This window comes from Ruegeria sp. E1 (assembly GCF_056534225.1).
The window spans coordinates 57,672-114,153 of sequence record NZ_JBQFPE010000010.1; the positions used below are offsets into that span (position 1 = coordinate 57,672).

Annotated in this window: 52 protein-coding genes (2 of these 52 only partly in view); 23 read left to right on the plus strand and 29 right to left on the minus strand. The window is 59.9% G+C overall.

Annotated elements, in window-relative coordinates:
• The 3 genes in view from ACR0FG_RS13770 to ACR0FG_RS13780 are tightly spaced (at most 12 nt apart) and all read right to left on the minus strand, a layout consistent with a single transcriptional unit that may run on beyond the window.
• On the minus strand, window positions 1–18 hold the 5' portion of the coding sequence (locus ACR0FG_RS13770) for an enoyl-CoA hydratase family protein (RefSeq protein WP_480893562.1). Its footprint begins 783 nt before the window's first position; 18 of the gene's 801 nt are visible here — the first part of the coding sequence; its start codon is at window positions 16–18; its stop codon lies beyond the left edge, outside the window.
• 12 nt (window positions 19–30) lie between these two features.
• Window positions 31–774: an SDR family NAD(P)-dependent oxidoreductase gene (locus ACR0FG_RS13775; protein WP_480893563.1), complete on the minus strand. Its 744-nt coding sequence runs from the start codon at window positions 772–774 to the stop codon at window positions 31–33.
• Window positions 771–3,068 (minus strand): bifunctional salicylyl-CoA 5-hydroxylase/oxidoreductase, encoded by a 2,298-nt coding sequence (locus ACR0FG_RS13780; RefSeq protein WP_480893564.1) that lies wholly within the window; start codon window positions 3,066–3,068, stop codon window positions 771–773. The genes ACR0FG_RS13775 and ACR0FG_RS13780 overlap by 4 nt, the downstream gene beginning before the upstream one ends.
• Before the next feature lie 246 nt (window positions 3,069–3,314).
• On the opposite strand from ACR0FG_RS13780, the gene ACR0FG_RS13785 reads away from it, so the two are divergent.
• Window positions 3,315–5,273 (plus strand): 3-hydroxyacyl-CoA dehydrogenase NAD-binding domain-containing protein, encoded by a 1,959-nt coding sequence (locus tag ACR0FG_RS13785; RefSeq protein WP_480893565.1) that lies wholly within the window; start codon window positions 3,315–3,317, stop codon window positions 5,271–5,273.
• A gap of 23 nt (window positions 5,274–5,296) precedes the next feature.
• Here ACR0FG_RS13785 and ACR0FG_RS13790 read toward each other — a convergent pair whose 3' ends face one another.
• From ACR0FG_RS13790 to ACR0FG_RS13800, 3 genes are all read right to left on the minus strand, one after another.
• Window positions 5,297–5,767: a MarR family transcriptional regulator gene (locus tag ACR0FG_RS13790; protein WP_480893566.1), complete on the minus strand. Its 471-nt coding sequence runs from the start codon at window positions 5,765–5,767 to the stop codon at window positions 5,297–5,299.
• Window positions 5,768–5,907: 140 nt separating this feature from the next.
• The gene (locus ACR0FG_RS13795) at window positions 5,908–6,357 is read right to left on the minus strand and encodes a cupin domain-containing protein (protein ID WP_480893567.1); all 450 of its coding nucleotides are present in this window, start codon (window positions 6,355–6,357) and stop codon (window positions 5,908–5,910) included.
• 32 nt (window positions 6,358–6,389) lie between these two features.
• On the minus strand, window positions 6,390–7,889 hold the full coding sequence (locus tag ACR0FG_RS13800; protein WP_480893568.1) for a flavin-containing monooxygenase: 1,500 nt from the start codon (window positions 7,887–7,889) through the stop codon (window positions 6,390–6,392).
• A 149-nt stretch (window positions 7,890–8,038) separates the two neighbouring features.
• Here ACR0FG_RS13800 and ACR0FG_RS13805 point away from each other — a divergent pair, with 149 nt between their 5' ends.
• A complete protein-coding gene (locus ACR0FG_RS13805) occupies window positions 8,039–9,037 on the plus strand; it encodes an AraC family transcriptional regulator (RefSeq protein WP_480893569.1) in 999 nt (332 codons plus the stop codon).
• A gap of 20 nt (window positions 9,038–9,057) precedes the next feature.
• Here the strand turns inward: ACR0FG_RS13805 and ACR0FG_RS13810 are convergent, their stop codons facing one another.
• From ACR0FG_RS13810 to ACR0FG_RS13825, 4 genes are all read right to left on the minus strand, one after another.
• On the minus strand, window positions 9,058–9,843 hold the full coding sequence (locus tag ACR0FG_RS13810) for an inositol monophosphatase family protein (protein WP_480893570.1): 786 nt from the start codon (window positions 9,841–9,843) through the stop codon (window positions 9,058–9,060).
• 10 nt (window positions 9,844–9,853) lie between these two features.
• Entirely contained in the window at window positions 9,854–12,298 is a 2,445-nt protein-coding gene (locus ACR0FG_RS13815) for a GcvT family protein (protein ID WP_480893571.1), read from the minus strand.
• A gap of 8 nt (window positions 12,299–12,306) precedes the next feature.
• A complete protein-coding gene (locus tag ACR0FG_RS13820) occupies window positions 12,307–13,188 on the minus strand; it encodes a phosphotransferase (RefSeq protein WP_480893572.1) in 882 nt (293 codons plus the stop codon).
• Window positions 13,189–13,460: 272 nt separating this feature from the next.
• Window positions 13,461–15,095, minus strand: coding sequence for a BCCT family transporter (locus tag ACR0FG_RS13825; RefSeq protein WP_170715169.1), 1,635 nt, complete (start codon window positions 15,093–15,095; stop codon window positions 13,461–13,463).
• 333 nt (window positions 15,096–15,428) lie between these two features.
• Between ACR0FG_RS13825 and ACR0FG_RS13830 the strand changes: the two genes are divergently transcribed.
• Together ACR0FG_RS13830 and ACR0FG_RS13835 are read left to right on the plus strand one after the other, a co-directional pair.
• On the plus strand, window positions 15,429–17,162 hold the full coding sequence (locus ACR0FG_RS13830; RefSeq protein WP_480893573.1) for a chloride channel protein: 1,734 nt from the start codon (window positions 15,429–15,431) through the stop codon (window positions 17,160–17,162).
• Window positions 17,149–18,207, plus strand: a complete 1,059-nt coding sequence (locus tag ACR0FG_RS13835; RefSeq protein ID WP_480893574.1) for an extracellular solute-binding protein — start codon at window positions 17,149–17,151, stop codon at window positions 18,205–18,207. Before ACR0FG_RS13830 ends, ACR0FG_RS13835 begins: the two co-directional genes overlap by 14 nt.
• Window positions 18,208–18,290: 83 nt before the next feature.
• On the opposite strand, the gene ACR0FG_RS13840 is transcribed toward ACR0FG_RS13835, so the two are convergent.
• Window positions 18,291–19,046, minus strand: a complete 756-nt coding sequence (locus ACR0FG_RS13840) for a helix-turn-helix transcriptional regulator (protein WP_480893575.1) — start codon at window positions 19,044–19,046, stop codon at window positions 18,291–18,293.
• A 107-nt stretch (window positions 19,047–19,153) separates the two neighbouring features.
• Here ACR0FG_RS13840 and ACR0FG_RS13845 point away from each other — a divergent pair, with 107 nt between their 5' ends.
• Window positions 19,154–19,582, plus strand: a complete 429-nt coding sequence (locus tag ACR0FG_RS13845) for a hypothetical protein (protein ID WP_170715161.1) — start codon at window positions 19,154–19,156, stop codon at window positions 19,580–19,582.
• Window positions 19,583–19,601: 19 nt separating this feature from the next.
• Here ACR0FG_RS13845 and ACR0FG_RS13850 read toward each other — a convergent pair whose 3' ends face one another.
• Entirely contained in the window at window positions 19,602–21,065 is a 1,464-nt protein-coding gene (locus ACR0FG_RS13850; protein WP_480893576.1) for an aldo/keto reductase, read from the minus strand.
• Complete coding sequence (locus ACR0FG_RS13855; protein ID WP_480893577.1) at window positions 21,066–21,749, minus strand: GntR family transcriptional regulator; 684 nt, start codon at window positions 21,747–21,749, stop codon at window positions 21,066–21,068.
• A 102-nt stretch (window positions 21,750–21,851) separates the two neighbouring features.
• Between ACR0FG_RS13855 and ACR0FG_RS13860 the strand changes: the two genes are divergently transcribed.
• Genes ACR0FG_RS13860 through ACR0FG_RS13890 form a run of 7 tightly spaced genes read left to right on the plus strand, consistent with a single transcriptional unit; the run spans window position 21,852 to window position 27,936 of the window.
• Window positions 21,852–22,223 carry a TIGR04076 family protein gene (locus ACR0FG_RS13860; RefSeq protein WP_480893578.1) on the plus strand — a complete coding sequence of 124 codons (372 nt, stop codon included), beginning with the start codon at window positions 21,852–21,854 and terminating at the stop codon, window positions 22,221–22,223.
• Window positions 22,220–23,305, plus strand: coding sequence for an aldo/keto reductase (locus ACR0FG_RS13865; protein ID WP_480893579.1), 1,086 nt, complete (start codon window positions 22,220–22,222; stop codon window positions 23,303–23,305). Before ACR0FG_RS13860 ends, ACR0FG_RS13865 begins: the two co-directional genes overlap by 4 nt.
• Entirely contained in the window at window positions 23,298–24,071 is a 774-nt protein-coding gene (locus ACR0FG_RS13870; RefSeq protein WP_480893580.1) for an ABC transporter ATP-binding protein, read from the plus strand. Before ACR0FG_RS13865 ends, ACR0FG_RS13870 begins: the two co-directional genes overlap by 8 nt.
• A complete protein-coding gene (locus tag ACR0FG_RS13875; RefSeq protein WP_480893582.1) occupies window positions 24,064–24,789 on the plus strand; it encodes an ABC transporter ATP-binding protein in 726 nt (241 codons plus the stop codon). The genes ACR0FG_RS13870 and ACR0FG_RS13875 overlap by 8 nt, the downstream gene beginning before the upstream one ends.
• Window positions 24,786–25,700: a branched-chain amino acid ABC transporter permease gene (locus tag ACR0FG_RS13880; protein ID WP_170715147.1), complete on the plus strand. Its 915-nt coding sequence runs from the start codon at window positions 24,786–24,788 to the stop codon at window positions 25,698–25,700. Before ACR0FG_RS13875 ends, ACR0FG_RS13880 begins: the two co-directional genes overlap by 4 nt.
• A complete protein-coding gene (locus tag ACR0FG_RS13885; RefSeq protein WP_480893583.1) occupies window positions 25,697–26,677 on the plus strand; it encodes a branched-chain amino acid ABC transporter permease in 981 nt (326 codons plus the stop codon). The genes ACR0FG_RS13880 and ACR0FG_RS13885 overlap by 4 nt, the downstream gene beginning before the upstream one ends.
• The gene (locus tag ACR0FG_RS13890; RefSeq protein ID WP_480893584.1) at window positions 26,674–27,936 is read left to right on the plus strand and encodes an ABC transporter substrate-binding protein; all 1,263 of its coding nucleotides are present in this window, start codon (window positions 26,674–26,676) and stop codon (window positions 27,934–27,936) included. Before ACR0FG_RS13885 ends, ACR0FG_RS13890 begins: the two co-directional genes overlap by 4 nt.
• A 2-nt stretch (window positions 27,937–27,938) precedes the next feature.
• Here ACR0FG_RS13890 and ACR0FG_RS13895 read toward each other — a convergent pair whose 3' ends face one another.
• On the minus strand, window positions 27,939–29,108 hold the full coding sequence (locus ACR0FG_RS13895) for a reductive dehalogenase (RefSeq protein ID WP_480893585.1): 1,170 nt from the start codon (window positions 29,106–29,108) through the stop codon (window positions 27,939–27,941).
• A 206-nt stretch (window positions 29,109–29,314) separates the two neighbouring features.
• Between ACR0FG_RS13895 and ACR0FG_RS13900 the strand changes: the two genes are divergently transcribed.
• Genes ACR0FG_RS13900 through ACR0FG_RS13910 form a run of 3 tightly spaced genes read left to right on the plus strand, consistent with a single transcriptional unit; the run spans window position 29,315 to window position 32,115 of the window.
• Entirely contained in the window at window positions 29,315–30,451 is a 1,137-nt protein-coding gene (locus tag ACR0FG_RS13900) for an NAD(P)/FAD-dependent oxidoreductase (RefSeq protein WP_480893586.1), read from the plus strand.
• Window positions 30,417–30,716 carry a (2Fe-2S)-binding protein gene (locus ACR0FG_RS13905; RefSeq protein ID WP_480893587.1) on the plus strand — a complete coding sequence of 100 codons (300 nt, stop codon included), beginning with the start codon at window positions 30,417–30,419 and terminating at the stop codon, window positions 30,714–30,716. Before ACR0FG_RS13900 ends, ACR0FG_RS13905 begins: the two co-directional genes overlap by 35 nt.
• A gap of 13 nt (window positions 30,717–30,729) precedes the next feature.
• On the plus strand, window positions 30,730–32,115 hold the full coding sequence (locus tag ACR0FG_RS13910) for an FAD-dependent oxidoreductase (protein ID WP_480893588.1): 1,386 nt from the start codon (window positions 30,730–30,732) through the stop codon (window positions 32,113–32,115).
• A 56-nt stretch (window positions 32,116–32,171) separates the two neighbouring features.
• Here ACR0FG_RS13910 and ACR0FG_RS13915 read toward each other — a convergent pair whose 3' ends face one another.
• Entirely contained in the window at window positions 32,172–33,302 is a 1,131-nt protein-coding gene (locus tag ACR0FG_RS13915; protein WP_480893589.1) for an aminotransferase, read from the minus strand.
• Between the two features lie 15 nt (window positions 33,303–33,317).
• Entirely contained in the window at window positions 33,318–34,265 is a 948-nt protein-coding gene (locus ACR0FG_RS13920; protein WP_480893590.1) for an ornithine cyclodeaminase family protein, read from the minus strand.
• A 105-nt stretch (window positions 34,266–34,370) separates the two neighbouring features.
• Here ACR0FG_RS13920 and ACR0FG_RS13925 point away from each other — a divergent pair, with 105 nt between their 5' ends.
• The 3 genes from ACR0FG_RS13925 to ACR0FG_RS13935 all read left to right on the plus strand — a co-directional run bounded on the left by ACR0FG_RS13925 (window position 34,371) and on the right by ACR0FG_RS13935 (window position 38,110).
• Window positions 34,371–35,174, plus strand: a complete 804-nt coding sequence (locus ACR0FG_RS13925) for a response regulator transcription factor (RefSeq protein ID WP_480893591.1) — start codon at window positions 34,371–34,373, stop codon at window positions 35,172–35,174.
• A 64-nt stretch (window positions 35,175–35,238) separates the two neighbouring features.
• Window positions 35,239–37,023, plus strand: a complete 1,785-nt coding sequence (locus ACR0FG_RS13930) for a cobalamin-dependent protein (RefSeq protein ID WP_480893592.1) — start codon at window positions 35,239–35,241, stop codon at window positions 37,021–37,023.
• Window positions 37,024–37,114: 91 nt separating this feature from the next.
• A complete protein-coding gene (locus ACR0FG_RS13935) occupies window positions 37,115–38,110 on the plus strand; it encodes a pyridoxal-phosphate dependent enzyme (protein ID WP_480893593.1) in 996 nt (331 codons plus the stop codon).
• 123 nt (window positions 38,111–38,233) lie between these two features.
• Here the strand turns inward: ACR0FG_RS13935 and ACR0FG_RS13940 are convergent, their stop codons facing one another.
• The 12 genes from ACR0FG_RS13940 to ACR0FG_RS13995 all read right to left on the minus strand — a co-directional run bounded on the left by ACR0FG_RS13940 (window position 38,234) and on the right by ACR0FG_RS13995 (window position 50,023).
• Window positions 38,234–38,647, minus strand: a complete 414-nt coding sequence (locus ACR0FG_RS13940) for a VOC family protein (RefSeq protein ID WP_170715120.1) — start codon at window positions 38,645–38,647, stop codon at window positions 38,234–38,236.
• 113 nt (window positions 38,648–38,760) lie between these two features.
• Window positions 38,761–39,537, minus strand: coding sequence for an SDR family NAD(P)-dependent oxidoreductase (locus ACR0FG_RS13945; RefSeq protein ID WP_480893594.1), 777 nt, complete (start codon window positions 39,535–39,537; stop codon window positions 38,761–38,763).
• Between the two features lie 180 nt (window positions 39,538–39,717).
• Window positions 39,718–40,779, minus strand: coding sequence for an ABC transporter ATP-binding protein (locus ACR0FG_RS13950; RefSeq protein WP_480893595.1), 1,062 nt, complete (start codon window positions 40,777–40,779; stop codon window positions 39,718–39,720).
• A gap of 9 nt (window positions 40,780–40,788) precedes the next feature.
• Window positions 40,789–41,631 carry a carbohydrate ABC transporter permease gene (locus tag ACR0FG_RS13955; protein WP_480893596.1) on the minus strand — a complete coding sequence of 281 codons (843 nt, stop codon included), beginning with the start codon at window positions 41,629–41,631 and terminating at the stop codon, window positions 40,789–40,791.
• Window positions 41,631–42,566 carry a carbohydrate ABC transporter permease gene (locus ACR0FG_RS13960; protein WP_480893597.1) on the minus strand — a complete coding sequence of 312 codons (936 nt, stop codon included), beginning with the start codon at window positions 42,564–42,566 and terminating at the stop codon, window positions 41,631–41,633. Before ACR0FG_RS13960 ends, ACR0FG_RS13955 begins: the two co-directional genes overlap by 1 nt.
• Window positions 42,563–43,822, minus strand: coding sequence for an ABC transporter substrate-binding protein (locus tag ACR0FG_RS13965; RefSeq protein WP_480893598.1), 1,260 nt, complete (start codon window positions 43,820–43,822; stop codon window positions 42,563–42,565). Before ACR0FG_RS13965 ends, ACR0FG_RS13960 begins: the two co-directional genes overlap by 4 nt.
• A gap of 41 nt (window positions 43,823–43,863) precedes the next feature.
• Entirely contained in the window at window positions 43,864–45,015 is a 1,152-nt protein-coding gene (locus ACR0FG_RS13970) for an aminotransferase class I/II-fold pyridoxal phosphate-dependent enzyme (RefSeq protein WP_480893599.1), read from the minus strand.
• Window positions 45,008–45,757: a FadR/GntR family transcriptional regulator gene (locus ACR0FG_RS13975; protein ID WP_480893600.1), complete on the minus strand. Its 750-nt coding sequence runs from the start codon at window positions 45,755–45,757 to the stop codon at window positions 45,008–45,010. Before ACR0FG_RS13975 ends, ACR0FG_RS13970 begins: the two co-directional genes overlap by 8 nt.
• Window positions 45,758–45,887: 130 nt before the next feature.
• Window positions 45,888–46,961, minus strand: a complete 1,074-nt coding sequence (locus ACR0FG_RS13980; RefSeq protein WP_480893601.1) for an ABC transporter ATP-binding protein — start codon at window positions 46,959–46,961, stop codon at window positions 45,888–45,890.
• A 12-nt stretch (window positions 46,962–46,973) separates the two neighbouring features.
• Entirely contained in the window at window positions 46,974–47,798 is an 825-nt protein-coding gene (locus tag ACR0FG_RS13985; RefSeq protein ID WP_480532131.1) for a carbohydrate ABC transporter permease, read from the minus strand.
• A gap of 3 nt (window positions 47,799–47,801) precedes the next feature.
• Window positions 47,802–48,686 carry a carbohydrate ABC transporter permease gene (locus ACR0FG_RS13990; protein ID WP_480532129.1) on the minus strand — a complete coding sequence of 295 codons (885 nt, stop codon included), beginning with the start codon at window positions 48,684–48,686 and terminating at the stop codon, window positions 47,802–47,804.
• Window positions 48,687–48,745: 59 nt separating this feature from the next.
• On the minus strand, window positions 48,746–50,023 hold the full coding sequence (locus tag ACR0FG_RS13995; protein ID WP_480893602.1) for an ABC transporter substrate-binding protein: 1,278 nt from the start codon (window positions 50,021–50,023) through the stop codon (window positions 48,746–48,748).
• A gap of 189 nt (window positions 50,024–50,212) precedes the next feature.
• Here ACR0FG_RS13995 and ACR0FG_RS14000 point away from each other — a divergent pair, with 189 nt between their 5' ends.
• From ACR0FG_RS14000 to ACR0FG_RS14020, 5 genes are read left to right on the plus strand one after another with little or no spacing between them, the layout of a single operon-like run.
• Window positions 50,213–51,067: a transcriptional regulator gene (locus ACR0FG_RS14000; protein WP_480893603.1), complete on the plus strand. Its 855-nt coding sequence runs from the start codon at window positions 50,213–50,215 to the stop codon at window positions 51,065–51,067.
• 27 nt (window positions 51,068–51,094) lie between these two features.
• The gene (locus ACR0FG_RS14005; RefSeq protein WP_480893604.1) at window positions 51,095–52,183 is read left to right on the plus strand and encodes an SIS domain-containing protein; all 1,089 of its coding nucleotides are present in this window, start codon (window positions 51,095–51,097) and stop codon (window positions 52,181–52,183) included.
• Window positions 52,164–53,099, plus strand: coding sequence for an ROK family protein (locus ACR0FG_RS14010; protein WP_480893605.1), 936 nt, complete (start codon window positions 52,164–52,166; stop codon window positions 53,097–53,099). Before ACR0FG_RS14005 ends, ACR0FG_RS14010 begins: the two co-directional genes overlap by 20 nt.
• Window positions 53,100–53,114: 15 nt before the next feature.
• Window positions 53,115–54,380: a class II D-tagatose-bisphosphate aldolase non-catalytic subunit gene (locus ACR0FG_RS14015; RefSeq protein WP_480893606.1), complete on the plus strand. Its 1,266-nt coding sequence runs from the start codon at window positions 53,115–53,117 to the stop codon at window positions 54,378–54,380.
• A 10-nt stretch (window positions 54,381–54,390) separates the two neighbouring features.
• Window positions 54,391–55,491: an N-acetylglucosamine-6-phosphate deacetylase gene (locus ACR0FG_RS14020; RefSeq protein ID WP_480893607.1), complete on the plus strand. Its 1,101-nt coding sequence runs from the start codon at window positions 54,391–54,393 to the stop codon at window positions 55,489–55,491.
• A 139-nt stretch (window positions 55,492–55,630) separates the two neighbouring features.
• Here ACR0FG_RS14020 and aroE read toward each other — a convergent pair whose 3' ends face one another.
• Window positions 55,631–56,482, minus strand: partial view of a shikimate dehydrogenase gene (aroE, locus tag ACR0FG_RS14025; protein ID WP_480893608.1) — the 3' portion only. 12 nt of this gene lie beyond the right edge of the window; 852 of the gene's 864 nt are visible here — the last part of the coding sequence; its start codon lies beyond the right edge, outside the window — the gene reads right to left on this strand; its stop codon occupies window positions 55,631–55,633.

Here is a 56,482-nt window from a genome sequence, read left to right on the forward strand (position 1 = left end):
AGCGACATCACTGCGCATTCTCGTCCTCCATCAAATCTCGCCACCCGACAGGCTGAGCGCGTGTCCATTCACCGATCTGGCCGCATCCGAGCATAACCATAGCGCTGTTCCGGCCACCTCATCGGTCTGGATGAATCGTTTCCGCGGGTTATTGCGCCATAAGGATTTGGCGGCCTCCTCGGCGCTCATCCCGGTTTTTTCGGTGATATTTGCGATGGATCGCTCTAGCATCGGTGTTTCGATAAACCCTGGGCAGATCGCGTTCACTGTAATGCCCGTTGGGGCGAGTTCCAGCGCCAGCGCGCGGGTCAGGCCCACGACGCCGTGTTTGGCCGCGCAATATCCGGCAACATAAGGATAGCCCTTGAGCCCCGCGGTCGAGGCGATGGCGATCATCCGCCCCCAACCGCCCTGTTTCATATCGGGCAGCGCCTGTTTCCAGACGTTGAAAACCCCGCGCAGGTTGACGCCGATCATGTCGTCCAGATCCTGCGCCGCCATCTTGGTAAAAGGTACCGAGGTAGCTGCACCGGCATTGGCGATCACGATAGCAATGGGTCCGTATTGGTCGCGGGACGCTTCAAATGCCTGTGAAACCGAACCCGGATCGGTAACGTCGCAGACCTGCCATGGCAATCCCTGCGCTTTCAGGTGCTGCTCGGTCCGTCCCATGATGGTGACATTGGCACCAGCGTCCGCGAACTGTCGGGCGGTCTCGGCCCCCACGCCGGACCCGCCGCCGGTGACAACCACATGTTTGCCTGCCAGCGTCATACCTTGCCCACCATCTCGGCCTCGCGATCGGCTAGACGCCAGCTTTGATCGCGGCCCGCCAGATACGGCAGCGGCCAGTCGGCATGACGGTCGCCAATCGAGGCACCCGCGTGCAGCGTCCAATACGGGTCGGACAGATGCGGACGCGCAAGGCAGACCAGATCGGCCCGCCCGGCCATGAGGATCGAGTTCACATGATCGGCCTCATAGATATTGCCAACCGCCATGGTTTTGATTCCGGCCTCGTTTCGGATGCGATCGGAAAACGGCGTCTGGAACATCCGGCCATAGACCGGCTTGGCATCTATCGTCGTCTGGCCTGCGGATACGTCGATAATGTCGGCGCCGGCGGCCTCGAACGCCTGTGCGATCTTCACCGCCTCTTCCGGGGTTACGCCGACATCACCAACCCAGTCATTTGCCGAAATCCGCACAGCCATAGGCTTGTCTGCAGGCCAAGCCGCGCGCATCGCGGCAAAAACCTCAAGCGGATAGCGCAGACGGTTTTCCAGGGAACCGCCATAATCATCCTCGCGCGTATTTGAGACCGGCGAGATGAACGACGAGATCAGGTATCCATGCGCCGCGTGCAGCTCGATCATATCGAATCCGGCACGATCCGCCATTTGTGCCGAGGCGACAAACTGCGCCGTCACCTGATCCATATCCGCCCGTGTCATTGCGCGCGGAGTGGCATTGTCTGGCGACCATGCAACGGCAGAGGCCGAGATCAGATCCCAGTTGCCACTGGCCAGCGGTTTGTCTATCCCCTCCCAACCAAGATTGGTGGATCCTTTGCGTCCCGAGTGGCCGATCTGGCAACAGATCTTTGCGTCCGTTTCGGCATGGACAAAGTCGGTGATCCGCTTCCAGGCCGCCTCATGTTCCAGCAGATACAGACCCGGACAGCCCGGCGTGATGCGGCCGGTATCCGAGACACAGGTCATTTCCGTATAGACCAGCCCCGCCCCGCCTTTTGCGCGCTCGCCCAGATGCACAAGATGCCAATCTGTCGGGCAGCCATCTACCGCCTTATATTGCGCCATCGGAGAGACGACGATCCGGTTGCTCAACGCCATCCCGCGCAGCTTGTAAGGCGCAAACATCGGTGTTCGCACCGGTGCGTCTGCTGCAACTCCGGCCTGGGTCTGGAACCAGCGCTCGGCCGACTCCAACCATTTCGGATCGCGCAGGCGCAGGTTTTCATGGCTGATCCGCTGCGACCGAGTAAGCAGCGAATAGTTGAACTGTACCGGATCAAGATCCAGATAGCACTCGACATCCTCGAACCATTCCAACGAGTTGCGCGCCGCCGATTGCAGGCGCAGAACTTCAAGCCGCCGTTCCTCTTGATATCGCTGGAAGGCGGATTGCATGTCTGGTTCAGACTGCAGATAGTTCGCCAGCGCAATCGCGCTGTCAAACGCCAGCCGCGACCCGGATCCGATTGAGAAATGCGCCGTTGCGGATGCATCGCCCAGCAGCACGATGTTCTCGTGATACCATTTCTCACACAAAACACGCGGAAAGTTCATCCAGACCGCCGAACCACGCAGGTGATCCGCATTCGACATCAGAGCGTGGCCGCTCAGATGATCGGCAAATACCTTTTCGCAGGACTTTATGATGTCCTCCTTGGACATGCCTTCGAACCCGAACTTGTCCCAGGTGTCCTGCGCGCATTCCACGATGAAGGTCGCCGTGTCGTCGTCGAACTGATACACATGCGCCCAGATCCAGCCATGCGGGGTCTTTTCAAAGATAAAGGTAAAAGCATCATCGAATTTCTGATGCGTGCCAAGCCAGATGAACTTGCAGGCGCGTACATCCACATCTGGCTTGAAATGATCCGCATAGGCCGCCCGGGTCTGAGAGTTGATGCCGTCGCAGGCCACCACAAGATCATAGTCATCCTTGAAATCTGCCGCCGTTTCAAACGGGCATTCAAAGCGCAGTTCAACCCCAAGTTCGCGCGCGCGCTTTTGTAGCAACAACAGCATTTGCTTGCGACCGATACCGGCGAACCCATGCCCGCCCGAAACCGTGCGCACCCCGTCATGCACAACTGCGATGTCATCCCAATAGGCAAAGTGATCGCGGATCGCCTGCGCGCTTTTTGGATCGTTTTCCTGCAGATTTTCCAACGCATCGTCAGACAGCACGACGCCCCAGCCGAACGTGTCATTGGCACGATTGCGTTCCATCACCACAACGTCATGCGCCGGATCGCGAAGCTTCATCGAAATGGCAAAGTAGAGGCCCGCTGGCCCCCCTCCCAAACAGGCAATCCGCATTTGCCCCTCCGTCTGACGTTGGTGTTACATATCACAAAACCAGTGTCTCGACCGTACCGGAGTTGCGTTATTGCTTCAAGCTTGAATTTTTAAGTTTAAAATATTATGGCTCGCACATTGGCATTTGTCTTGAAAGGTATTCTACCCAATGACATCCGAACCCGCCTGTGTCACACCTTCCAGGTAAAGCGAGGATCTTTGTGATCCCGTGACCACCCCAGTTAACGCCTTTGTCGGAGCATCGTCATGACTGTTTCTCTCTCAAAACGTGGCCCTGTTGCGGTTGTTACCATCGACAATCCACCCGTCAACGCGATAAGCCACGCCGTGCGACAAGGCCTTGTGGACGCGTTGCGGCAGACCGAAGACGACACCTCCATCGCGGCTGTGGTTCTGGCCTGCGCCGGGCGCACCTTTGTGGCCGGAGCGGATGTTCGTGAATTCGGCAAACCACCGCTTGAACCCCATCTGCCCGACGTGCTTCGCGCCATCGAGGCCGCCAAAAAACCGTGGGTTGCCGCATTGCACGGCACAGTTCTGGGTGGTGGGCTGGAACTGGCCATGGCCTGCCGCTATCGCATCGCGTCCGACGGCGCGAAACTGGGTCTGCCCGAGGTCAATCTGGGCCTCATTCCCGGTGCAGGGGGGACGGTGCAGCTGCCGCGCCTCGTCGCCGCTGATATGGCGCTTGAGATGATCGCGGGTGGCAAGCCAATCCCCGCTGACAAGGCCCAAAGTGCCGGTCTGATCGATGTGCAGACACAGGACGATCTGGCGCAGGCGGCGGTCGGCTTTGCCCAAACGCTGGACCCCGATGCGCTGAGCCTGCCGACATTGCAGCGCCCTGTGAAAGCGCCAAATGACTCGGCTGCCTTTGAGGCAAAAGCCGAGCAAATCCAGACCCGTGCGCGTGGGCAACATTCGCCTGCAGCGGCCGCTCAGGCAGTGCGGAATACCCTGACCCTGCCCCCCGACGCAGCCCTGGCCGAAGAGCGTAAGACCTTTCTGATCCTCAAAGACGATCCCCAATCCGCCGCCCTGCGATACATCTTTTTTGCCGAGCGTGCATCCGGGCGGTTGGACCGGTTGAAAGGCGTAACCGGATCGCAAATCGCGTCCGTTGGCGTGGTCGGAGGAGGTACAATGGGTGCAGGCATCGCTGCGGCCTGCCTTTTGTCCGGCAAGCAAGTTGCTTTGGCCGAGCGAGATGCTGCAGCGGCGGACGCCGGAGCAGAACGGGTCGCAGATGTCCTGTCCGGCAGCCTGAAACGAGGATTGATCTCGCAATCCCGGCACGATCAGTTGTTGCAGAACTTTTCAACCACAACGCAATACGCCGATTTCGCGACCGCCGACCTTGTGATCGAAGCCGTGTTTGAAGATATGGACGTCAAGCGAGAGGTCTTTGCACAGCTTGATATGGCAACACGGCCCGACGCCATTCTGGCCTCGAACACCTCATATCTGGACGTCAACGAAATCGCCCGATCCGTGCGCGACCCAAGCCGGGTTGTCGGGCTGCATTTCTTTTCCCCGGCTCATATCATGAAGCTGATGGAAATCGTCGTTCCTGACGCGGTCTCCGACTCGGTTCTGGCCAACGCGATCAGCTTTGGCAAGCAGCTTGGAAAAACATGCGTGCTTGCCGGGGTCTGCGACGGATTTATCGCCAACCGGATTATGTCCGCGTATCGCCGCGAAGGTGAGTACATGCTCGAAGACGGGGCCCTGCCCTGGCAGATCGACCAAGCCATGGTCGAATTTGGTATGCCCATGGGGCTTTACCAGATGCAGGATCTTGCTGGTCTGGATATCGCCTGGGCCATGCGCAAACGACAGGCCGCAACCCGCGACCCGGACCAGAGATATGTCGAGATCGCCGACAGGATGTGCGAACAGGGCTGGTTCGGGCAAAAAGCCGGGCGCGGATGGTATCTGTATGACGGCAAGACCCGCACGCCCAACCCCGAGGTCGAAGCGCTGATCTTTTCGGAATCCAGACGCAAGGGCATTCCCCGCGTGGCACTAAGCTCGGACGAGATCATGGGGCGAATTCTGTCCCGTATGCAATCCGAAGCACAGTCCATCCTTGACGAAGGCATCGCCCAAAGCGCGCAGGATATCGATGTGGTCATGGTGAACGCGTTCGGCTTTCCCAGGTGGAAAGGCGGGCCGATGTATCTTGCCACAACCGGCGCGCGTTAGCATCAGGGCCTGCCCTGCTCTGCTCAGGCCTTGCGCGCCGTATCGGACTGGTGGTTGCTTTCGAACTTCCGCAGCAGGTCGCGCACCAGATCAAGGTCATCTCCGTCGAGATTTGCAAACAGGGCGTCAACCTCGGCCTCATGGGCGCGGGCCATCTCTTCGAATGTCTCTCGCCCCAGATCGGTAAGCGAGACCAGAACGCTGCGGCGATCCTCAGGGCTTTGGGATCGCACCGTCAGCCCATCTTTCTCCATTCGTTCGACAACCGCCGTCACATTACCGTTCGACACCAGCAACAGTTTGCCAAGCTCGCTCATTTTCATTGGCTTCTTGTGACGATGAAGGGCAGCCGCAACGTCGAAGCGGGGCAGCGTTGTGCTATATTGCGTTCTCAGAAATTCCCGCAGGTGGTTTTCGGTTCCGCGCGTCACGCGAAGAAGCCTGATCCACGCCCTGAGGCGCCTGCGTTTCAAGACATCTTCGCTATCGCTCATTCAAACCTTCTCACCCATTGGCGCGTCACCCGCACCTGTGTCAGCCTTCCAGGTCCATCCTACGGGAAACTATTTCAACCTTAAAGCTTTTTCCGGAGATTGGGTGTGGCTCCGCCGGTTTCACCCGCCGGAGTCTGGAATTATTCGTTCGCTTCGGGTGGCAGAAAGTCGACATCATGCTCAGCTGAGATTTTCACCACCTGCTCAACGTCGGTCAGTTCGTGCAATTCCTCGAACAAGTCTTTCAGCTTACCCATAGGCGAGACCCAGAACAGCGCGCGCGCCGGTTTGTCGGATTTGTTGAAATAGCCGTGCGGGATACCGCGCGGCATCCGCACCAGATCGCCAGCATAGGCCTTGGTCCAAACGCCATCCAGCTTCAGATCCAGCTCGCCTTCCTGTACAAGGATGAACTCGTCCTGCGTGGGGTGGATGTGGACGGGCACAAAATCGCCGGGGTTCGAGTTGGTCTCAAAGGCAAATGTTGTCCCGCAGACCGCCTTGGGGTAATAGACCTGCCCCAGAATGTTCCACGTCGTCTCTTTATAGCCGACACCGTTCTTGGTGATACCTTTTTCCAGATCTTTCATCATGTCCTCCTCGGTTTATGTCCATCTGCATTTCAGGTTGCCTTGTATTGCGGGGCCGAGCCTAGAAATTCACCATAGGCCGCCGCATCCGGATACCGAAACTGTTCGGCCAGCGGATTGCTGCGCTTGGTCCTCGCAGCCCCCATATCGGCCAGCAATTCGTCAAAATGCTTGAAATGAAACGGCGCCGAGCACAGCCCGCCATACACCTGCGCCGCAGGACGTTCATTGCGCCGCCAGTTCAGCATCATCTCGATATTTTCATTCATCGCGGCCTCCGAGGGCTGGTTGGCCAACTGTCCATCCGCATAGCGCACCAGCCAATTGGCGATCATTTCAGCCGACAGGATGGTGCAGAAGCTGGAGTTGAAGCCGACAAAGCCCATATCCGGCAGATCCGGATTTACCGACAGACGATAGACCCGGTATTGACCATCCGCCTCGATCAGCTTGTCCTGGTACTCCTGCGGCAGGTAGGGCACGCCCAGTTTCCAGCCCACGGCCAGAACGGCCACGTCGCAGGGCACGACCTCGCCCGTGGTCAGCTTCAGTCCGTCCTCGGTATAGCTGTCGAACGATCCGATGGTTGTCTGCAACTGGCCCGCATTCAGCGCCTCGAAAAAGCCGGGCGTAACGATGGGAACGGAACACGAGACATCCTTTTCGATCGGAATGTCCGGAACCATATTGTGCTTTTTCAGACCCAGCTGAAGTTTCAGCATGGTTTCAAGTCCGCGGAAATTTGCCCAGACCAGCGGTTTGAACAGCGCCGCGACCAAGCGCTGCGCGGGGGACTTACCCCATTGGTTGAACTGCTGCTCCTGTGCGCGCATGTAAAGCAAGTGTTTGAAGTTGATCCCGCCAACGAAATACGGGATGCGCCAGACATTCTCGCGATAGACCAGCCGCACGGATTTCGCACCGTTCATGGTGGCGTTCACCGCAATATCGGTCGCCGATTTGGATCCCCCCAGAACGACAACATCCTTGCCCTGCACAATGCTGGGATCGGTATATTCCGACGAATGCATCACCTGCCCGCCGCGCCCTTGAAACGCCTCCTGACCCGGATGAGAGATGATGTTCTTTTCCGAGAACTGACCGGTGCAGACCGCGACAAAGTCGAAATCCTCGCTCTGTTCCGCGCCGTCTGCCTCAACCGTCAGCGTCCAGCCGGGTTGCCCGTCGCTGCGCCGCTCCATCGCTTTGATATTGGTGTTCAGCCGGAACAGCTGCGCCAAATCGTGCTTTTGCACGTAAGACAGCAGGTACTTATGTACCTGCGGGCCCTTGGGCCATTCGGGATAGTCCTGCGGCATCGGGTGGTCGGTATAGCAATACAGATCCTTGGGCGATTGCGTCTGCACATCCGGGTAAGAGCGCGACAATTCCCATACGCCGCCAAAGTCATGGCTGCGTTCAAACCCGGTGACGTCATGCCCCCGCTCGGCAAAGGCCTTGGCCGCGGCCAGCCCGCTGACCCCGCCCCCAATCACCGCAACCGATTTGCGTTTTGCTGTGCCCGCCGACATTCATACCCTCCCTGCATGTGCTGCGATTGGCCAAGTGTGCACGAGGTTTGCATATCCGTTTATCCAGAAAACGAACCATTCTGCGCCCAAAAGCTTTAGGCTTGAAATAAATCGTTCGCCTGCTAGCGTGACAGCAGGAGATCTGACCCGTGCAGCACATATCTCAATCGCAGACCCCGGTATTCCTGAACCGATTCCCGCTGCTTCAAACCGGCGATCTGGATGAGGCGCGCAGTTGCGTGGCGCAGAAATTCTGCGATCACCGGCTGGAACAGATGGGCCGACGCCGGGGGCTGGCGGTGACCCATAATCATGTGGCGGGGCGGAATGTGTCGCTGAACTATCTGCATTATGGCGCAGATGTCAGCATTGATCCCGGCCAGCTGCGGTCTTTCTACCTGTTGCAGATCCCGCTATCAGGCCAGTCCAGCGTGACCCATCGCGGCGAAGAGGTTCTGGCCGACGCTGCGACTGCCACCCTGCTGAACCCCGACCGCGACACGCGGATGATCTGGCAGGGCGAGTGCCGGAAACTGATCCTGCAAATCAGTAAATCCCACCTGCACGCGGTCGCCGAAAGTCTCAGCGGTGCGCCCTTGCCGGGCCCTGTGCGCTTTGATGCGCGGGTCGATTTGCGCTCACCGGATGGCGCGCGCTTGAAGCGGATGGTACTGGCCTGTGCGACGGCCACGGATCGGGGCGATCTGTGTCTTGGTACGGGGCATGGCCACGATCTGAAGGCTGAGATGGACCTGGCCCACGCCCTGTTGACCCTTCACAGCAGCAACATCTCGCATATTCTGGATCAGGCCGACACCGGACCAACGCCCCGCGCATTGCGCCGCGCCGTCGACTTTATTCACGCCAAGCTGGCCGAGCCGATCACATTAGGCAATATCGCGGCTGAGGCTGGGGTGAATGTTCGCACCCTGCAAAACGGGTTTCGTCAACGCTATGACCTGACGCCGATGCAGTATCTGAAAAACGCCCGTCTGGATGCGGCGCACTATCGGCTGAATACCCGGCAAGATAGGCCCAGTGTCACGCAGGTTGCATTCGACTGCGGGTTCTCGCATTTGGGCCGCTTTTCGCGCGACTATCAAAACCGTTTTGGCGCATTACCCAGTCAGCGAGCGCCGCTCAACTGAGCAGCAGACGACCCGAGCGGTTAGTCGTCCGATCCGGCCTGTAGCACATCCAGCAACTCAGCATGAAGCGCGGGCGTCGCGGCAGAAACCACCGCCCCGTTCGAGTCAAGCGTCAAGGGTTGGCCATCCCAACCGGTCATCACCCCTCCGGCGGCTTCGATCAGCGGTGACAGCGCGAGGTAGTCGTAAGGTTGCAGATCATAGTCCACCACCGCGTCCACATGACCGGCGGCCAGCAGGGCGTGGGGGTAGCAGTCATAGGCAAAACGCCGTGTCTGCCCTGCCTGCATCAGGCGGTCGAACACTTCGGGGTGGTCGCGATAGATTTTGTCGCCTTCATTCACGAACAGGATCGCCTGATCCAGCCGCGTCTGATCCGAGACATGGATCGGCTGATCGTTCAGTGTCGCCCCTCGACCCACGACACCCACAAAGGTTTCATCCAGCGCAGGCATCCCGACAACGCCCAGCTCGGCCCGGCCCTCGCTCAGATGCGCCAGCAGGAACCCGAACAGAGGGTGCCCGGACAGAAACGACCGGGTGCCGTCAATGGGATCAATGACCCACATATGACGACCATCGCCCAAATCCTTGCCTTCTTCCTCGCCAAACACACCATGATCCGGGAAGTGCTGTTTCAGATAGGCGCGCACCTCGGCCTCGACCTGTTTATCGGCCTGTGTGACCGGGCTTTCGTCCGCCTTGAACTCGATACCCAGTCGCCCGCGGAAATACCGCATCGCCGCGTCCGAGGCGACCTTTGCCACCGCCTTTGCGTGGCCTTCCAAATTGTTGGTATCCAACATCCTTTGATCCTTACGCCTTGATGCGTTCCATCCTGAGGTCGTAAAGCGGCTGCAAAGTCACCTCGCAGGGCACCCGCCGCGTCGCGACCTCAAGCTCGTAGTGGCCTGAGGTGACGTATTCGGCATTGACCCCGTCGGTGTTGCGGACATATCCGTACCCGATGGATTTGTTAATGGTATATCCATAACCGCCCGAGGATAGCCAGCCCACGCGCTTGCCGTTGCGATAAATGGTCTCGCGCCCCAGCAGCACGATATCGGGGTCGACGGTAAAGCAGACCAGCATCTTGGCGACGCCTTCAGCTTTTTGCTTTTCAGCAGCGGCGCGTCCCTTGAAGTCGATGTTCTTGTGCAGCTTCACGGCCCAGCCCAACCCGCTTTCGAACGGAGTGTGGTCGGGCCCGATATCGGACCCCCAGGCGCGATAGCCTTTTTCCAGCCGCAGCGATTCAATCGCGCGATAGCCCGCATTGACCAGACCATGCGGCTGGCCTGCTGCCATCAGCGCATCATAGACGGTTTGGGCATATTCCACCGGCAGGTGTAGCTCCCACCCCAACTCGCCCACATAGGTCACGCGCAGCGCTCTGACCGGATACCCGGCGATGCCGATGGTGCGAATGGTGCCGAATTTGAACCCCTCATTCGACACTTCATCGCGCGTTACAGCGGCCAGAATATCCCGTGCCTTCGGCCCCATCAGCGACAGAACCGCGTTGGACGAGGTGATGTCGAACAGCTGACAGTTCATACCTTCCGGAATATTGCGACTGATCCAGTCGAAATCATGGGTGGCAAAACCGGTGCCGGTGACAATGTAGAACTCGTCATGCGCCACGCGGCCAACGGTCAGGTCACATTCAATGCCACCCTTGTCGTTCAGCATTTGGGTATAGGTCAGCGCGCCCACGGGTTTGTTCACATCATTCGCGCAGATCCAGTTGAGCGCGGCCAGCGCATCGGGCCCTTTCAGCGAAAATTTGGCAAAAGATGTCTGATCAAACAGCACAGCCGCCTCGCGCGCGGTCTTGTGTTCGCGGCCCACGGCGGCAAACCAGTTCTGGCGGCCAAAGCTGTATTCATCCTTGGCGGTCTCGCCCAGCGACGCATCTGCGTACCAGTTCGGACGCTCCCAGCCCAGTTTCTCGCCAAAGCACGCCCCTTGTTCCTTGAGCCTGTCATAAAGCGGCGATTTGCGGCAGGGGCGGCCGCTGTCATGTTCCTCATGCGGCCAGCCCATCGTGTAGTGCTTGCCATAGGCTTCGACCGTGCGGGTGCGCACCCAGTCAGTGTCGAAATGCGGGCGGCCAAAGCGGCGGATATCGGCAGACCACAGATCAAACGGCGGCTCGCCATTGTGGACCCATTCGGCCAGCGCCATGCCTGCTCCACCACCGGCAGCGATACCAAAGGCGTTGAAGCCAGCGCCGACGAAGAAATTTCGCAGCTCTGGCGCCTCACCGATGATGAAATTGCCGTCGGGCGTGAAACTCTCCGGCCCGTTGGTCAAGGTTTTGACGCCCGCAGTCTCCAGCGCCGGAACCCGCCCCAGCGCTTGTTCCATAACCTGTTCGAAATGGTCGAAATTGCTGTCCAGCAGGGTATAGTGAAAGCCCTGCGGGATCCCTTGCGTGGCCCAAGGGATCGGGTTGGGCTCATACCCGCCCATGACCAACCCGCCAACCTCTTCCTTGTAATAGGTCAGGCGATCAGGATCGCGCAGGGTGGGCAGGTTCGAAGGCACATCGAACGGTTCGGTCACAAGATACTGATGCTGCATCGGCACCAGCGGCACGTTCACACCGAACTTACCGGCAAAGCTGCGGGTCCACTGGCCGGCACAGCAGATCACCTTTTCGCATTCGATTCGACCCTGCTCCGTGATCACGGCGCGGATCTTGCCGTCCTCGATCTCGATATCAGTGGCTTTGGTGTTCTCAAAGATCGTCGCCCCGGCCATGCGCGCACCCTTGGCCAGTGCCTGCGTGATGTCCGACGGATTCGCTTGACCATCGGTCGGCAGATAGGCGGCCCCTACCACGTCCGAGACATCCATCAGCGGCCACAGCTCCTGCGCCTCGGACGGGGTCAGCAACTGCATGTCCAGACCAAAGGAATGGGCGGTGGTGGCCTGCCGTTTCACCTCGGTCCAGCGCTCCTCGTTACAGGCCAGGCGCAGACCGCCATTCATTTTCCAGCCCGTACCAAGTCCGGTTTCTTCTTCGATCTTGTTATACAGATCGACCGAATAGCCCAGCAACTGCGTGATATTCGCGTTCGAGCGCAGCTGACCCACCAGCCCTGCGGCATGGAATGTCGTGCCCGAGGTTAGTTTCTTGCGTTCCAGCAGCACCGTATCGGTCCACCCCAGCCGGGCCAGATGGTACGCGGTCGAACACCCGATAATGCCGCCCCCGATGATGACGGCTTTGGCTGTTTTGGGAAGGTCGGTCATGTCTGTCCTCAGGTATTTTTGAAGTCTCTCTGGGCTGCACGGAACAGCGCGAGGTTCTCGGCAGAATAGGCTGCATAATCAAAATCGATCTCCGAGGTGATCTCGGACACCATGCTCCACATCGTTTCGCGCAGCAGCGAGGCGCATTTCATCGCTGTATAGCGGTGGCGCAGGTCGTTGGTGACAGGGTTTTCGAAATAGGTTTCCAGCACCCAGTCCTCCTGTTGGGACGACAGACCATTGTTCGAGGCTAGCCCGCCCAGATCAAACAGCGGAGAGTTGAAACCGGCATAGTCGAAATCGATTAGCCATAACCGGTCGCCATCATCCAGAAAGTTACCGCAGAGCAAGTCGTTATGGCCAAAGACGATGTCATAGGGCCCGGCGGCGCTCTCCAGTTCGGTCCCTGCGGCGAGAAGGTCGGGGATCAGCGCCTCATGCGCGCTGCCACGTTCCAAAAGCGTGGCGGCATAGTCGCGAATAACATGAAACACCCAGAATACCAGCGACGGGCCGCGTAGATATTTGGGCACCTCGTGATGGCAGGCTTTTACCAGTTGTAGAACGCGCGGCAGTATTTCGGGGTTCCGCACGTCCTCTTCGCTGAGCGTTCGGCTTTCGATAAACTCAAGCACCGTCAGATCGCCTGCCGTGTAAAGCACCGCCGGGGACAGGCCAGCGGCATGTGCGGCCCTGCTGGCGGACCGCTCGTTGAACCGCATCACCTGATGTAATGGAATGTCATTGCCCACGCGCACCACGTAAGTGCCTTTGGCATCCGTTACCCTGTAATTCACATTGGTAATGCCACCGGTCAGCGGCTGCGCCTGAATTGCGCCATCCCAGATGGGCAAATCCTGAATGCGTGCCAGAAAATCGGGTTTGTTCATCAGAGCTTTCCAGTCCAAAAGCGAATACGGGCCTGACACGCCCGGCATCGATCAACCGGTCGGCGAAGATGGTCTGATGATAGCCCGCAATGCAACTGGTGCCCAGTCGCTGCGCAGCGGACCCGTGTAGGCAGGGTCAAACATGTTGAGTGAGATGGGATTGATCGGAAACGAGCCGAGCATTAGCGGCACTATCCAACCGGTCTAGCGGCACGACCCCGCCAAAGCGATGGTGCCGCGGGGATTTCCCGCGGCACAGTTGTTTTCAAGCTCTATTGCGACTTTAGATCTCTCTGAGCCCGCTTCAGCCCGATATAAAGGCTAACGCACATCGCAAGCAGAACGATGGTAAACGGGAAGCCCGTCGAAACCGCCATCGCCTGCAGCGCTGTCAGCGCCGCCGACCCACCGACCAGCAGCAGCGTCGCCGCAACCACACCCTCGAAGGTGCACCAGAAGATACGCTGTGCCACCGGCGCGTCGGTCTTGCCGCCCGACGTGATGGTGTCGATCACCAGCGAACCCGAGTCCGACGAGGTGACGAAGAACGCCAGCACCAGGATGATGCCCAGGATCGACGTGACCGTCGCCAGAGGCAGAGCCTCAAGCATCACGAACAATTTCAGCTCCAGCGCGGCTTCCTGCACCGGTGCAGCCGCATCGTTGATGACCTGCGATACCGCTGCGCCACCAAATGCACCCATCCACAGGATACCAACCAGCGTCGGGATGATGATCACGCAGAAGATGAACTCGCGCACGGTACGTCCACGGGAAACGCGGGCGATGAACATACCCACGAAGGGCGACCAGGAAATCCACCAGGCCCAGTAGAACGCGGTCCAGCCTTCCATGAAGTTGCTGTCCTCACGGCCAAACGGGTTCGACAGCGGGATCAGTTCCTTGGCATAAGCAACACCACCGGCAAAGATCGTCTCGAAGATCGTTGCAGTCGGACCCACGAAGATGACGAACAGCAGCAGCAGCGCGGCCAGACCGATATTGATCTCGGACAGCACCTTGACGCCACCATCCAGACCCCGGATTACCGAGACCAGTGCAATCGCTGTGATCACCGCGATCAGGATCACCTTGGCCACGCCGCCGGTGCCCCAGCCGAACAGGTAGTTGAACCCGGCCAGCGCCTGTTCCGTACCGAAGCCCAGCGAGGTCGCCAGACCGAACAGCGTCGCAAACACGGCGGTGATGTCGATGACATGACCCCACCAGCCCCACACGCGTTCGCCCAGCAACGGATAGAAGGCAGACCGCAAAGTCAGCGGCAAGCCGTTGTTATAGGTGAAAAACGCCAGTGACAGGGCCACCACCGCATAGATCGCCCAGGGGTGCAGGGACCAGTGGAAGATGGTCGCGGCCATACCCAGATCACGCGCGGCAATCGGGTCTCCGGCAGCGGCACCCAGCGGCGCCCAGTCGGTGCGCGCCCCGGCCTCAGAGGCGGTTCCGCCCATCGAGGAGGCGAAATGCGACATCGGCTCGGACACACCAAAGAACAGCAGGCCGATACCCATGCCGGCCGCGAACAGCATCGCAAACCAGCCGGAATAGCTGTAATCAGGTGTGGCATCCTGACCGCCCAGACGGATTTTGCCCAGCGGCGAAAGCATCAGGAAGATCGAGAAAATCAAGAAGATATTGCCCGCGCTCAGGAAGAACCACGCAAAGTTCGAGGTCAGGAACGGGCGCAGCCAGTTGAAGAATCCTCCGGCCTGTTCCTGAAAGGCCAGCGTCAACAGGACGAAGGCCAGAATCGAGATGCCTGAAATCGCGAAAACCGGATTGTGGATATCAAGCCCGAGCGGATTGACATTGTCCTGTCCGACTTCATAGTCCGTTTCTATCGGATGAGGTATGTCCTCGGTTTGGTCATCTACAATATCAGTCATCGATACTTTTCCTCCCTGTAGATTTTGTTTTGATCCGGCGTCGGTCAAGGTGGCCGGTATTCGGTCACGCTCTGCCGCGCCGCGATGCACATAGCTTGACCCATTCAAACGCCAGAGCGAGCACTCCGAACGGCCCTCGATGTTCAAAAAACGACATATTCATGTCGAGTTCAGTCACGTTTTCAGGAGCAAAGGTGTAAATCCATGCAATCGTTTATCGGATGGAGCTGCTGGCCTGAAACAGGCCGGTTCCGGCGCCCGGCTTGCGAACACAGCCCCAATTTGCATTTCCGCCGCTTGCCAATCTGGCCCAACAGCCCGATGATCGGGTGAATGAATTCAACCGGCCCGCAAACCCCCTCGGACCCCATATGGCGAATGATCGTGCTGACCTGCGTGGCGCTGGCTGTGGGCGCGCCGGTCTCGCTGGCAGCGATCGGTCTGGTCGAGCTAGTGTCGATCCTCAACGATGCCCTTCTGGTGGCCCCCAAGGCGCGGGTGCAGTGGGAAAGCTTGCCGTGGCTGGTGGCCGGTGCCACCGTGCTGGTGCCGACAATTGGCGGGCTGGTCGTGGGGCTGATGCATCGCAAACTGTCGCCCGCTGGGCGGCCTCTGGGACCGCCGGATGTGATTCAGGCGGTGCAATTCCACAAACCCCTGCCCGATTTCCGCAGCGGGTTGATCTCGACCGCGACCGCCGCGCTGTCGCTGGGGGCCGGGGCGTCGGTCGGGCAATACGGGCCGATGGTCTATCTTGGGGCCATTCTGGGCAATCTGGTGCGCCACCTGCGCCTTGGAGTGCCCAACCTTGCCGGGATCGCGATCAGCTGCGGCGTGGCCGCCGCCATCTCGACCGCGTTCAACGCGCCCATCGCAGGGGTTCTGTTCGCGCATGAGGTCGTTCTGCGCCACTACGCCACCCGCGCCTTTGCCCCGGTCACGGTCGCATCTGTAACCGGCTATGTCATCGCCAATGTGGTGTTCGAACGCCCCGCCCTTTTCCGCATCGAATTTGCAGGCGTTGCCCACGGGTATGAATTTGCGTTGGTCGCGGTCCTGGGCCTGTGCGTGGCGATCGCCGCGATTGTCTTCATGCGGCTTTTGCTGGCCGCAGGACCGGCCCTTGCCCGGACCATCCGGCAGCCGGAATACTGCACCGCTGCGGCAGGTCTGGCGGTCGGTCTGACCGCGCTTGCGCTGCCCGACGTGCTGGGCATTGGCACCTCGACCCTGCGCTTTGCGACCATCGACGGGGCGTTCGGGATGGGTGAGCTGGTGGTTCTGATCACCGCCAAGATCGTGCTGACCGCACTTTGCATCGGCGCGGGCTTTTCGGGCGGAGCTTTCAGCCCTTCGCTGCTGATCGGCAGTCTGATCGGCGTATTATTCTGGACGGCAGCCTCGGGTCTGGGGGGCATCCCAAGTTCAGGCGCGGCGATCTATGCGATCAGCGGCATGATGGCTTTTGCCAGCGCCGTGATTGGCGCACCGCTGACCTGCATTCTGATCGTTTTCGAACTGACACGGAACTATGACGTGACAGTTGCCGCTATGGTGGCGGTGGTGTTTTCCAACTTGTTCTCACATCGCGTCTTTGGGCGGTCCTTGTTCGATGTGCAGCTTGCCGCGCGGGGGTTCGATTTCTCCATCGGCCGGGATCATCCGCGCCTCAGCAATCTGAAAGTGACCGATTACAGGATGCAGGACGCCCTGCAAGTCGCTGCATCGGACAGCGTTGAACAGGTGGCGCAGAGGCTTGCCGACAAGGACTGGCGCGAGGCGTTTGTACTGGATCGCGACGCCCGGCTGCTGGGGGTCTATGCCCCCGGTCTGCACAGCCCTGCCGATCCGGTCGACCGGCACGTCACGCCCGCAATGCTGGTTTTTGATGACCAGACCAACCTGGCGCAGGCACTGGAACAACTACGAGGGTTCGTAGGTGACGCCATCCCCATCGTGTCACGCGCGGACGGGCGGTATCTGGGTGCTGTGACCGAAGCGGATATTGTATCCGCCTGGCTGGACGAATCCGCGCGCCTGCGAGAGGAAGAAAATGCGTCTGTGTAAGATCTTTCTGCTCTGCTCCTTCTGCGCCACCCCGCTGGAAGCCGATGAGCTTTCGGTCGTTTCCTGGGGCGGAGCCTATGAGGCTGCCCAGAGGCAGGCCGTCATCGACCCGTTTGCCGATCAAACCGGCACCACGATGAGCTTGACCCAGTATGACGGAACCTGGCAGGCACTGGCCGAACGCGGCGCGACCGAGGGTTGGGATGTCGTCGACATGCTGGCTGATCAGGCCCGCATCGCCTGCAACCGCGGCTTGCTGCTGGAGACTCGCCCTCAAACGCTGTTTTCTGCCGGTCAGCTTACTGACTTTTCTCCGTTCGAACCCGACAACTGCGCGGTGCCGCAAAACACATATGCCCGTGTCATGGCCTATGATGACCGCGCCTTTCCCGGCGTCAAACCCGCCCGGATCGAAGATTTCTTTGACATAATCCGGTTTCCCGGCAAGCGCGCTGTACAGCGTAGCCCGGATGGCATTCTGGAATGGGCCCTGCTGGCCGAAGGCGTGCCGCCGGAACAGGTCTACGGGCTGCTCAGCACCGATCGCGGCCTGCGGCAGGCCTTTCGGCGGTTGGATACGATTCGGGATCACATCCTGTGGTGGGAAGCGGCGCCGGAACCTGCGGATATGCTGGCCGACCGCCGCGCTGTTATGGCCGCGGGTTATAACGGCCGGTTTTTTGATGCTGTACAGCGCGGCCACGCGCCGATTGTCACTGTCTGGGATGGCCGCATCATCGGGCTTGAGGTCTGGGCCATCACCGCCACCTCAGCCCACACCGACGCGGCCCGCGCGTTTCTGCAATACGCCGCCAAACCGTCCAGCATGGCGCGTCTGGCCGAGCGTATCCCTTATGGTCCCGCCCGCGCCTCGGCCTTTGACCGGATCGGGCTGAACCCAGAAACGGGCATCCCGATGCGTCCCTATCTGCCAAATGCGCCGCAGCACGGGGGCCGGTCGCTGCTACTGGACAGCACCTGGTACGCAAACACCGAAGCCCTGCGCACACGCCGGTTCGAGGCCTGGATTGAGGGTGCCGAGTGAAGGGGGCATCGCCCGCGCGATAATGTGTGGCCACATCGAGGGCAAACCCAAGTCGAAACGCCATCGCGCCAGTAAGCATCACACTAACCCACCGAAATCGACCTCAGGAATTCAGCGCTTGTTTCGTCGGAAGGGAAGAAAAGTTCGATCTTGAGATCATCAAGCGTCACGTCCGTGACCGTGCTGAACTGCGCTATGGTGCCGAACATCGAAACCCGTTGATCTCCAAAGCGATAAATCGCTGGAACCGTTGGTGCCAGGGCCCTGTCCCAGCGTGCTTTTGCGAAAGGTTCAAGCGCCTGCGCCGCTGCATCTAGTTGGGGCAGCCCACCGGCATTGGCGCTTTCCGAGCGCAGCCGCAACATCGTGTGATGCGCAACCTCGGGCCAGTTTTCGACAAGCTCAGCCATGACCGGCGCAGTCAACAGCGTCAGCAGGCTTTGCCCGGCCTCGATCCCCAGCGGTGCAAAAAGCATCTGGGCCGGCCGGTTGAGCCTGACGATCCGCCAGACCTGGTCCAGGACCATCCCCGGATACGGCTCGTGCCGTTTCAGCGTCCATTCAACCGCATCGCGGATCGGTGCCATTACCCCATCCTCGAGCGGGGTCGCGGCAAAGCGGGCGGCAAAACCTTCGGCGCGCATCATCTGATTTCTGGCATCGACCGGAATATCCATGACCTCGGACAAATGCAGGATCATATCCTGGCTGGGCCGGGATCGGCCGGTTTCAAGAAACGAGATATGTCGCGCGCTAACATCCGCCTCGGTCGCCAGATCAAGCTGGCTCAGACGTCGGCGTTTCCGCCACTCTTTCAGCAAATCGGGGTACGGGGTCATGCAGCAAGTCTAGCAACCGAGTGAACAGAAATCACTTACCTCTGAGGTAATTGATTTCCTCCCTGCCCCGGTTGCATGAACATCAGCACAAAAGACAGGAGGACATCATGACCCCACAACAATCCGCCATGCGCCTGTCCGGCACGGTTCTTGTCGTTACCGGAGTTCTGTTTGCCCTGACTGCGCTACCTGCTTTGCACAGTCTGGCGCATATCTTTCTGACAGTTGCCTATTGGCCGATCCACACGGTTTCCCCGGACCTGTCTGTACCGTCGCCGTTGCTGCTTGCCATTGTCGGCGGCCTGACTGCCGGGTTGGGGGCGATGCAATGGGCCCTTGGCACCTATGTCGCGCCGCTGTCGCCCACTGCAGCGGCCAAAGTGGCAACGATTACCGCATGGGTCTGGTTTTGCACAGACAGTGTAGGCTCGGTTTTGGTTGGGGCGCCGGTCAACGTTGTGCTGAATCTGTCCTTCTTGCTTTTGGTGCTGCTTTCCAGCAGACCCCAGTCGGATGGCGATCCGGTAAAGGCGTGATGCGCCCGGAAGGGCCGAACTAAGTTCCGGGCATCACTGCTTCTGCCTCGATCTCGACGCGATAGTCTCCGATCAGTTTGGCAACGACGACCAGTGTATTGGCAGGCTTGATTGCACCAAACACCCGGCCATGCGCTTTTGACACGGCCATCACATCCGCTTCGTCGGTCAGATAGATGCGCGTGCGCACCACATTCTCGGCGCTGGCACCAAAGGCCGATAAGGCAGCGCAGATTTTGTCGAGGATGAAAGTGGTCTGTGCCCCTGCGTCCCCGCTTGCCACCGCACGGTCCGATCCTGCTGTGGCAGTGGTACCGGACACCAAAATGCGATCGCCCACCTGTCGGGCGCGGCAATAGCCTGCGATATCCTCCCATTCCGAACCGCTGCTGACCCGGGCCCCGCCCGGATCGCCAGCGACAGGTTCCGCCGCAAATAGCTTTGGCACCTGCTCAAGATGATGGCTCAGATCGCCGGATGCGGTCAGGAAAGGCGGTTTGCGATATTCGTCACCGCAATCGCCCGGAATTGGAGACGAGGCCGAGACCGCATCGGACAGATGCGCGTGATCCTCTGCGTCCAGCGCAAAAGAGAACAGGCGCTGATTGTCCGCCGTATGCATATTTTCACCCAGGCGCGCCCCGATGATAACACCTGCGACATGGGGCTGTTCCAGCACCCAGCGGGTCGCCACATTCGGGATCGAGACGCCGTGTTTTCGGGCAATATCCTGCGCCGCCCGCAAGATGGCTTGCAGTGCCGTCCAGCCCCCTGCGGCGTCGATGAAACGTTTGTATTTCATCTTGGACCAGTCGGGAATGTCGTGCGGCTCGTCCTTGCCCAGCCACCGTTCCGACAGGAACCCACCGGCAAGCGTGCCATAGGCGAGCAATTTGACAGGATGCTCGGCGCACAGCGTGGCCAGTGGCCCACAAGCGCGGCGGTCGAGCAGCGAAAAGCTGACCTGGTTTGAGCACAGCGGCACGCCATCGGCCAGCGCCAGATGCAGATGCGCCGCGTCAAAATTGGTGACGCCGATTTCGCCGATCAGCCCCTGCTGGCGCAGCGCGGCCAGTTCGTGCAAGGCGTCCAGCCAAGCGGGATGTTCGAAATGCCACCAATGGAACTGCAACAGATCAATGCGGTCCGTACCCAGCCGGTGCAGGCGGTCCTTGACACCGGCGCGCACGATATCTGCGCTCATCGGGCCGGGTGCGGGGCACCATTTGGTGAAGGCAATGGGCCGGTGATCCGGGCTGGCTTGCGCCAGCAAACGGCCCGCGATGATCTCAGAACTGCCATAGTGATCAGCCATGTCAAAGGTATCAAAGCCCGCATCCACATAGGCGCGCAGATAGGTGGCCCCGGTATCTGGGTCTATCGGGCCAGATTTACGCTCGATATCCGCGACCTGCCACAGGCCGACCAGCGCGCGGCTGATGGACAGATCGGGGGTAAGTTGAATCCGATCGGGAACGGGCATTCAGGGGCCTTTCCTGCTGGCGTCATTTTCGGCGGCATCGATGTCCAGAACGCCGAACGACCGCTCGATATCCGCGCAAAGGGCGGCACGAGCGGCAACGCGGTCGCCTGATTCAAGCGCCGCGATAATCTCGATGTGATGGCGATCTTCTTCGATCTCACGCGCGGCCTGATGGCGGATGATCAGATTGAGATAAGATCCGTATTGCACCCAAAGCGCCTCGACGATGGGCAGCAATACCTCCGAGCCGGAATGGCGATATAGCTGGAAGTGAAAGCGATAGTTCTTGACCAGATCGGGACGGTCGCTGGTGGTGTCTTTCGGGCTGTCCAGTACGTCGCGCAGCCGGGCAACATCCGCCGGACCCAGATGATCCATTGCCTGATCCAGCACCATCGGCTCCAGCGCCAGCCGCGCCGATTTCAGATCGGACATCCGCCGCGCCGAAAAATTCGGCACCAGCAAAGTGCGGCTTTGTGTGTCGATCAGCGCCCCTTCGGCGACCAGCTTGCGCACCGCCTCGCGCACGGGGGTCATCGAGGTTCCAAGCTGATCTGCCAATGAGCGTAGCGACAGCACATCACCGGGCGCAAAAGCACCGCGTATGAATGCATCGCGCAGCGCCTTATAGGCGCTGTCACGCAGGTTGGTCTGATCCAGCGGGGTGATTTGTGCGTCTGGCATGGTCTCTTATGCGTTGGTGGCGTCGGGGTTGACTCGGAAAATATCGCATCTCTATGATCAAATATCACAGATAACATTGCAAATGACAATGTTGGGGGAACAATGGCGGATGAGGCGGGATTCTGGCTCTATGATCTGCGGGTCGAGACGGTGCTGGATGGCCGCACGCCCGTTTGCCGTCATGTGGAAGGTGAAAGCTTTCGCGTTCAGGGCGAGACGCTGATCTTTGATGCCGGGCAGCGCGTCTCGATGTATGCCCTTGCGGCCCTGCTGCCTCTGTTGCCTGCAAAACAGCGTTTGACGGACCCGGCAGACTGGATGTCAACCGACGCCGAGGTCGCCTGCCCCGACCCCCATTGCGGTGGGCGATTTCGGATCATTCGTGAAAGTAAACGCTGGTTTTCCCATGCCGAAACCACGGGCCTGCCGGATCAGCGCGGCGCGCCCTATTGGAATAAGGACGACACCGGATGAGCGGACCCGAGACAATCACCCTGCGGCCCGGACATCAGATTTCCCGGGTCATCAAGGGCGGATGGCAACTGGCGGGCGATCACGGCGCGGTGGACCGCGCTGCCGCGATTGCCGATATGGAGGCCTTTGTCGACGCGGGTATCGTCACGTTTGACTGCGCCGATATCTACACCGGCGTTGAAGAGATGATCGGTGAGTTCATCGCAGATCTACGGCGCAGGCGTGGAAACTCGGTCGCGGATCAGGTGCTGGTGCATACCAAGCTGGTGCCCGACCTATCACGCTTGTCGGACATGCACCCAGATGAGGTCGAGGCGATCATTGACCGCTCGCTAAAACGGTTGCAGATCGACCGGCTGCATCTGGTGCAATTCTACTGGTGGGATCTGACGCAGGGCAATGCGGTCGATACGCTTTCAGTGCTGAAAGACTGTCAGGCCAAGGGCAAGATTGCCAATCTTGGTGTCAACAACTGGGACGCCCCGCAAATCGGACGATTTGTCGAGGCGGGGTATGACATTGCTGCTGCGCAGGTCCAGTATTCGGTGCTGGACCGACGGCCATCGCATGGGCTGGCCGACTGGGCGGCGGCGCGGGATGTGCATCTGCTGTGCTATGGCACTCTGGCCGGTGGGTTTCTGACCGAAAGCTGGCTGGATCAACCCGATCCGGGGTTTGACTTCACCAATCGCAGCCTGGTGAAATACCGATTGATCATTGATGAATTCGGCCCCTGGACCCTGTTCCAAAGCCTTCTGGCCACGTTGAAACAGATCGGCGACAAACATGGCGTGTCGTTAAGCGCGGTCGCGACGCGCTGGGTTCTGGATCAGCCGCAGGTGGCAGCAGCCATCGTAGGTGCGCGCTATGCGCGGCATTTGCCCAAGACGTTACAGGTGTTCAGCTTTGCTCTGGACGCCGAGGACCGCGCCGCCATCGCCTCGGTCCACGCGCGGGCTGCGGGACCGAACGGGCCGGTCTACGGGCTTGAGGGCGACAGGTCATCGCGCCACGGGCAGATCATGAAATACAACCTCAACACCAAGCCAGACGATCAGGTTCTGGGGTCGTTGAATGGCTGAGGCAGTTCTGGCCACCTCGGACCTGACGGTTGATTTCGGCGCGTTTCGCGCCGTCGACGCGGTGAATATCACAATCCGGCAGGGCTCGATCACCGGGCTGATCGGGCCGAACGGGGCGGGCAAAACAACGTTTTTCAACGCGATCACCGGAGCCCTTCGGCCCAGTACGGGGCATGTCCATATGGGGGCCGAGGATGTGACGAACCTGTCCCCCGACCGCCTGTTTGCCAAGGGTCTGGGCCGCACCTTTCAGATCCCGCGCCCCTTTGCGCGGATGACGGTTCTGGAAAACGTGATGCTGGCGCCACAGGCCCAGATCGGGGAACGCCCTGCTGGGCCGATCTTTCGCCGCGCGGCCGTTCAGGCGCAGGAACGCGATGTCCGCGCCCGCGCGATGGAGATTCTGGATTTCATGACGCTGGCCCCGCTGGCCGACCAGCCAGCAGGCAAAATCTCGGGCGGTCAGATGAAGCTGCTGGAACTGGCGCGCGTGCTGATGGGCGACCCCCGGATCATCCTGTTGGACGAACCTGCCGCCGGTGTGAACCCTACCCTTGCCGGAACTCTGATCGAAAAGATCGAAGAGTTGAACAGGCAGGGAAAAACCTTTCTGATCATCGAACATGACATGGATTTCGTCATGCGCCATTGCAATCCGATCATCGCCCTTGCGCAGGGCAAGGTCGTATTCGAAGGCTCGGCTGTCGAGGCGCTGGACAACACTGTCCTGCTGGATGCCTATCTGGGCGCGCGTGAAGATGCCTGAGCTGGTGCTGGAAACGCGCGGGATCACCGCCGGCTATAGGCCCGACCTGCCAATCCTGCGGGACGTGTCGATGCGGGCTGAACGTGGCACGGTTAGCGTGATCATCGGACCAAACGGGGCGGGCAAGTCGACCCTGATCAAGGCGATTGCCGGGCTGGTGCGCGTGACCAGCGGTTCTGTCCGGCTTCGGGGGCGGGACATCACCGGTATACGCCCCGATCAGATGGCGCGGCACGGCATTGCCTATGTGCCCCAAAGCGACAATATCTTTCGCAGCCTGACCGTGCGCCAGAACCTTGATCTTGCGCTGCGGCGGCAGGCAGTTGCGTCGCTGGACCCGCTGCTGGCGCAATTCCCGGCCCTTAAAGACAAACTCGACAACAAAGCGGGGGCCTTATCAGGCGGGCAGCGTCAGTTTCTGGCGGTGGCCATGGCGCTGGCCACGGACCCGACATTGCTGTTGATGGACGAACCCTCGGCCGGGTTGGCCCCCAAGGCGGCGGAAGAAGTGCTATCCCATGCCAGAGACCTGACCCAGACCGGCGTCACGATCCTGTTGATCGAGCAAAACGTCCATCAGGCCCTGCGGCTGGCCGATTATTGCTATGTTCTGGCCGAAGGGCGCAATCAGGTCGATGGCAAGGCCGCTGACCTGCTGAATGACCCGGTGGTTGCCGATATCTATCTGGGCGGCAAACGTCTGAGGGCCGGCGCATGATCCAGCACCTTATTGATGGCGTTCTGATCGGCTCGATCCTGTCACTTGGGGCAACGGGGTTGACCATGGTGATGCATATGCTGCGCTTTGCCAATTTCAGCCACGCCGAGCTGTTGTCCATCGGGGCCTATTGCGCGCTGGTCTTCGACGGGCTGTTCAAGGGGCTCAGCCCGGTGCTGGCGGCACAGATTGGGCCGCTGTCGATGACTGTATCACTCGCCTTAGCGATGGTGCTGTCAATGGCCCTGACCGGAGCCAGCGCGGTGCTGTTTGACCGGCTGGTATTCCGCCGCGTGCGCGAAAAGGGCGAGGAACTGTCGATGGTTTTCGCCTCATTCGGGCTGGCGCTGATTATCCGCAACGGGATCGGGTTGATCTTTGGGCTGAACACTCAGCTCTATAGCCATGACATCGTCTTTGCGACGGTTCTCAGCCGTGACCCACTGATTCTGATTAAGCCCGATCAGGTGGCGACGCTGGTGATAGCGCTGATTGTCATGGCCCTGCTGCATCTGATGCTGTCGCGCACGACATTCGGCTATTCCCTGCGCGCTGTGGCCGAGAACCCGACCCTTGCGCAAGTCAACGGCATCAACCTGCAACGCATGATCATCGCCGTGTGGCTGCTGGGGGGTGGCCTCGCTGCGCTGGCCGGGGTGTTCTACGGGCTGACGAACCAGATAACACCTGTGATCGGGCGGGATCTGGTGCTGCCGGTCTTTGCGGCGACAATCGTGGGTGGGATCGGATCCATTTACGGCGCGCTTCTGGGTGGGTTCATCGTGGGGCTGGCCTCGAACCTGGCGCTGGTCATCCTGCCATCGGGCTACAGCCCCTCGGTGCCGTTCCTGATTATCCTGCTGGTGCTGCTGATCCGCCCGCACGGCCTGTTTGGCGAGGCGCGGGCATGATCGGGGTGCTGTCCTATCTGGTGTTTTTCTGCACCATCGCGTCGATCCTGGCCATTGCGGTGCTGGGGCTAAACCTGCAATGGGGCAATGCGGGGTTGTTCAATGGCGGCGTCGTCACCTTCTTTGGGGCCGGCGCCTATGGCACGCTCATGCTGGGCGGCCCGCCCGGAGATCACGTTGGCGGCTGGAACATTTTCTATCCGCTTGCCCTGTTGGGCGGCATGGTCGCCGCTGGGCTGCTGGCCTGGGTCATCGGGGTGCTGACACTGCGGATGCGGCATGACTATTTCGCGATCTCGACCTTCGGCGTGGCCATTGCTTTTGAAAATGTCATGCGCAACGCCGAGGGCGTTACCGGCGGGGCCAAGGGTATCCGCGGTTTCGAACGCCCGCTGCGCGAATTGCTGGGCGACGGATTTCTGTACAACGCGCTGTTTCTGCTTGTGGTTCTGGCGCTGCTGCTTGGAACCTACAGGTTTCTGCAAAGGCTCATCGCCTCGCCCTTTGGCCGTCTTGTCCGCGCCATACGCGAGGATGAGGTCGCCGCGCAATCGCTGGGCAAAAGCCCCAACCGCGTCCGCCTGACCATCTTCGTCATCGGCTCGGTGATCATGGGGCTTGCAGGCGGTCTGTATGGTACATTCTATGCCTTTGTCAGCCCGCAGGATGTGCTGCCGGTACTGACCTTTCAGATATGGGCTATGCTGATCGTCGGTGGCGCTGGCAACATGCGCGGTGCGGTGCTGGGGGCGTTTCTGATCTGGGGGGCATGGACCGCCAGCGGTTGGGCCCTGTCCCGCTTTGCCCCGATCGAGACCCAGCTTTACGCCGGATCGATCCAGTACATGCTGATTGGCCTTGTGATCGTCGGGATGCTGCTATGGCGTCCGCAGGGCCTGTTGCCGGAACGACTTGTCGTGTCACAATCGGGTCAGACGGGCCCGAACAGAATTAGTCCAAAGGGAGAAATGATATGAAACAGACAAAACGAGTTTTGATGCTGGGCTCTGCCCTGGGCCTATCACTGATGGCGGGCGGCGCGATGGCGCAGGATTGCACGACAAAGATCGGTGCAGTTCTGCCGACATCCGTAGACTGGGGCCGCCCCATCGCCGAGGTTGCCCAATTCGCGGTAGATCAGGTGAACGAGGCCGGCGGAGCCGCCGGGTGCCAGATCGAAATGGTTCTACGCGACACGCAGGTCGATCCAAAAATCGGTGTCGACGCCGCCAAGGCGCTGGTGGATCTGGACGGGGTTCAGGTTCTGCTGGGGGCTGTCTCATCGGGCGTGTCCATGCCAATCCTGTCATCGGTCACGGTGCCGGGCAATGTGATGCAGATGTCCTGCTGTTCGTCGTCCACCGCGTTTACCAAACTGTCGGAAGAGGGCAAAACAAACGGTCTGTTCTATCGCACCTTCGCCACTACTGGCGTTCAGGCCGCAGTCGGCGCGCAGATCGCGGGCGAGCAAGGGTACAAATCGGTGGCCATCCTCTACAAGAATGACGATTGGGGGCAGGATTTGAATGCCCTGATTTCCAAGGACTTCGCCGATCTGGGCATCGAGGTTACCTCGGCCGTGGCCATCAATGATGGCCAGCCGTCCTATCGCGCCGAAGTGACCGAGGCGCTGTCGGGCAACCCCGAGGCGCTGTATCTTGGGCTTTATCCCACCGAAGGCAGTGCAGCGGTCCGCGAATGGCTGTCACTGGGCGGCACGCCAAAGATGATCATGGCAAACTCGCTGAAATCGGACGAATTCCGCGAAAATGTCGGCCTGCAATATCTGGGTGAAGCACTTGGCACCGATACCGCCTCGCCCCGCGTGGCCAGTGCGGACGCCTTTGTCGAGGCCTACAAGGCCCGGTTCGACAGCGAGCCCAACGGCCCCGGTCTGGGCAACAGCTATGACGCAACGATGATCGCTTTGCTGGCGATGGAGGCCGCAGGCAAGGATGCAACCGGCGATCAGATCGCCGCCCAGGTGGGCCGCGTGACGGATCCGAACGGCACTCCGATCACGGCCGATAGCGCAGGCTTTGCCGCTGCGCGCGATGTGCTCGCCGGGGGTGGGACGGTGATGTATCAGGGCGCGACCGGGAATGTCCGTTTCGACGCCAATGGCGATGTCTCGGCCCCTGCCGTGGTGTGGAAGTTCAAGGAGGATGGCACCGAAGAAGTCCGCTATCTTTCGCTGGAAGAGGTCAACGCCATCACAATCGGCGATGATGGCTGACCCTAGCCGTTCCACCATGTCCCCGGTTTGCGGCGCTGGCCGTGGTTGCGCGCCAGCCAAAGCGCCAGCCGCCGCATCGGGCCAAGGGCAAGCTTTAGCCACCACCGGTCGCGCTGTTTTGAGAAATCCCGGTTAAACGGGCAGACGCGCATACAGATCGCACAATCCGAAGCCAGCTTTGCCCAGAAGGAAAAACATTTTTCGGCGTCCGAGGTCCATTTCCGAACGCCCTTGATGGCCGAGATATTGGCTGTATCCGTGGAGGGCGGCCCATAGGGCAACGCCTTGACCGGACAGGCATCTGCGCATTTCGTGCAGATGCCGCAGAACGCCCGCACCCCTAGCGGACGCGGCTTGTCATGGGCCAGCGGTAAATTGGTGAAGATCTTGGAAAACCGCAGCCTCGGGCCAAATTCGGGCGTGATGACCATCTGGTTGCGGGCATATTCGCCCAGACCGGCCTTGACCGCATAAGGGATCACCAGCGCGGTGTCATTCATCGACGGCACCGCCTGATAGCCGAGATTGCGGATATAGGCGGCCACTTGCATGACAATCGCCGCCTCATGGCTGTATTCCCGCCCGGTCGCTGCCCCGGCAAGCGCCGATGGGTAGGTTGCAACCAGCTCCTTGTCCATCTCGTGCCCCAGCACGATCACCGAGTTCAGGCCTTCGGGCAGGTCATGGGGCACCTCGGACATATCGCGCACATCGACCCGCGCGGCGTATAGCCAGCGTTCGTCAAAATCGGTGATCCCGCACAGATCGGCCCCAAAGAACCGGGCGATGCGTTTGACCTCGTCGGACATTTTTCCGGGATCATCGACGGGCAGTTGGTCTAGGGCAACCGGCGTATCCGGCTGGATCGGGGCCTGAAACCCCTCGCGCATCCCCTGCCCGGCGCGGCGTTCGGACACGATGTCCGACACCAGCCAGGCCGCGTTGCGCAGCGCAAAGTCGCGCTGAGTGAACCCGTCGCCCCGCCGCGGCGTCGCCTCCATCCGATAGGACGCGAAAAAGGCATCGGTCTGCTTGCTGCGGACCTGATCGTCCCAGAAGGCACGGGTGAAGATGTCATTGCGCTGGCGGAAACGCTCGAACTCTTCGGTCGTTTCAATCCCTGCCGCCGCATCATCGGGCTGCGACGTCAGTGTGTTCCTGGGCCAGGTCATTGCGCTACGCTACTGTCTTGGCTCAAAGAAGGCAATTTGTATAACCAGGATCAAATCTTAGCCCGAGAAGATTGTCGCTGGCACCGAGCCCGGGCCGAGATAACGGTGTGACAGGCGCGCGGGCATGGGCCATATATACCAAGAACGTATGAGTATAAGCGAAATTACAATTTTTCATGCTGAATGAGCTGTGCAACAGTCGCGGGATGAGCATTCAGACACATAGCCGAACATCGGAAACCACCATTATCGGTGGTGGAATCGTCGGGCTGTCTGTCGCGCTGGGTCTGCTGAAAAAGGGGCACAGGGTCACGGTGCTGGATGGCAAGGACAGCGATCAGCGGGCGTCGCTGGGGAATTTCGGGCTGGTCTGGTTGCAGGGCAAAGGGGCCGATTACCTGGCCTACGCGGATTGGGCCTGCAAAGCGGTCGACAAATGGGCCACCTTTGCCGAGGACCTGCACGACCTGTCCGGCATCGACCCGGCCCTGGATCAATCCGGCGGCTACGAGATTTTCACTGAACTGGATGAATACGACAGGTATTGCGCCGCTGTGCGACGCCAGCAGGACTATCTGGGTAACCGCTTTAGCCACGAGGTCTACGATGGCGCGGCGCTGTGTCGCCGTTTTCCCGGCATCGGCCCCAAGGTGGTGGGCGCGACCTATAGCAAGATGGATGGCCATGCCAATCCGCTGGCAACCCTGCGCGCGCTGCGCAAGGCAGTGAGGAAACTGGGTGCGACGGTAATCAACAATTGGGTGGTGCAGGATATCGCGGCTCAGCCGGGCGGCGGCTTTACCTTAACCAGCGCCGATGGGGCGCAGCGGGGGGCCACCCGGCTGATCCTGTGCGCGGGTCTGGGCGCGGCCCGGTTTACCCGCGACCTTGGGTTTACCACCCGGATCAGACCCCAGCGTGGTGAGGTGATGATCACCGAAAGACTGGGCGAGGCTTTCCCGCTGATCTCAAGCACGATCCGGCAGGTCAACGAGGGCGGCTTGCAAATCGGCGGCACCGCCGAGGATGTGGGCGAGGATGATGGCCAGACTCCTGCCAAGATGTCCTGGCTGGCGCAGCACGCGGTGGATGTCTGGCCTGCTCTGGCCTCGGTGCGGGTTATCCGGGCGTGGGGTGCGCTGCGGGTGATGACACCGGACAGCTATCCGGTCTATGCACGCTCAACTACTTTCCCCGAGGCCTATCTGATCACCTGTCACAGTGGTGTCTCGCTGGCCTCGTTGCACGCCAGCGATCTGTGCGACTGGCTGGACGACACCACCGATGCACCAAATCTGGAGGCTTTTGATGAGCGGCGCTTCTCGATTCCTGCCCCGCGCTGACGGGGACAGGGTTTCCTACCTGATGATCGACGGCGCTCAGGTGCCGTTTCGTGACGGGGATACGGTTGCAGCGGCATGGCTGGCGTGGTCCGCAGCCCCCTTGCGCCACACCCGCACCGGCGCACCGCGCGCGCCCTATTGCATGATGGGCGTGTGCTTCGACTGCCTTGCAGAAATCGACGGCGTGCCGAACTCGCAGACCTGCATGACCCCTGCCCGCCACGGCATGGTGGTGCGCCGCCAATCGGGCTCCCGCCCCCTTTAGACACAGGACCGTCATGCAAAGCTATGATCTGATTATCATCGGTGCCGGTCCGGCGGGCATGGCGGCTGCAGCCGAGGCCTGCGCGCGGGGTGCGTCGGTTCTGGTGCTTGAGGAGCAGCCGGGACCCGGTGGGCAAATCTATCGCAATATCGGGGCCGGTGCGCGGCCCTGGCTGGGCAAGACTTATGCCAAGGGTGCACATCTGGTGCAGGACTTCACCCGGCACAAGGTCAAGGCGCTGTATGGCGCAACCGTCTGGTCCATTGAGGCTGGCGGCACGGTCGCATGGTCGCAACAGGGGGTCAGTACGGTTAGTCATGCGCGACATGTGTTGATCTGTACCGGCGCGCAGGAACGTCCAATGCCATTTCAAGGCTGGACCCTGCCGGGTGTCATGCCCGCCGGGGCGGCGCAGATTCTGATGAAGTCCTCGGGCATGATCCCGAACAACGCGGTTCTGGCGGGCTGTGGGCCGCTGCTGTACCAGATCGCGGTGCAGATGATTGATGCCGGCGCACCTCCGCTGGCATTGGTCGAGACCCAATCCGCCGCCGATCTGCGCACCGCCGCACGGCACCTGCCCGCTGCGGCGATGCGGGCACCCGGTCTTATGGTCAAAGGTCTAGGCTTTTTGCGCCGCATCCGCATCGCTGGCGTCCCTCGCTATCGCGGTGCCAAGGGGTTGGAAGCGACAGCGCAGGACGGGGGCCGCATCACGCTGGACTTCAACAGCGGCGGTCAACGGCGGCAACTGGAGTGCAATCTGCTGCTGACCCACCAAGGGTTGATCCCCTCGACTGTGCTGAGCCGCGCTGCGGGTATTCCGCATGAATGGAACCCGGCGCAGCAGTCATTGCAGCCGGTTGCTGATGACTGGGGCCGGACCGACGTACCGGGCCTGTGGCTTGCGGGCGACGGCGCGGGCATCGCCGGGGCCGAGGCTGCCGAAGCCGCCGGGCGACTGGCCGCTTTGGCTATCCTGTGCGAGGCTGGCAAGCTCTCGGCCCAAGACCGCGACCAATTGGCCGCAACCCCACGCAAACATCTGCGCTGTGCGCTGGCCATCCGCCCGTTTCTGGATGCCGCCTATCCGCCCGCGACCGCGACACAACCGCTCGCGGATGCTGTCATTGCGTGTCGCTGTGAGGAAATCACCTGTGGCACGCTGCGCACAGCCATTCGCGAAGGCGCAGACGGGTTTCGCAAGATCAAGGCCGCCACCCGCGCCGGGATGGGCCCTTGTCAGGGTCGGATGTGCGATCCGACCATCCGCGCCCTGCTGACCGAAGATGGCCGCAATTCGGTTTCCGATGACTCACCACGCGCCCGATGGCCTGCCAAACCCATCACATTGGGCGAACTTGCGGCGCTGGAAACCGCACAGAGTGACCAAACATGACCTCGCCCACCGCGTAACAGACGGTCGTTGGCGAAAACTACGGGACCATAAGATCATCAAACGCGTTGGCCTTGTCTGGCAAGAAACTCGGACACCTTCGCCAGCCCGTCCCGCAGGATCGACGGGGTGTTGGCATAGCCGATGCGCACACAGCCCTCCAGCCCCAGCGCCGAACCCGGGGTAAACATCACGCCCGTCTCTTCCAACAGCTTCACGCAGAAGTCGCGCGACGACATTTCTAGGTCAAAGTTCAGCAACGCAGTGGTTCCCGCCTTGGGTTTGACCCACGAGATGCGGGGTTCGTTTTCGACCCACTCGGATAGTATCGCGAGGTTGCCGCGCGTGATCGCGTGACTGCGGGCCAGAACCTTTTCGTGGTTTTCCAGCGCCAGCGCTGCGAAATGATCGTCGATCATGCCGACCGAGATGGTGTCGTAGTCCCGGTGGATCGAAATCACCTCGATCAGTTCCGGGTCTGCGGCAACCCAGCCCAGCCGCAGCCCGGCCAGAGAAAACGCCTTGGACATGCCCGCGGTCGAGATACCCTTGTCATAGAGGTCCGCAATCGCGTCGGTCATGCCAGAACCATCCTGCCCTGTGCCACGATAGACCTCATCACACAGCAACCACGTTCCGGCGGCGCGGGCGATCCCGACGATCTCCAGCAGCAGGGCGCGATCCATCACCGCGCCGGTCGGGTTGTTGGGGTTGTTGATGGCAATCAACTTGGTCCCGGGGGTCGCTGCGGCGCGCAGTTCATCCAGATCGGGCAGATAGTCATTTTCAGCCCGTAGGTGAATCTGCGTCACCTCGGCCCCGATACTGGCGGGGATCGAGTAATGCTGCTGATAGGTCGGCACTACGGCCACCACCTTGTCACCGCGTTCAACCAGTGTCTTGTGCACCAGCATATTGGCTCCGATGGTGCCGTGGGTGACAATGATATTCTCGCGCTTCTGCCCCTCGTACAATCCACAGATCGCATCGCGCAGCCGATCTGACCCCTCGATCGCGCCATAGGTCATCTTCATGCCCAAAAGCTCACTCAGATCATCCGAGTTCTTGCCTGCAAGCTGCAGCAACTCGGCGATTGTCAGGCTTTCGACACAGGTTTCGGCTAGGTTATGGGCGCAGCGGGTTTCCCACTCGTTCATCCAGATTTCAACGCCAAAGGGTTCGATTTTCATAGTCTTCTCCTGACGTTACTGGCGCGCTGCGCGGTAGATGGCATTGGCCACGGCGATATCTTCCAGCCCCAGCCCGACCGAGCGGAAGAAAACCGGTTGATCCAAAGTCGGGCGCGGGCAAGTCCCGGCCGACAATTCACCCAGATCGCCTTGCACGGCCTCGGGTGACCAGCTTTCGTTCTGGGCGGCCAGCAGCATTTCTCCGGCGGTGCTCGGGGTGGTTTTGCGATAGTCGCAATAGACCTGCGCGTGGTTCAGGAAAGCGGGTGCAACTTCGTGAGCCTGCGCCACGTTGGTGCTGATCGAGGTAACAAGCGTGCCACCCGCAATCCGGTCGGGGTCGATGACTGGCGTACCGGACGAGGTGCACAGCATGATCACATCCGCCGCCTGCGCGGCCTCGTCCGCCGACGCGGCAAATACAACATCCGGGCAAGCCGCACGCCATGCGGCCTGCTTCTCCGACGACCCGGCAAGACTGGGCGAAAACACTTGCACCTCATTCCAGTTGCGCAGCGCACTGACGTAAGACCAATGCGCGTGCGCAACTGCTCCGGCACCGATGATGGCAACCCGAGCGGCGTCGGATTTGGCCAAAAAATCCACCGCCAGGGCGGTTGTGGCGGCAGTACGTTCGCAGGTCAGCGCCCCGGAATCGCACAGCATCAGCGGCAGGCCGCTTGTCATCGACATCAGCATGGTCCACGCGGTGATGATCGGCTTGCCATCGGTCGGCAGGTAGGGCGACAGCTTGGCCCCGAATACATCCGCACCGCTTTGCGCACCCAGATAGGTGATGAAATCTCCGCGATCATCAGGCAGCAGGGTCAGCGTTTGTGGCGGCTGAACGGCCAGATCCGCCCCCAGTTCGGCGAACAGCGCCCGCATCTCGGCCAGAACATCGACCTGCGGCAGTAGCGCGGCCACATCTGCGGCATCCAGAATGATTGGTTTGTCTGACATCTCTGACCCCTTTTTTCTTGCCCAGGACACTTACAGTCTCTGATCGTTGCAGGCTATCATCCCAAAGGATGACAGGCAGAAAGAAAGCGGCACTTGATGCCTGAAATGCAAAACATCGAACTCCTTAACACCACCCTGGCCGAGGTGATCGAGGGACAGCGGCAAGCCCTCGGCCTGATTGATGCTGCGCGCCATGTGCTGCCCTTTACCTATGCCTTCTGCGTCGTCAACCGCCCCGGCGCACGTCCGCTCTATCTGTGTGACACATACCCCGAGGGCGAGGCCAAGGCAGCGGTTCAGACCTATGTGGCCCGGACCTATCTGGTGAATCCGATCTATAACCAGATTCTGCAGGGCCTGCCGCCCGGCATTCACCATATGGCTGACCATGCACCGGACAACTGGACTCGGCTGCAATCCTCTGCCGGCATCCTCCCCACTCGCCATGAAGAGATCGGATTTCGCACCCCCGGCTGGCCTTTGGGCTTGCAGGAACTTTCGCTAACCGTCGATCTTGGTCAGGCCAATACCGGCGAGATCAGCTTTGCCCATCCAGCCGCCAAAGGTGGGTTTTCCCGCACCGCTGCCAACCGGCTGCGCCCGTTTTTCCCGCTGTTCTCGGTCGCCTTCCGCGCCATCTGGCGCCGCCATCACAGCGCGGCGCAGCAGCAAAAGCAGGTCGAAACCACGCTTGAGAGTTTCGGCAACGACCTGCTAACCCCCCGCGAAGCCGAGGTCGCGCAACTGGTACTGATGGGCCATTCCAGCCAGTCTATCGCCCTGCGGCTGGGCATCGCACTGCCCACTGTCAAAACCCACCGTGCGCGGGTGTATTCAAAGCTTGGCGTCAACACCCAGCAACAGCTTTTCGCCCGGTTCATGACATGGCAGGCCGAGGGGGTCGATTAGCCGGGCCGATGCGCGACACGCCAAATCGCCTTGTCAAATCCCGTCAGTTTGACAATTTGACATCATGAACGACCCGACCCTCAACTTCGACCGGTCTCAATTACTGCCCGAGCGGGATGTGCCCACGGGTACCGAATTGCTGCGCGCGGGTGGGCAGATGGCTCTGGACTGGACCGTCGGCGACAGTCATTTCCACCGCGCAACCGGATTCAGAAACGAAATCGACCACAAGCGCGCGATGATGCGAGCCGGGCGAGTGATGCAACATGCGCATCTTGGGTTTCGCGACCTGTCGCATAGCGTCGAGGCCATCCGGCACGCTCATGACACCTGCATGAGGCGTGGTGCACGGGTCGATCGGATTGGCGTCTGTCTGGATTGGTCAATGGGCTATCCCAAGGATCGCCGCTCGGACCAGGTGCGCGGAACCGGCCTAATACTGAAAGACGCGGCCTCATTCGCGCGTCTGACACAGGCAAGCCCTGCCGCGTTACATTTCGGGGATTTCATGCTGGGGTTTCCGGCGGCGTTGGAAAACACCTCGGCTGCATTGGCGGCGGGGGCGACGACGATAGGCAATCTGGGTCAGTATTTCACCTTTCGCCTGCCCGGATATGACAACGATATCGAGACCACGCAATCCACCGTCCAGGCCCTCGGACTGATCGCCGCGCAGCCCGTGCCGGTTCTGGTGCATTCCAATCTGGATGACGGATATGCTGCCGTGTTCGAGGACTTGACCTCGGCCCTGGGGCAGGCATTGCTTGAGAAATACATCGTGACCGATCTGATCGGCGCACCCTATGCGGTCTGTTATGGCCATCATTTCACCGAACCACTGACGCGGATCGCCTTTCAACGAGCACTGGCAAAGATCAGTGGCGGGGTCCCTGGGTCGCAGATCTACGGCGCAACGGTATTGTACAAGGGAACCCACGCCGAGAACTATGCTGGTTTGTCCACCTATCTTCTGTCCGATATCCTTGCACAGAAAACTCAGCCAACCGGGCACGCGTTGAACCCGGTACCGGTCAGCGAGAATGAGCGCATTCCAGATGTTGCAGAAATCTGCGACGCGCAATGTCACCTGAGCCGGTTGACCACGCTGGCGGATGCTTATGTTCCGTTGTTTGACACCGATGAGGTCGACCGGATCAGCGCCAGCTTGCTGAAGGAAGGTCAGTGTTTCGCAGATCGGGTTCTAATGGGGCTGTCACAGGGCGGTATCGACAGAACTGATCCGTTTGAACTGCTGCTGGCCCTGCGTCGCATCGGTGGGCGGGCGCTGGAGCGTGCCTTTGGCGGCGGTGCGCTGCGCAAGGATGCGCCGGGACGGCGGAATCCCATCGTCGGCGCAACCACCTATCACGAGTTGGAGCAGCAGGCCAATGCCTTTGCAACCTCTGATGCCGGTCGGGCGCTGGCGACCCTTGCCGAAAGACCCATTTGCATACTGACCGCAACGACGGACGTGCACGAACATGGCAAAATGTTACTGGATCTGGTTTTCAGCACAGCAGGGCTCACGGTCGAGGATGGCGGCGTCTCAAGCGACCCGGATCATATTGTGGCCCGTGCAAAAGAGACATGCGCAGATGTGATCGCCCTCAGCACCTATAACGGTGTCGCGCTGCGCTATTCGAAAACCCTGCTGCAAAAGCTGAAACAGGCCGGGCTGGATGTACCGGTTCTGATCGGCGGCCGCCTGAATGAAATCCCTGAAGGCAGCAACACAAGCCTGCCAGTGGATGTTTCGGATGAGCTGTCTGAAATCGGGATCATCATCTGCAACGATCTTGATGCTGCCAGCCGCGCTTTGCAGCAGATCTTTGCGGAAGGTGCAGAATAGCGGTTTCAGGACTGCAGGCGTGTGCCTCTTGTGCCTCTGTTAGCACCGTGCATAGTTCAGCGGCCCGTAGGGATTGGTAAAAGGCAATGCGATGATCGAACCGTCAGACTACCCCACTCTTCAGGACATCATGACCGCGCGCCAGCGGATCGACCCGTATGTGCGCAGAACCCCTCTGGTCTTTTCGGAGCACCTGTCCGAACGCGCCGGGTTCGAGGTCTGGCTCAAACTGGAAAATCTGCAAACAACCGGCAGTTTCAAGATCCGCGGGGCCTCGAACCGAATCCTACAGATGACCGAGGCAGAGCGTGCGCGTGGGATCATCGCCGTGTCCAGCGGCAATCACGGGCGGGCGGTGGCTTATCTGGCGCAGCATCTGGGAATTTCGGCAAAGATCGTGGTCTGCGATCTTTGCCCCGAAAACAAACGCGCGGCGATGCGATCCTATGGGGCCGAGGTGATCGTGCATGGCGACGCGCAGGACGAGGCGCAGGCCCACGCCGATCAGTTGATGGCGCGCGAGGGCTATACCTGGGCAGATCCTTATGACGATCTGCGGGTGATCGCCGGTCAGGGCACCATCGCGCTTGAGGCGTTTACCGATCTGCCCGACGCCGACATGATCGTCACGCCGCTGTCCGGTGGCGGGCTGCTGTCTGGCATCGCGCTGGCTGCCAAAGCAATATCCCCCAAAGTGGCGGTCATCGGATCGTCGATGGAGATCGAACCGGGCATGGTGCGCAGCCTAGAGGCCGGAAAGCCCGTGCATGTGGACGAACATGAAAGCCTTGCAAGCTGCATCACCGGTGCCATCGGCCTTCGCAACACATACACCTTCCCGATTGTCAGGGACCGGATGGACCATGCAGTCCTGATTTCCGAAGACAGCCTAGCCCCTGAAATGCGCCGCTTTGCAAATAAGGAGGGAATGATTGTCGAGGGTGGCTCGATCACTTCGGTGCTGGCTGTTTTGTCCCCCGAAGTTAAGGAGCGCCGCCCCCGACGGGCAATTGTCGTCATCAGCGGTCGCAATGTTGACCTTGAGACATTCTATCAGGCAACGCGAGGTCACGAGATTGCCGGGTGATCCACTCAGGGCGCGTCAGTCTATCGGCATAAATCAGACATGTAGCCACCCGCTTCCCCTGCGATGAATCACCCAAAATGCCGGGAACCATTGGGGGCGGAGACAAACTCATCAGGTCCTTTCTCAGACGGCCTGATGCACCTCGATAATATTACCTTCGGGATCTTGGAAGAATATCTGGTGCCATTCCTTTGCAAAAGCGGTTCCATAGTCGGAATAGGGGATGCCCTGCTCTGCCAAGATCGCCTTGAACGCTGCAATGTCATCGGTTCGAAACGCGATGTGGCCACGCTCCACGGGATTTATGGATTCGCCGTGTTTGAACGCCACATCCAAATTCCTTTCAGCCAGATGCATCTGCATTGCACCATCCGTCGCAAATCTTATTTTGCCGCTATATCCCGTTTCGTCCGTTGCGTCCGAACGCGGAAAATTTTCAATCGGAATATCCTGCAAACCCAGAACCTGCGTATAGAAATGGTGCAGCCGTTCCACGTTGTCCGAAACATAGTTTATGTGGTGGAATTCCAGTTTCATGTCTTTTGCGCCCTTGTCCTGGATTAAGTGCACTATGTGGGATCGACCTGTTTGATGATAGTGACAATGATCGCGGCGCCAATCAGCAATCGGACGAAGGCCGACATCGGAGCCTATTTTTCTTGCATCTTTCGGACCATCGACAGCTTGGCCTTTTGTGGCATGAACGGCAAAACCCAGTTCAAGACGAACCTTAACCGACCTTCGTTAATCACAGTCAGCTTGCCCGCATTCATCGCGTGATAGCCGATCCTCGCTGTTTCAGCCGCGGTCATTCCCTTTTGGCGAACCAGTCCCGTGCCCTCCAGGTCAGCGGCCTCGGCAAAGCCCGTCTCGACATAGCCGGGCTCCAACGCCGTCACCGTCACTCGGTCATCCTTCAATTCCTCTGCCAGGGCCTGACTGAAGCTAGACACAAAGGCCTTTGTTGCAAAATAGGTGGCCTGCAGCGGCCCCGGCATATGCGCCGCTGTCGACGACACATTCAGGATCTTGCCGCCACCCTGCGCAACCATATCCCTGCCAAACATGTGACAAAGCGCGATAAGTGCATCAACATTAAGGTCGATCATAGCCTGATCGGCTTGCAGTTCGCGCTCGATGAACTTGCCGTGGCCACCGAACCCAGCATTGTTGATCAGGATATCGACCCGAGCGCCCGTCGCCCGCACTGCATCATAAAGCTTTTGCGCCCCACCTTCTGCGCCAAGGTCCAGCGGGATCGCTGTGACCGTCACCTTATGGTCGGTCTCAAGCTCAGTTTTCAGAGCTTCCAGCGCCTCGGCACGGCGCGCCGTGATTATGACATCACCGCCGTTGCGGGCGTGCAGGCGGGCGAATTCCTGGCCGATGCCAGAGGACGCACCGGTGATCAGAGCTGTGTTGGGCATGGCAGGTCTCCTCAGGTTTGGTTACGACGTTCGCAGTGATGCTGAGATATTTCAACGCCCGTCAATCACAAACCGCGCCAAAACCTGGAAGTACACAGATGCGCGGGAGTGTTAGCCGCAGACACGCCGCAAGCGACGACCCCCTCATTCAGGACCAGCTGTCTTGCGTCCTGGCGGCTGTCAATGTGAGGCTATGGCGGTTCCATCACCGTCGAAGACATGGATATTGTCCCGCATGATGCGCAGGCCCAGCAGATCACCGGGTTTGGCCGGGATATTTCCGTGTTTACGCACCATGAGCGCCCCGATACCGACGGCGTTTACATAGATGTTTGTATCCGAGCCCAGATGCTCGACCACATCGGCAACCGCGTCGAGGTCGCCTGCACCGGGGGCGACCACATCCAGATGCTCGGGCCGGATACCCAGTTCTGTGGCGCCAACTGCGCTTTGCGACGGCAGAGCCAGTTCGACCCCACTTTGCAGGGCGATCCCGGTTTCAGTTCCTGAAACCGGGATCACGTTCATCGTGGGCGAACCGATGAATTGGGCCACGAATTTGTTTGCGGGCTTCTCATATAATTCAAGCGGGCTGCCGACCTGCTGGATGACACCGCCGTTCAGCACTACGATCCGATCGGCAAGCGTTAGCGCCTCGACCTGATCATGGGTGACATAGATCATCGTAGCGCCAAGCCGTTGATGCAGATGTGCAATTTCCAGACGCATTTCGACCCGCAACGCAGCATCAAGATTTGAAAGCGGTTCGTCGAACAGGAACGCACGCGGCTGACGCACGATGGCACGACCCATAGCTACGCGTTGCCGCTGACCACCGGATAGGGCCTTGGGCAAGCGATCCGTCAAGTGTTTCAGGCCGAGGGTTTCGGCCGCCTGTGCCACCTTCGATGTACGCTCTTCTTTCGGATCACGGCGAATTTCCATCGAAAATCCCATGTTCCGTTGAACATCCATATGCGGGTAAAGCGCATAAGACTGAAACACCATTGCTATGTCCCGGTCGCGCGGGCGTACGTCGTTCATGCGGTCCCCGTCGATCAGGAAATCACCGCCGGTGATGGGCTCAAGCCCCGCAATCATCCGCAACAAGGTGGATTTGCCGCAGCCCGATGGCCCGACAAGCACCACGAACTCGCCATCCTGAATGTCCAGATTGATGTCGCGCAGAACTTGTACCGAGCCGTAATTCTTGCTGACATCGCGCAGCTCGATCCGTGCCATTGCAGCCTCCTACCCTTTGACCGCGCCAGAGGTGAGCCCCTGCACGAGATAGCGTTGAATGAAGATGAAGAACAAACAGCTTGGGATCAGCGCCAGCACGCCTGCGGCCATCATCTGGCCCCAATCGACCGAGAACTTGGACACGAAGGTCAGCAGCCCCACCGGGAAGGTCATTGCGTCGTTCTTCGAGATCAGCATGAGCGCGAACAGCAGTTCAGACCATGCAGCGGTGAAGACAAAGCCCAGCGTCGCGCCCAGCCCCGGCAAGGTCAGCGGGAACACCACCAGCCGCAGCGCCTGAAACCGCGAACAACCGTCCATCATCGCCGCGTCCTCTAGATCGGTCGGGATGCCGTCAAAGAAGGACTGCATCAGGAAAGTGGCGAAGGGGATGTTGAAGGCGGTGTAGACGATGATCAGGCTGGTCAGCGAGTTGAGCAGACCCAGATCGGCCACGATTTTGTAGATGGGTGCGATGATCATCAGCAGCGGGAACATCTGGGTGATCAACATCACCGCGATGATGATCCGCTTGCCCGCAAACACAAAGCGCGAGAACGCGTACCCGGCCCCTGCGGCGATCAGTGTAGTGACAATGGCCGTGCCCAGCGAGACGATCAGAGAGTTGCGGAAGTAAGCCAGAAAATCTGTCTGGAACAGCACGGTCGAAAAGTTCTCGAAGGTCGCGGCACTTGGGAACATGCGCGTGCCTTCGGAAAAGATCAGCGCATCCGGCGTGATCGCGATCTTGACCAGCCAGTAGAGCGGGAACAATGCGAACAGCAGATAAAAGGCAAGGGCAGCATATTTGCCAACGACCAATGCCGGGTTGCGAGACACGACGGATGACATCAGATTTTCACCAACTTTTTCCGCAGCCACAGCAGGATGACCGCATAGATCAGCAGGATGGACAACAGCGCCACCGCGATGGTCGAGGCGTAACCGAAATCCAGCTTTCGGAAGGCGGTGGTGAAGATGTAGGTCGACAGGATTTGCGTCGAATTGGCGGGGCCTCCGCCGGTCATGACAAAGATGAGATCGGCAAAGTTGGCGATCCAGATCGTGCGCAGCATCACGGTTATGGCGATCATTGGTGCCAGAAATGGAAGGGTGATTTTGGTGAAAATCTGCCATGGCGACGCGCCGTCGATCTCGGCCGCCTCATAGAGTTCTGAGGGGATAGATTGCAGCGCGGCCAGCAGGGTGATGGCGAAGAAGGGCACTCCGAACCAGATATTCGCCGTGATCGGCCCCCACATGGCAAGGCTTGGATCGCCGAGGATGTTGAACGGCTCCGATAAAACACCCAAGGCTGCCAGCCAGTGCGGCAACGGTCCGATCACCGGGTTGAACAGCCAAGCCCAAGTCAGCGCGGACAGGAAGGTGGGCACGGCCCAGGGCAGAAAGACCAGCGCCTGAAACAGACGTTTGCCGAAGAAGTCCGTGTTCAGCAGCATCGCCAGACCAAGACCCAGCAGGAACTGAAAGGTGATAGACCAGAAGGTCCAGAAGAATGTGTTCTCAAGGGCGATCCAGAATTTGCGATCTCCCCAAAGGTCAAGATAGTTCTCGAACCCGACCCAGCCGGTCTTGAATGGGTTCAACAGCTCGATGGATTGGAATGAATAAGAAATGCCGATGATCAGCGGCACCATCATCACCGCTCCGATCAGGATCAGCGCGGGGGACAGGTAGAAAAACGGCTCGACCAGATATTGCAGGTAGAGCGAGCGTCGCGCCCGGGCTTTCCCGGGCACAACAGTTTTTTGCAGGCGCGCGGTCATTGACCGGCTTTCCACTTCGCATACTCGTCGGTCAGCATCTCGGCCCACTCATCCGCGACGTCCTGTGCGGTGCGTTGACCCAGCAAGGCCTCCTGAGAGGATTCCAGCAGAACAGTGCTGGCGAAGTAGCCCCATTGCTCCAGATAGGTGGGCATGGTTGTGGGCTCGTACTGCGCGCCGTTCAGTTCCTCGAACCAGCCTTTGAATTGTTCGGTCTTGAAATGCGGGTCCTGATCCGCGCCTTTGTGGATCGGAATAACACCGACGCGCTTTGCCCATGTGGCGTTGGCATCGGGTGAGGATAGGGCCGCGACCAGATCAAACGCTTCTTTCTCATGCTCGGTGGCCTTGAACACGGACCAGCCTGCGAACCCGATGGTCGGGAAGGCCTTGCCCGATGGGCCGACGGGCATCGGGATCACCGCAAAATCCTCGGCTGGCATCCGCTCTGCGATGGCGATCAGAGCGTCCGGGTCCTGATCGAGGAAGGCGCAGGTGCCGGAATAGAACCCGGCGACGATCTCGTTAAAGCCCCAGCTGACGCTGTCCTTGGGGGCATAGCCCTTTTGATACAGGTCGATCATGAACTGCAGCCCCTCGACCGAGCCCGGCTCATTGATGCGGCTTTTGCCATCTTCGGTGAAGAACTCGTTGGTGCCGTTCATCACTGCGCTGAACATGATCCAGCCGTTGGTGCCGCCCGGGCCGCCGCGCAGGCAGTAACCGTATTTGCCGTCAAGCTCGGACACCGCGGCCGAGGCTGCCATGAACTCTTCCATCGTGCCCGGAGGGCTGTCGACACCGGCCTCGGCCAGCAGTTTCTTGTTGTAGAACATGGCCCGCAGGTAGAAGCCGTAAGGGATCATGTATAGGTCCCCGGCCTGCGACCCCATCGCCACGGTCTTGTCGGTCAGCGTGCCGCCATGTTCCCAATCGGCCACATAATCCTTAAGGCTGACCAACTGGTCCGATCCGGCATACAGCGCCTGCCATGTGTCGGGCATTTCCACCACGTCGGGGATGTCGCCACCCGCAACCATTGTGGCCAGCTTTTCAAACGCGCTGCCCCATGGCAATGACACGATCTCAACAGTGACGCCTTCGTTTGCGGCTTCGAAATTGTCCACGAGGCCCTGCAGTACCTCGGTCCGTTCCGGGCTGGTGATCACCTCGACCAGCTTCAGCTTGGTCTCGGCAAAAGCCGCCGATCCCATCAGAGTGGCCGCCAGGGTCAACCCTGTCAGTATGCGTTTCATTTTCTGTTTCCCTCCATGAAAGAACTGTTGTGAATGCCCGCTTAGACGGTGCTTATTGCGAGCGCCCGCTCGAAATCTGCCCAAAGGTCGTCAACGTCCTCCAGCCCGAGGCTGAGGCGCACGAGGTTTGGTGAAACCCCGAATTTCTGCATTGAGTTCTGTTCCCCCGCCTGCGCCAGCCCAACGCGCGCAGGCAGGATCAGGCTTTCATAACCGCCCCAGCTGACACCAAGCCGGAAGATCGACAGCGCATCGGCAAAGGCGGGAATGTCGATACTGTCGTCAAACTCCAGCGACATCAGGCCCGAGCGCCCTTTCAGACCCGGCACGGTGTTGGCCCCGGGTGAGTGAATGGCGGTGACCTGCGGCAAGGCGGACAAACGGTCGACAAAGGTGTTCGCGGTCGCCTCATGCTGGCGCATCCGCGCGGTCAGGGTTCGCAAGCCCCGGGTCAGCAAAAACGCCTCAAACGGGGCCAGCTTGGCCCCCAGCAGAGGCAGGGTCAGGTCACGGATGCGGGCGATGTTGGTCAGGGAGGAAACAACAACGCCCGCAACCGTGTCCGAGTGCCCCGAGATATATTTCGAGGCTGAGTGGATAACGATATCGATCCCCAAAGAGATCGGGTTTTGAAACACAGGGCTGGCCCAGGAATTATCGATCAAGGTCAGCACTCCATGCCGCCCGGCATGTTCGCTGACGCGGCGCAAATCCATCGGAGTAAAGATGACCGAGCTGGGGCTTTCCAGATAGGCCAGCGTGATATCCTTCAGCAGATCGGGATCATCCTCGAACCGGTCCACCGGGTAATAGTCGATCTGCACCCCAAAGGGACGCAGCATCCGCTCCATGAACCGGTACGTGTCGGGATAGACATGTTCGACGCAGGCGACCCGGTCTCCGGGTTTGAGGAACGCCAGCAGGGTTGATGAAATCGCCGCCATGCCCGAGGCGAATCCTACGGCGGCCTCACCGCCCTCGGCCTGCGCCATCAGCGTTTCAAAGGCAGCAACGGTCGGGTTCTGTACGCGGGTATAAAGCGCGGTGTCCGACAGCCCGGCCATGCGGTCCTCGAACGCTTTGTAATTGTCGAAAGTGAACAGCGAGGTCTGCACGATGGGTGGTGTCACGGCCCCCTGCCCGTCATCGGACACAGCGGCCAGCAGTGTGGCAAGATCGCGGGGATCAGACATCTTGCTGCTCCATCACTTGCCGGATTTCATCCTCGACCAGCGCGAGGATTTCATCCATCAGCCGGGCACCCTCTTCGGCGTTTCCGGCGATCACTGCCTCGGCCAGGGGAAGGTGCAAAGGGATGCTGCTTTGCCCTAGATGCGGCTGTCCGAAAGGTGCTTCGTAAACCTCGTTAAATCCCTGCTGGATTTGCAGGATCAATTGCCGGAACAAAGGATTGCCTGATGCCTCGTGCAGGGTGTCGTGGAAACGGCGATCCGCGTCGCGCCAGTCTTCGCCTGCCTCGTATGACGCCATCAGTTCCATCGCGCGGGCCATGATGATACGTTTTTGCTGCTGGTCCGCGTAGTGCGCGGCCAGCCGAACCGTTTCGATCTCAAGCGGGCGGCGTACCGCGTGGGTCCGCAGCAGGCTCTCGGCTTCAAGTTTGACCGAAACGGGCAGATGGATCGAGTTCGACGCAACCTCAGCCGCCAGCCGAGTGCCGGCCTTCTTGTTACGTACCACGATGCCCATGTTCTGCCACGAGGTCAGCGCCTCGCGCACCTTGGCGCGGCTAATGCCCAGCTGTTGCGCAATCTCAACCTCGGTCGGCAGTTTGTCCCCGATGGTCAGCCCGTTCGCCTCGATCATCGTCGAGAGGGCATCGATGACATCCTTGCTGGTGCTGCCCCGAGGCAGTTTCTGCAAACCGGCGCTAAGCGGTTTTGCTGGCTGAGAGAGGCCGGGGGTCTGGGGCACGGATCGCTCGCTTTGATTCCGGGGGTGAGATCAGCGTCGCATATAATGTCGGACAAAAACAAGTATTTTGTCCGACATTATTTCATGGAGAAAAATACCCTTCTGCTTCAGTGGCATAGAAGCCAATGACTCAGGCGTAGAGGTTCAACCCCGCCTCATCGAACAGCATTGGTGACTTGCAAGTGACCCGCAGCGGGACCTGATCACCCGGTCTGGCCTTGACCTGCCCGGACAGCTGAACCGTGGCCGCCTGACCATCGGGCAGGCGCGTATAAAGCAACGTGGTGTCGCCAAGCTGCTCGACCACCTCGACCTTCGGCGACAGGCTGGGGTTTTCAGGGTCCAGCTCAAAGAAATCAGGCCGCAATCCGATCTCGACCGGTATGCCGTCCGTACTGTCAGACAGCGGCAACATGACCGACGTGTCCGAGAACTGTACGGTCAGGCCCTGCGCCCCGAACTCGTACCCGTCCAGCCGCACGAAGATCGCGGGCGGCTGCCCCAGAAACCCGGCCACAAACTTGTTGCGCGGACGGTTGAACAGGTCCAGTGGGCTTCCGATCTGCTCGATTTCGCCCGCGTTCATCACCACGATGCGATCGGCCAGCGTCATTGCCTCGACCTGATCATGGGTCACATAGATCATGGTCGCATCCAGCTGATTGTGCAGCCGCGCCAGTTCGACCCGCATTTCCACGCGCAGAGCAGCGTCGAGATTGGACAGCGGCTCATCAAACAGGAAAATCTTGGGATCGCGCACGATGGCGCGTCCGATGGCGACGCGCTGGCGCTGACCTCCGGACAGGGCCTTGGGTTTGCGGTTCAGATAATCCTCAATCTTCAGAACCTTAGCGGCGGCCAGAACCTTTTCGCGGATCTCGGCCTTGGGGCGTTTGGCGATCTTCATGCCAAAACCGATATTCTCGGCCACCGTCATATGCGGATAGAGCGCATAGGACTGAAACACCATCGCCACGTCGCGTTCCTTGGGCAGCAATCCGGTGACCGACCGCCCGTCGATCTTCAGATCGCCCGAGGTGACATTTTCCAGCCCCGCAATCGTGCGCATCAGGGTGGATTTGCCGCAGCCCGAGGGACCGACCAGCACGATGAATTCGCCCGGTTCAACGCTCAGGTTAATGTCTTTCAGCGCGTGAAAATCACCATAGTGCTTGTCCAGGGAAATGGCTTCGAAAGCGGTCACTTGGGTCGGTCCTTACTTCACGGCGCCCATGGTCATTCCCGCGATCATTTTCTCGGACAGGATGGCATAGACAAGGATGGTGGGGATGATGACGATGGTCACACCGGCAAACAGGCCGGGCCAGTCGCTGGTGTACTGCATCGCGTTCTGCAGCGAATAAAGGCCCAGCGGAAGGGTCCGGTTTTCCGGGCTGTTCAGGATCACCAGCGACAATTGGTATTCGTTCCACAGCCAGATGAAATTCAGGATCGCCGCCGTTGCCACACCCGGCATTGCCATCGGCAACATCACATAGCGGAAGGTCTGAAAATCGCTGCACCCGTCCAGCAGGGATGCGGCCTCAAGCTCGGACGGGAGCGAGGCAAAAAACCCGGTCAGTAGGTAGACGGTAAAGGGGATCGAGATCGCCACGAACACAATGGTCAGGCCGGTCAGACTGTCGGACAGGCGCAGCCATGCGAGGATGCCGAAGATCGGGATGAACAACATCGGAATCGGGATGCCCATGCCGATGACGAACAGATTGGTCAGCGCCTCGCGGCCCCGGAACTTTGCTCGGCTGAGCACATAAGCCGCCGGGGTCGAGACCACGAGGATCAACAGCACCGACAGGCAGACAATTACGACCGAATTCGAAAAGAACTCACCCAGCCTCCCAACATTCCACGCGGTCTCGAAGTTTTCCCATCGTAATTCGGCGGGAGGTTTGAGGCCGGATCGCAGCACCTCGCGCTTGGACTTGAACGCGCTCATCACCACCCACAGGATTGCGGCGACAGTGAAGGCGACCCAGGCCCAGATGGCGATGTAGGCAGGCAGGCGGCGCAGAAGGGTCATGGCTCAGAACTCCAACTGATCGCGGCGCATCAGGCGGCGGACAAGGACAATCAGCGAAAACGCCAACACCAGCATCACCACGCCGATCGCGGTGGCATAGCCCAGTTGATAGATCGGGTCACGCTGGCCGAAGCCCATGATGTAAAGGTAAATCCCCAGCGTATAAAGCTGCTGCGGCACTTGCAGGAAGCCGAACGCAAAGGGAAACTCGAACATCTTCACAGCGTTGATGATCCAGATGACAAAGGAAATCGTCATCACGTCCCAGATCATCGGCACGGTGATGTACCAGAACTTGTGCCACAGGCTTGCGCCTTCCAGATCGGCGGCCTCGTACATATCGGGCGGGATTTTATCGACGCCCGCCAGCAGCAGGATCAGGAAAAACCCGGTGAACACCCAGACCAGCGCGGCCAGCATCGCCCAGAATATGTTGTCGGGCGATGTCCAGAGCGTACGCCCCATCTCATCCAGACCAACGGCTTTGAGGGACGAATTCAGCAACCCATAGCGCGGGTTGTAGATATAGGCCCACATCGCCGACAGAGCGACAACCGAGACTACGTTGGGCAGGAAGAACACCAGTCGGAACAGCTTTTTGCCCCAGATGCCCGAATTGATCAGGATGGTGTAAAGGAAGGCCAGAAAGAAGACGAAAAACCCACCGACAAACAGCAAGGCCAGTGTGTTGCGGAAACTCAGCCAGAATGTCGGATCGTTCCACAGGCGGCGATAGTTGCCAAGGCCGATGAACTTGGCCTCGGTCCCAAAACCCGACCATTCGAACAAGCTGAAGTAGAAGGTAAAGCCGGTAGGGATCAGGAAAAAGCAAAGATAAACGATCAGAGCGGGCGCTACGAAGAACCCGATAAGTCTCTTGCCGATCATGTGCTCCACCCTGTCCTTTGATAACCGGCCCCGGTGTCAGGGCCGGTCAGATGCTGAAATCAGCGGTTTTCCCAATAGCCCTTAGTCTGCTCGACCATGCCGTCGATGAACTCATCAACGGTGATCTGGCCAAGGAACACCTTGTTGTGCATCGCTTCATAGATGTTGCTGGAATAATCCGCATACGCAACCTTGAGGCCCAGGTTTTCGGACAGCAGGCTAGTCGCATTGGCCACCGCCTCGCGGCTGTCCGCGATCACGTCAGCCCATTCGACCGAGGCGTTAGCGACACCAATCAGCGCGTCGTCCGCCATCTTTTGCTGCGCCGATTTGCTGAGCGCGAATTTGATGAAATCCTGCGCTGCTTCGGCATCTTCGGCACCTTCGGGGATGGCAAAGCTGACCGCGTAGATGATGGTGTCGTTCACGTCACCCTTCCCGCCCTCGACCATGGGGAAGTTCATCGCGCCCCATTCAAAGCCATCTTCCACCTGATCGGCCAGTTCGATGGGCAACCACGAACCAACCAGTTCGGTCGCGGTTTCGCCGAACGCCAGAGTCTGCTGACCGGCAGGCCACTGATAGCCTTTGCTTTCCTCGGGGATCAGGCCGTCGGCCCACAAGGCGGCCTCAAGCTCCAGCGCCTGACGCACGGCAGGGTCGCGCCATGTTTCGCCGGTTTTGTCCTCGGCCGCTTTCAGCACGAAATCGGGGCCTGCGATGCGCGCCAGCAGGTAGTTAAACCAGTTGATGTTGTAGAACGCGATATCGCTTTCCACCGCAATCGCATTGATCCCGCTGTCCTTCACGGCTTTCATGGCGTCCACGTAACCAGCCCAGGTCGAGGGGGTCTCGGCCACGCCCGCATCCCGCAACTGGGCTGCGTTGTAGAAAATCTGATAGGTGTAAAAGGCGTAAGGCAACTGCTCGACCGATCCGTTCAGTTCTGCATTGGCCAACAGAGCGGGATAGAGCGCCGCACCCACAGTTCCGCCATCAGGCGACTCTGAGGCAACCAGACCGTCCAGCGCAACCGCTGCGCCTTGCCCGACCAGACCACCATTCAGGCCATCCATGTCCGCGTCCATCAGGTCGATACTTGTGCCGCCCGCCAGAGCATTCCGCACGGTTGTCTGGTTCTGGCGTCCGTTCCAGACCACATTGAAACTTACATCCGGATTTGCCGCACTGTATTCATCCATCAAAGCTTTCAGAACTTGCGCCTGTGGCTCGGGTTCGTTCCAGAATGACCAATAGGTGATTTCGGTTTCGGCAAAAGCCACGCTGGCGGTCAGGCCGGCGATCAGGCTCAGACCGGAAAGTTTGATGTGAGACACAAGAATTCCTCCCTCAAGGTTTCGCCACGGGCGGCGATATCGAATCGGACATTAGAGCGTCATATGTAGTTTTGCAACATTTCTTGAGTTTTGCGTACTTTTTAGGAAGTGAATTAGGGAGTTGTATTTCCCATTTGTTTCGCTAATGTAGTTTTACTGATATTTACGCGTGTGGGATTGGGGGTCGGCTTGACCGAAAATGCTGACATTTTGAATCAGATCGAAAGCGACCTGCCCGAGTTGTCGCGCGCCTTGCGCAATGTGGCCGAGTTTCTGTTGGCCAATCCAACCCAGTTTATCCGCCAACCTCTGCGTGAGTTATCTGACAGCATCGGAGTCAGCGAACCCAGCCTGATCCGGTTCGGCCGCCGTTATGGCTTCAAAGGTCTGCCCGATCTACGCATTGCGGTGGCCATGGCGATGGCCGCTCAGGAAAGCGAAAGCAGCGCTGAGCTTGAGCCGACCATTCACGACAAAGAGGTCGTCAACAAACGGGCCAAGCGCGCGGTTGCCGCGCTGGCCGCCGATCTGATCGCCGAGGATCACTCGATCCTGCTCGATTCCGGGTCGACGGTTCAGTTCATCGGCGAGCACTTGCGGCACGCGCCATCGAAGGTTCTGATGACGACCGGATTGAATCTCATGCTGGCGCTGCATGATTGCCCGCAGCACCAGTTGATGCTGACCGGCGGTGTGTTGCGTCAGAACGCCATGTCTCTCAGCGGTCGTCTGGTCGAAACCACGCTGGAAACAATGTCGTTTGACACCGTCCTGCTAGGGGCGGACCGGGTCGACCCAGCGCTTGGCCTGTCGACCTTCAGCGAGGAAGAGGCCCATCTGAACCGCGCCATGATCCACGCCAGCCGCAGGGTCATCGTTCTGGCCGATGCCAGCAAATTCGGCGCGACCAAACTGCACCGCATCTGTGACCTGACCAAGGTGGATGCCATCGTTTCGGATGCGACCATGCCCGTCGATATGCAACAGAAACTGCACAGCATGAATGTTCAGCTTCATCTGGCTGATGTTCCTGAATCTGACTGACCAACCCTGAGTGAACGGACCTAATTCATGACCAAGACGACTTGGGCGACAGAAACGGAAATCGCCGCGCAACCGGATATCTGGCAGGGTTGGGCCAATACTCTGCCCGGTATTGCGGTAGAGATAACGGACTGGATCGCTGATCGCCGCCCGGATGTGATCTGGCTGACAGGTGCGGGCACCTCGGCCTTTATCGCTGATGCACTGGCTGTGCATCTGGACGAGCTGCTGAACGGTATACCTGTTCGCAATGTCCCCTCGACCGATCTTGTTGCGCGCCCTGCAGATTATCTGAAGCCGGGTCTGCACCCGCTGGTCGTCTCGTTCGGGCGATCCGGCAACAGTTCCGAGACGTCGGGAACACTGGACCTGCTGGATCGCATCTGCCCGGCAGCGGATCGGCTGAACATCACCTGCAACGCTGACAGCGCGCTGACTACGCGCGCGCATCCGGGGCCCGGGGCACAAAAAGTGATCACTCTGCCCGATGCCTGTCACGATCAGGGTTTTGCCATGACCTCAAGCTACACCACCATGTTGCTGACCGCCCTGGCCTGTCTGTCCGGCGCTTCCGAGGACGAGATTACAGGCAATATCAAATCGCTGGCAGGCGCTGCCCGTGATCTGATTCAGAACATCCCCGAACTGCCGCGCCCGGAGCGCGCGGTATTTCTGGGATCGGGTCCTTATCTGGGCACGGCACGAGAATCCGCTTTGAAAGTGCTGGAACTTACAGCAGGTCAGGTCGTGACGGCGTGGGATAGCACACTGGGCTTTCGGCACGGCCCCAAGGCCATTACGGATAACGCCACCACTGTCCTCGTATTCCTGTCTTCTGACCCGCTGACCAGGAAGTATGACGACGACATCGTGACCGAACTGCGCAGCCAGTTTCCGGCCTCTACCACCATCAGCATCGGCGATCCCGCTCACGGCAATACGCCCGATCTGAGCCTGCCCACCAGCCTGCCGGATGTCTGGAATACCGCGCTTTATGTGCTGGTGGCGCAGGTGCTGTCTGTAGCGTGGTCGAAATCGCTGGGCCTCAACGTGGATAACCCGTTCGAGGGCGGCAACCTCAGTCGGGTGGTCAGCCATGTCCGCCTCTATGTCTGAGATTGCGGCCTGCGGCGGCATTGATCTTGGTGGCACCAAGATCGAGGCGACGTTGTTTGACGGTAATCTGACCCCCCTCACCTCGCGCCGCATATCAACACCGCAGGAGAACTATAGCGACCTGCTGGAGGCGCTGATCGGTGAAATCAAATGGCTTCGGGCAGGCTCTGGGCAACCCGACCTGCCGGTCGGTATCGGCATTCCGGGCCTGATCGATCCTGTCACCGGCTACTCGATCACAGCCAACCTGCCCGCCAACGGAGAACCGCTGGGGGCAGATGTGCAAGCGCGGAGCGGCGGGGGTATCCGGCTGGCCAATGATTGCAAATGCTTTGCCCTGTCCGAAGCGGTTGGCGGAGCGGGGGATGGATATCATACCGTATTCGGCCTGATCCTCGGCACAGGTCTTGGCGGCGGCGTCGTGGTCGATGGCGCATTGCTGCCCGGGCCAAATGTGCTGGCGGGCGAGGTCGGCCACGCTGCCCTGCCCGCCCCACTAGTGGCGCGGTACAATTTGCCGATTCTGCCCTGCGGCTGCGGCCGGCAGGGGTGCTTCGAGACCTACCTGTCCGGCACCGGGCTGGCACGGCTGGCCGAAACACTCATCGGGGCACACCAGACCGCACCCGAGGTTATGGCCGCTGCCGCGCAAGGTGATACCGACGCCAGCCATGTCTTCGAGGTCTGGCTGAACCTCGCCGGAGAGCTTCTGCACAGCCTGCAATTGCATATCGACCCGGATTGCATCGTGCTGGGCGGTGGCCTCAGCAAGATCGACGGGCTGGAACGTAACCTTGCCGACGCACTGGCCCGCGTCGCCCTGCCCGGCTTGCGTGCGCCCATTATCCGCAAACCGAAATTCGGCGACAGCAGCGGCACACGTGGTGCCGCGCTACTTGTGCGCCCCGATGCCTGAAACAGGACTGAACCCATGAGCTTTTTTGCCGACCTGAACGCACGCAACCGGGCTGGAGAGCCGGTCGCGATCCCCTCTGTCTGCTCGGCTCAACCGGACGTTCTGCGCGCCTCGCTGCTGATGGCACAAGATATGCAGCGCCCGGTTCTGGTTGAGGCAACCAGCAATCAGGTCAATCAATTCGGCGGCTATACCGGGATGAGGCCCGCGGATTTCATCCGCTTTGTAAATGAAATCGCGCAACAGGTCGGCACCGATCCCTCCTTGATACATTTCGGCGGCGATCACCTTGGGCCACAAGCGTGGCGCAGCGAAACCGCCAACAGTGCCATGGCCAAGGCCGAAGAGCTGATGCGCGCTTATGTGCAGGCAGGCTTTACCAAAATCCATCTCGATTGTTCCGAGGGCTGCGTCGGTGAATCTGCGCAGGTTGATGATCAGACCTCGGCGCAGCGCGCCGCCCATCTGGCCGCCATCTGCGAGGCTGCGGCCCCCAATCCCGAACGCCTCAGCTATGTGATTGGCACCGAAGTGCCGCCGCCCGGTGGGGCCCGAGCGGATGAAGAGGGTCAGGGGATCACCCCCACTGACCCTGCGCACGCTCGCAAGACGCTGCAAATCCATCGGGCGGCATTCGAGACCGCAGGCGTGGTGCAAGCATGGCCCCGTGTCATCGGGTTGGTGGTACAACCGGGTCTGGAATTCGCCCCCACCCATATCGACCACTTCGACCGCAGCGCGCCGGATCACTTGTCGCAGGCACTCTCGGACACGCCGCAAATTTGTTTCGAGGCCCACTCGACGGATTATCAATACCCCGAGGTCTATCCGAACCTCGCCGCCCGGCAATTCAGCGTCCTGAAAGTCGGGCCTGCCCTGACCTTTGCCTATCGTCAGGCCCTTTATGCGCTGGATCATCTGCACGGGCTACTGGCACAGGACGCCCCTAAGCTGATGCACCGAATGGAGCAGATCATGCTGGACCAGCCCGGGCACTGGCAGAAACACTATGTCGGGACCGCAGCCGAGCTGCATCTACAGCGGCATTTCGGCTATGCCGACCGCATCCGCTATTACTGGCCCGATCCAAAGGCCCAAACGGCTGTGTCTGACTTGTTCGCGGCGCTCGGCCCGGATTGCCCACCTGATCCGGTGTTGGAGCAGTGCTTTGCGCCACAGGTCATTGCGACGGCGGAACCCCTGCGGGCGAAAGGGGAAAACTGGGCCGATGCGCTTGTCCTTGCGCAGATCCAGCAAGCCCTGCGCCCCTATTTCTTCTGAGGGATGCCGGATGCGCTACCTCCTCCCCAAAGCTCTGTTCGACGGGCAAGACCTGCTGAACGATACCGCTTTGGCCTGCGAGGGGGATATTGTGACGGATATCGTGCCGCTCAACACGATCCCCACAGACGCGCCTGTCGAACGGACCAATGCTTTGATCACGCCGGGGTTGTTTGACGTTCAGGTCAATGGCGGGGGTGGCGTGATGCTCAACAACGCACCTACTCGCGAGGGCGTCCGCAGGATCGCGCAGGCGCATAATGCCGAAGGGACCGCGTTCCTGCTGCCAACAGTGATCACCGACCGCCCCGAGATCATGGAGCGCGCCGCGCAGGCGGTAGCCGATGAGCTGGGGAAAAATGGTGTTTTAGGTATTCACATCGAAGGGCCGCATATCAGCATGGCGCACAAAGGCACCCATAGCCCTGCGTACATCCGGCCCTTTGATGCCCGCACGATGGCGGTGGTGGAAGGACTGCGGCACAGGAGTGTCCCGGTACTTCTGACACTGGCCCCGGAAACCGTCGAACCCGGTCTCATCGCCCGGCTGACCCGCATCGGCGTCAACGTCTCGGCCGGGCATAGTGCGGCAACGGCGGATCAAACCCGGCGGGCACTTGCCGAGGGACTACGCTGTTTTACCCATCTGTTCAACGGGATGCCTCAGATGGCATCACGCGCGCCCATGATCACCGGGGCGGCGATCAACAGCGACGTTTGGTGCGGGATCATCGCCGACGGCCATCATGTCAGTGACGATATGATTGCCCTTGCAACACGCGCTAGACCCCTACCCAACCGCATGATCCTTGTATCAGATGCCATGTCCACCGTGGGTGGCCCGGATCATTTCGAATTGTACAGTGAGATAATCCGCGTCGACAGCGGACGGCTGGTCAACGCGCAAGGGTCTCTGGCCGGTGCGCATATCACACTTGCTGACTCGCTGCGACGGATGGTTCACACCGTTGGCGGCCCGACGGTGGATGCGATCAGGATGGCAAACGCGAACGCCTTTGAAATGATGCAGCTTAAATCCCCCAAAATAACAGGCAGCCGACTAGATAGTTTGGGACGGATCGCCGAGCCAGGTGTAAACCGGTTGCCCTAACCGCTTTCGGCTATTCAACCCGGTGCCATCGCAAAACTCTCTGAGAAACATTGCCTCAACTATCTGAATGAGCGGGTTCCAATCGCTTAAAACACTGCCGCACAAATGCCCGGGATGCATGAAGCTGGCCCCAGATAGTTTAGTCCAGAAAATCCCGTTCCAGTGCACGGCGCATGGCGTGTTTGTCCGGATTATGCCCGGTCCAAAGCTCGATCCCGATCCGGCCCTGTTCGATCAGCATATCCAGCCCGTCGATGACCTGACAGCCGATGCCTTGTGCCTGCTGCAGCAAGGGCGTCAGCGGCGGGTTAGGGATGACATCGATCACAAGGGTGGACGGGGACAGTGTCCCGGTATCCAGCGGCACCATCGCGCCCGCGTCTGGGTACATTCCAATGGAAGTCGCATTGATGAATATGTCGGTCCCTTCAGGCAACCGGACCTGCCCGTCCAGCGGCATGAAGCGCGCCGTTATCGTGCCCACTTGCTGCTGAACTGCATCCGACAACAGAGTCGCGACCAAGTCTTCGCCCCGGCTTATGTCCCGGTTAACCACGGTAATCTCGCTGACGCCGGCCAGGGCCAGTTCAACCGCAATGGCGCGCGCTGCACCGCCCGCGCCCAGAAGAACGACGTGCTGTCCCGTGGGCGAGGTAACTTCCCGCAGCGCCCGGACCAGACCGCGCCCGTCGGTGTTTTCCCCGATCAGGCGTTTGTCGCGCCGTATAACGCAATTCACTGCGCCGATCAGCGCCGCCGAAGGCGCGATTTCATCCAGATACTGCATGACAGCGATTTTGTGTGGCATTGTGCAGTTGAACCCGGCAAACCCCAGCGTGCGCAGGCCTCGGACGGCGTCGCTCAGACCTTCGGGCGTGACCTCCAGCGTCAGATAGCGCCAGCGCAGGTTGTGATGGTCAAAGGCGGCCTGCACCATCGGCTCGCTGGGGTTGTCCCAGACCGGCTGGCCGATAACGCCCACAAGGTCGGT

Coding starts and splice junctions, on each gene's coding strand:
- ACR0FG_RS13775 (WP_480893563.1), bottom strand. CDS start 774: ATGACGCTGGCAGGCAAACATGTGGTTGTCACCGGCGGCGGGTCCGGC.
- ACR0FG_RS13780 (WP_480893564.1), bottom strand. CDS start 3,068: ATGCGGATTGCCTGTTTGGGAGGGGGGCCAGCGGGCCTCTACTTTGCC.
- ACR0FG_RS13785 (WP_480893565.1), top strand. CDS start 3,315: ATGACTGTTTCTCTCTCAAAACGTGGCCCTGTTGCGGTTGTTACCATC.
- ACR0FG_RS13790 (WP_480893566.1), bottom strand. CDS start 5,767: ATGAGCGATAGCGAAGATGTCTTGAAACGCAGGCGCCTCAGGGCGTGG.
- ACR0FG_RS13795 (WP_480893567.1), bottom strand. CDS start 6,357: ATGAAAGATCTGGAAAAAGGTATCACCAAGAACGGTGTCGGCTATAAA.
- ACR0FG_RS13800 (WP_480893568.1), bottom strand. CDS start 7,889: ATGTCGGCGGGCACAGCAAAACGCAAATCGGTTGCGGTGATTGGGGGC.
- ACR0FG_RS13810 (WP_480893570.1), bottom strand. CDS start 9,843: ATGTTGGATACCAACAATTTGGAAGGCCACGCAAAGGCGGTGGCAAAG.
- ACR0FG_RS13815 (WP_480893571.1), bottom strand. CDS start 12,298: ATGACCGACCTTCCCAAAACAGCCAAAGCCGTCATCATCGGGGGCGGC.
- ACR0FG_RS13820 (WP_480893572.1), bottom strand. CDS start 13,188: ATGAACAAACCCGATTTTCTGGCACGCATTCAGGATTTGCCCATCTGG.
- ACR0FG_RS13825 (WP_170715169.1), bottom strand. CDS start 15,095: ATGACTGATATTGTAGATGACCAAACCGAGGACATACCTCATCCGATA.
- ACR0FG_RS13830 (WP_480893573.1), top strand. CDS start 15,429: ATGAATTCAACCGGCCCGCAAACCCCCTCGGACCCCATATGGCGAATG.
- ACR0FG_RS13835 (WP_480893574.1), top strand. CDS start 17,149: ATGCGTCTGTGTAAGATCTTTCTGCTCTGCTCCTTCTGCGCCACCCCG.
- ACR0FG_RS13840 (WP_480893575.1), bottom strand. CDS start 19,046: ATGACCCCGTACCCCGATTTGCTGAAAGAGTGGCGGAAACGCCGACGT.
- ACR0FG_RS13845 (WP_170715161.1), top strand. CDS start 19,154: ATGACCCCACAACAATCCGCCATGCGCCTGTCCGGCACGGTTCTTGTC.
- ACR0FG_RS13850 (WP_480893576.1), bottom strand. CDS start 21,065: ATGCCCGTTCCCGATCGGATTCAACTTACCCCCGATCTGTCCATCAGC.
- ACR0FG_RS13855 (WP_480893577.1), bottom strand. CDS start 21,749: ATGCCAGACGCACAAATCACCCCGCTGGATCAGACCAACCTGCGTGAC.
- ACR0FG_RS13860 (WP_480893578.1), top strand. CDS start 21,852: ATGGCGGATGAGGCGGGATTCTGGCTCTATGATCTGCGGGTCGAGACG.
- ACR0FG_RS13865 (WP_480893579.1), top strand. CDS start 22,220: ATGAGCGGACCCGAGACAATCACCCTGCGGCCCGGACATCAGATTTCC.
- ACR0FG_RS13870 (WP_480893580.1), top strand. CDS start 23,298: ATGGCTGAGGCAGTTCTGGCCACCTCGGACCTGACGGTTGATTTCGGC.
- ACR0FG_RS13875 (WP_480893582.1), top strand. CDS start 24,064: ATGCCTGAGCTGGTGCTGGAAACGCGCGGGATCACCGCCGGCTATAGG.
- ACR0FG_RS13880 (WP_170715147.1), top strand. CDS start 24,786: ATGATCCAGCACCTTATTGATGGCGTTCTGATCGGCTCGATCCTGTCA.
- ACR0FG_RS13885 (WP_480893583.1), top strand. CDS start 25,697: ATGATCGGGGTGCTGTCCTATCTGGTGTTTTTCTGCACCATCGCGTCG.
- ACR0FG_RS13890 (WP_480893584.1), top strand. CDS start 26,674: ATGAAACAGACAAAACGAGTTTTGATGCTGGGCTCTGCCCTGGGCCTA.
- ACR0FG_RS13895 (WP_480893585.1), bottom strand. CDS start 29,108: ATGACCTGGCCCAGGAACACACTGACGTCGCAGCCCGATGATGCGGCG.
- ACR0FG_RS13900 (WP_480893586.1), top strand. CDS start 29,315: ATGAGCATTCAGACACATAGCCGAACATCGGAAACCACCATTATCGGT.
- ACR0FG_RS13905 (WP_480893587.1), top strand. CDS start 30,417: ATGAGCGGCGCTTCTCGATTCCTGCCCCGCGCTGACGGGGACAGGGTT.
- ACR0FG_RS13910 (WP_480893588.1), top strand. CDS start 30,730: ATGCAAAGCTATGATCTGATTATCATCGGTGCCGGTCCGGCGGGCATG.
- ACR0FG_RS13915 (WP_480893589.1), bottom strand. CDS start 33,302: ATGAAAATCGAACCCTTTGGCGTTGAAATCTGGATGAACGAGTGGGAA.
- ACR0FG_RS13920 (WP_480893590.1), bottom strand. CDS start 34,265: ATGTCAGACAAACCAATCATTCTGGATGCCGCAGATGTGGCCGCGCTA.
- ACR0FG_RS13925 (WP_480893591.1), top strand. CDS start 34,371: ATGCAAAACATCGAACTCCTTAACACCACCCTGGCCGAGGTGATCGAG.
- ACR0FG_RS13930 (WP_480893592.1), top strand. CDS start 35,239: ATGAACGACCCGACCCTCAACTTCGACCGGTCTCAATTACTGCCCGAG.
- ACR0FG_RS13935 (WP_480893593.1), top strand. CDS start 37,115: ATGATCGAACCGTCAGACTACCCCACTCTTCAGGACATCATGACCGCG.
- ACR0FG_RS13940 (WP_170715120.1), bottom strand. CDS start 38,647: ATGAAACTGGAATTCCACCACATAAACTATGTTTCGGACAACGTGGAA.
- ACR0FG_RS13945 (WP_480893594.1), bottom strand. CDS start 39,537: ATGCCCAACACAGCTCTGATCACCGGTGCGTCCTCTGGCATCGGCCAG.
- ACR0FG_RS13950 (WP_480893595.1), bottom strand. CDS start 40,779: ATGGCACGGATCGAGCTGCGCGATGTCAGCAAGAATTACGGCTCGGTA.
- ACR0FG_RS13955 (WP_480893596.1), bottom strand. CDS start 41,631: ATGTCATCCGTCGTGTCTCGCAACCCGGCATTGGTCGTTGGCAAATAT.
- ACR0FG_RS13960 (WP_480893597.1), bottom strand. CDS start 42,566: ATGACCGCGCGCCTGCAAAAAACTGTTGTGCCCGGGAAAGCCCGGGCG.
- ACR0FG_RS13965 (WP_480893598.1), bottom strand. CDS start 43,822: ATGAAACGCATACTGACAGGGTTGACCCTGGCGGCCACTCTGATGGGA.
- ACR0FG_RS13970 (WP_480893599.1), bottom strand. CDS start 45,015: ATGTCTGATCCCCGCGATCTTGCCACACTGCTGGCCGCTGTGTCCGAT.
- ACR0FG_RS13985 (WP_480532131.1), bottom strand. CDS start 47,798: ATGACCCTTCTGCGCCGCCTGCCTGCCTACATCGCCATCTGGGCCTGG.
- ACR0FG_RS13990 (WP_480532129.1), bottom strand. CDS start 48,686: ATGATCGGCAAGAGACTTATCGGGTTCTTCGTAGCGCCCGCTCTGATC.
- ACR0FG_RS14005 (WP_480893604.1), top strand. CDS start 51,095: ATGACCAAGACGACTTGGGCGACAGAAACGGAAATCGCCGCGCAACCG.
- ACR0FG_RS14010 (WP_480893605.1), top strand. CDS start 52,164: ATGTCCGCCTCTATGTCTGAGATTGCGGCCTGCGGCGGCATTGATCTT.
- ACR0FG_RS14015 (WP_480893606.1), top strand. CDS start 53,115: ATGAGCTTTTTTGCCGACCTGAACGCACGCAACCGGGCTGGAGAGCCG.
- ACR0FG_RS14020 (WP_480893607.1), top strand. CDS start 54,391: ATGCGCTACCTCCTCCCCAAAGCTCTGTTCGACGGGCAAGACCTGCTG.